Here is a 57,671-nt window from a genome sequence, read left to right as displayed (position 1 = left end):
GGGGTGACATGGTGTCCTCCATCGTTCTCGGCATATGGCCGCCGATGCCAATGCGTGCACTGCGGTGTGCGGCGCCTCCAAAGCCGGTCGGGTCGAAAAGGTGTCGCTACTAGCCCTACCCGCTCCCACGCGGTGTTTGCAAGTGTGCTTAGTTATGAAATGTCCGTTTGTTGGCGGTTGTTCGGGTGTCGGGGTGTGTAGAGAAGGCGTAGTGTTCGAGTGCCTACATCAGCAGTCACGACGCTCAGGAGAGAGACGGCATGGACCGCGGGACAGTCGGCAGCGCCCAGTCGGGCCGACTTCTTGTCGAAGTGCGGGAAGAGGGCCCCAGTGCCGTCGTGACTCCCGCGGGTGAGCTCGATCACCACACGGCCGATTTGTTGCGTGGGCCACTCGATGACTGCCTCGAAAAGGGGTACGCGCGGTTGGTCGTCGACTGCTCACGTCTTGAGTTCTGTGATTCCACCGGGCTCAACGTGCTGCTCAGCGCCCGGCTGAAGGCCGAGGCCGCGGGTGGCGGGATCCATCTCGCGGCGATGCTGCCGGTGGTTTCCCGGGTCTTCGAGATCACCGGGGCGGAGGCCGTTTTCACGGTCCACGACACCCTTGCCGCGGCGTTGGCCGACTAGGGCGGAGCGGGTGGATCGTCTCGGAGTGATGCCCCGGATGTCCCAGTGTGATCGGCGGGTTACGCGCGTCACAGGTTTCGGGTCGAATAATTGGGTGTTCGGACGGTTCGGCCGGGCAGGAGACATCCTGGATATGTCGTCCGCCACAGTGGCGGGCACGTCGCGGACGGGTCAGGGACCAGTCAGTGGCGGATACGCCCTCGATCAACGTACTGAGTGCTGAGTCTTGATTTGTGAACTGGTGAATCGGTGAGGTGAAGCGCTGATGAGCACCACCCGGCCTTACCCGCCGGGAGACCGCGGCCCGGAGTCGGGCGACGGCGGTGCTTCCGCGGTGTCCGGCACGGGCGCGTCCCCGGATGACGCGGCCGTCTCCTCCGCCGACACCGTCGGCAGCACCGGTAGTGGCACCGGCACTGGCGCCAGTAGTGGCACCGGCTCCGGTACCGGTAGTGGCACCAGATCCGGTAGTGGCACCAGATCCGGCACCGGCACGGGCTCCGGCTCCGGCACCGGCACCGGCACCGGCACCGGCACCAGTATCGGTCCAGGCCGCCAGGCCCGCAGGCTGAGCTTCGAGGGCCAGAGCGGTGTCGTACCGCTCGCCCGCGACTTCGCCCGCCAGGCGCTGCACGCCTGGGGCTGGCTGCCCGCCGAGAGCGCCGACCGCCGCGCCGCCGCCGAGGACGTCCTCCTGGTCGTCTCCGAACTCGTCACCAACGCCTGTCTGCATGCCGAGGGTCCGGAAGAACTGTGGATCGCCTGCGACAAGAAGGTGCTCCGCGTCGAGGTCTCCGACCGCGGCACCGGCGAGCCCGCCCCGCGCACCCCGCACCGAGCCGGGCGCCCCGGCGGCCACGGGATGTTCATCGTGCAGCGACTGTGCCTGGACTGGGGAGTCGTCCGGACTCCGGGGGTCGCGGGCAAGACCGTCTGGGCCGAACTCGGCGCGCCCGCATAGCTCTGCCCGACGCCCGGTAGCTCGCCTGGTAACTCCCACCTTGGGTTACCCGTGGGTCGACCCCCATTCGCGCCCCCGTTCGAGCCCCTATTCCCGCCGTCATTCGCGCTGCGCCTCGTACGTCATCGCACGCGCGCCGGATCTCCTCACATCCGGCGCGCGCTTTGTCTTCCCTCCACAAGTCCCCGGGCGTACCTTGACGGCCGATCTGATGTTCCGTCAGATGTCCTGTCAGGAATGAGGCCCCGAGGTGTCGTACCGGACGTACCAGAAACGAACCGCCGCGCTCGCGTTCGCCGCGGCCCTGGCCGGCTCCGCGGTGCTGATGGCCGCCCCCGCCGCCCACGCCGACGTGGTGGACGTCAACTACCAGTGCAAGACGCCGATCGGCGACAAGAGCGCCGTCTCGCCCATCGACATCAAGAGCGTCAGGAGCGGCAGCGACTACAAGCTCACCATGTCCTGGCAGAAGGGCGTCTCGTCCAGCCCGGTGGAGCTGGGCAAGGGGGCGATGAGCCCGAGCGCCGTGATCAAGGTGGGTGGCGCGGACAGCGGCACGGTGGCCGTGAGCGGCCCGGCCAACGCGGCGGCGATCCCCGCCAACACCCCCATCAAGATCAGTGACTTGAGCGGCACGTACACCCCGAAGGGGTCCGGCGAGGTCACCTTCACCGCGGGCGTGCTGACCATCAAGGCGCTGGGTACGACGACCACCTGCACCCCATCGAACAGCCCGAAGCCGTCACTCACCCTCGATGTCACGGCCGCGAGCGGAAGCAGCGGCGGTTCGACCTCGGGCGAGACCCAGAGCGGCACCGACTCCGGCGGCGAACTCCCGCAGACCGGCCCCGAGGACTCGGCGATCGCCCTCGGCACGCTCGGCGGCACGGTGCTGCTCGCGGGCGCGGCGGGTGTGCTGTGGCTGACACGCAGGCATCAGGCGGTACGCCGCTGAGGCCACTGAGCCTCGTACGACAACCAGGAGCCGCTGATGCCGTACGCCGTTACCCGTCTACTGGGCTTGTCCGTGGTGGTGCTGCTGGGCGCGGCACCGGTGGCCGCGGCCGACGCGGGCTGGTCCGTCGTGCCGTCCGCGAACGCGCCGGAGGGGCGGCCGTACGTCTACGCGGAGGGCGCGCCCGGCACGGTCCTCCAGGACTCGGTGTCCGTGCTCAATCCGGGTGCCGAGCCGGTCACCGTACGGCTGCGCGGCGCGGACGCGGACAACACGGCGGACGGCGGGTTCACGATCCGGCAGAAGTCGGCGGACGCGGGCGCGTGGATCAACTTCGCGGGCGAGACGGACGGAAGGCGGACCCCCGTGGCTTCGGTGTCCGTCCGCGTCCCCGCGCACACTCGCGCCGACGTCCCCTTCACCCTGAGCGTCCCGGCGGGAGCGGCGCCCGGCGACCACCCCGGCGCGATCGTCGCGAGCGGCGACGGCGGACGGTCCTCGGCGGTCCGGGTCCAACTGCGGGTGGATGGACCGGCGTTGTCGGCGCTCACCGTCGAGCACGTCACCGTGCACGCGGGGCGGATCTCGTACGAGCTGGTCAACCGCGGCACCACCGTCCTCACCCCGAAACTCACCGTCCACGCCGACGGCGCACTCGGCAAGGTCCTCGACCGCGCCCCGCGCACCCTGCCACTCGAACTCCTGCCGGGCCGCCGCGTCACGCTCAGCGAGCCGTGGCGCGACACCCCGGCGCTGGACTCGGTCGACGTGCGGCTGACGGTGACGGCGGCGGGCGGGGCGCGCGACACGGCGTCCGCGTCGGTGAGGTTCGTGCCGTGGGGCGCGGTGGCGGGGGTCGGGGCCGCGCTCGTGGCGGCCGCCGCGCTTCTCCTCGTACGGCGTCACAGGCGTCGTCCGACCGGTGGTGAACGGCGTCTCGGGCGTCGAGTACCGGGGGCTGTACGGCGTTTCGGACGTCCCGCGCAGGGTGCTGTACGGCTTTTCGGGTATCGCACGCCGAGTGGTGTACGGCGTTTCGGGCGTCCCGCGCCGGGCGGTGACGCGTGTGAACAGCCGGGTACGGAAGTCGAGTTGACGGGAGCGGTGTCGTGAGCGGAGTCGTGGGCGGCAAGGTGCGGATGGCAGTGCTGGCGGCGGTGCTCGGGCTCCTCGTGCTGCCCTTCGCGGGGACGACTCCCGCGGTCGGCGCGGACAAACCCTCCGTCAAGCTGTCCAAGTCCCAGGCAGGCACCGGTGGTTCGATCATCGTCACCGGCACCGGATGGCGGCCGAAGACGCTGCTTATGATGCTGATCTGCGGCCAGTCGGTGCCGTCCCGTGGGGTGATCGGCGGCACCAACTCCTGTGCCAACGCGGACGGCCGGGCCGTCACCACCGATGCGAAGGGCGACTTCAGCAAGGAGCTGCCGGTCGCCGAGCCGCCCGAGCCGTGCCCGTGCGTGGTGCATGTCGCCACGGTCACGGGGGAGAAGGCGACTGCGGACGCCATCTTCATGGTCGCCGGGCACTCGGTCGAGCCGCTGCCCGAGGAGGAGAGCGGCGCACGGCTGTCGGTGCTCACGGACACCGAGCTCGACGGATCGAGCGGGCTGCTCACCTCGTTCGGCGCCCCGCCCTCCCGCACGCTCGTTTTCACGGTCGGCAACGTCGGTACCGCCGCCGTCAAGGACCCCGTCTTCCAAGTCGGCACCTCACACGGCGTGTTCGCCCCGCAGTGGGAGGAACAGCAGTGGCGCGGCACCATCGCGCCCGGCAAGAGGGCGCAGATCAAACTCCCCGTCGAGCTCGCGGCCGGGGCGCACGGCGACTACACGGTCTCGCTGAAATACGGCGGGAAGATGCTCGCCGAGCAGCCGTGGGGCGTGGGCCGCCCGTGGGGCGTGACGCTGTTCTGGATCCTGCTCGGCGTGGTCGTACCGGCCGCGGTCTTCCGCGTCGGGATGGCCGCGGTGGACCGGCTGCGACCGCACAGGTCCGCCGGGCGTCGCACCCGTCACCGGGGCCTGCGGGTTCCCGAACTCACCTTCCGCATACCGAGGTTGAGCGCGCCCCCGGCACCCGAACCCCGAACGACCCCGACCCCGACCTCGATCCCGACCCCGACCCCGACCCCGACCTCGATCCCGTCGCCGACTTCGACTCGGCCCCTCCCGTGGTTCACCCCGGACAGCGATCCGGCGATCCCGGCGGCAGGTCAGCTCTCCGCACCGCACGAGAACCGTCCGACGACCCCCACGAGGAAGGGCAACACGTGAGTACGCAACGGAGAGTGGTACCGCCGGCGGGACGAAGAGCGAGCGCGGCCGGGGTCGCGCTGATGCTCGGCGGCGCAGGCATTCTGCTGGGGGTGGCCGCGGTCCCGGCCCAGGCCGCCGAGGTGTCGTACCTGACGGAGTGCATCCCGCCCGCGATCTCCGGTCTGCCGCCGGTCGAGGGCACGACGAAGGCGGACATCAGCGCGCCCGCCGAGGCGAAGGTGGGCGACGAGGTCACCATCACCTGGAAGTTCGTCCAGGCCGCGTCCAAGAACCCGGACATCCTCGATCTGGAGAAGGACACGGTGATGCCGACCGGCACGCTGAAGGCGGGCGGCGCGCAGACGGCCGACATCGCGATGGAGGGCCCGCGCCAGAACCCGGCGATCCCCAAGAACAGCGACATGTCGCTGTCCGACATGACGGGCAAGCTGAAACTGACGACGGCGGGTGAGGTGACGCTGACGCCGGACGCGTACGACATCAATGTCAGCAAGCCGATCTCGACGGACACCAAGTGCGCCCCGAAGGAGACGGTGAAGCCGGCGGCGACGATCAAGGTGACGGAGGGCGGCGGGACTTCGGGTGGCACGACGGGCGGCGAGCCGACCGTGACACCGACGCCGCCCACGGGTACCCCGACGCCGACCGAGAGCGAAGGTGACTCGACCGGCGGTTCCACCGGAGGCGGAGGCGGCGACGGCCAGACCGACTTCACCGGCAAGGAGGTCTCCATCCCCTACGCCTGCAAGACGCCCATCGGAGACAAGAACGCCACGTCCCCCGTGCAGATCAACGCCAGCAAGAACGGCGGGAGTTACGACCTCACGGTGCAGTTCAAGGGGTCCGTGATGGACAGCCCGGCCGACATCCCCGCGGACTCGGTGAAGCCCTCCATGGAGGTCACCCTGGGCGGCTCCGACACGGGCACCGTCCATGTCGAAGGCCCCACCAACTCCGAGCCGATCAAGACAGGCGACCCGATGGAGATCGCCGACCTCACGGGCACCTACAAGCCCGGAGCGACCGGTGAGTCGACCCTGTCGCCGGGCGTGCTGACGGTGGAGGCGCTCGGCACGACGACCACCTGCACCCCTTCGAAGACGGAGGTCTCGCTGACCCTGGACACCACGGAACAAGCCAGCGGCGCCGCCGGAGGCTCAGGATCCTCGGGCGGCGACTCCGCCGGCGGTACCTCGTCCAGCGGCGGCCTCGCGGAAACGGGCGCCGAGGGCCACAGTTCCCTCAAAGCCCTCGGGCTGGTCGCGGGGACGGCCGTCCTGCTCGGCGGAGCGGTGTTCACGTTCATGCCGGGGCGGCGGCGCGTGCGCTGAGGTCCCCGCCCGCGCACGGGAAAAGCCGAAGCGGAACGCCGAAGGGCCACCGCACCCAGTGGTGCGGTGGCCCTCCGTACGACGGACTCAGACGGCGGCGTACGTCAACGGACGTCGCCCATGAGTTCCTTGACCTTGTTGCGGTACATCCACACCGCGACACCGGCGAGCACGGCGAGCGTGGCCTCCAGGGCGACGATGCCCATCTTGTTCAGGTCGACCCCGGCGATGGAGAGCAGACCGGTCGTGGCGTCACCGGCGGTGACGGCCAGGAACCAGACGCCCATCATCTGGGAGGCGTACTTCGCGGGCGCCATCTTCGTGGTGACGGAGAGGCCGACCGGGGAGAGCAGCAGCTCACCGACGGTCTGTACGAAGTAGATGGCGACCAGCCACATCGCGGCGGCCTTGGCTCCGCCGTCGGCGATGGACAGCGGGGCGAGGAAGAGGAAGAACGACGCACCGACCAGCACGAGACCGGACGCGAACTTCACGATGGTGCTCGGTTCCTTGCCGCGCTTGTTCAGCGCCAGCCAGAACCAGGCGAAGACCGGGGCCAGCGCCATGATCAGTACCGGGTTCACCGACTGGTACCAGGAGACCGGGAACTCCCAGCCGAAGACGGTGTTCTCGGCCGAGCCGTCGGCGAAGATCGACAGGGTCGAGCCGCCCTGGTCGTAGATCATCCAGAACACGGCGGCGGCGACGAAGAACCAGATGTATCCGGACATCTTCGACTGCTCGGCGCGGTCCAGGTCCTTGTCGCGCTTGATCCGCACCAGGACCATGATCGGGATGATCACGCCGAGGAGGGTCAGCGGAACCAGGATCCAGTTCAGCGTGTAGTGGCCGGTGGTGCCGACGATGGCGTAGAAGACGACGGCGATGCCCGCCCAGATCGCGGCCTTGCGCAGCGTCGAGGACTTCTCCGCGTCGGACAGCGGCGTCGGGACCACGGTGGAGCGCTCGGCGAGGTTGCGGCTGCCGATCAGGAACTGGCCGAGACCGATCGCCATGCCGAGCGCGGCGAGCGCGAAGCCCAGGTGCCAGTTGACGTTCTCACCGATGGTGCCGATGATCAGCGGCGCGGCGAACGCGCCGAGGTTGATGCCCATGTAGAAGACCGTGAAGCCACCGTCGCGGCGCGGGTCGTCCGGGCCGTCGTAGAGATGGCCGACCATCGTCGAGATGTTGGCCTTCAGCAGACCCGAGCCGATCGCCACGAGGCCGAGGCCCGCGTAGAAGGTGCCCGACGACGGCAGCGCCAGCGTCAGGTGGCCGAGCATGATGACTCCGCCGGCGACGGCGACGGTCTTGCGGGGACCCCAGACCCGGTCGCCGAACCAGCCGCCGGGCAGGGCGAGCAGGTACACCATCGACACGTAGACGGAGTAGATCGCGGTCGCGGTGGTCGCGCTGAGGTGCAGGCCACCCGGTGCGACCAGGTACAGCGGGAGCAGAGCCCTCATGCCGTAGTAGGAGAAACGTTCCCACATCTCGGTCATGAAGAGAGTGGCCAGTCCGCGGGGGTGGCCGAAGAAGGTGCGCTCGAAGCCGGGGGTGCCCGGGTCTGTCGAGCCCTTCGTCAGGCTGGACGCCATGGTCGTTCCTTGCTGGTCGGGACGCGCGGGAAGTGGGGTCGCGCGCCCGGTGGGGGCGGCCGGCACCGGCGGGTTCCGACCGTCCGTCCCCACGCCCACGGGGAGTCCGCTCCGGATTGCGAAGCGATGGAGGCCGACCACCGGGATCCACGCCCTTCACGCTTCGGTGCGCTCGGGCCCGGCCACAGGTCATTCCTTTCAAGGCTGGCGAATACCAGCCCGCACACAAAAGAGACCTTCAGCGTCAAATGCTGGCCAAAGGTCCCCTTGGTGCTACAGGCGTCCGGTCACCATACGACATACCAATGCCGCATATGGAAGGACTTGAGATATGAATCACAGGCGACAATGGAACCACAGGCACCCATTCGAAGGTCGCCGTGAAGATCTCCTCCCACAGCCGCAGGCCGTCCTGTTCACAGACGCAGGTAAGAATCACGGAGGCGGATCACCCCGCGAGTGTCGGCCGTGGCGGACTACCATCACCCCATGACCCGTGTACTGCTCGCCGAGGACGACGCGTCCATCTCGGAGCCACTGGCCCGTGCCCTGCGCCGGGAAGGCTACGAGGTCGAGGTGCGCGAGGACGGACCCACCGCGCTCGACGCCGGCATCCAGGGTGGCATCGACCTGTGTGTCCTGGACCTGGGCCTGCCCGGCATGGACGGCCTGGAAGTGGCCCGCCGACTGCGCGCCGAGGGCCACACCGTCCCGATCCTCATCCTGACCGCACGCGCCGACGAGGTGGACACCGTCGTCGGCCTCGACGCGGGCGCCGACGACTACGTGACCAAGCCGTTCCGGCTCGCCGAACTGCTCGCCCGAGTCCGGGCCCTGCTGCGACGCGGCGCCGCCGAACCCCAGCAGCCACCCGCCACGCACGGGGTGCGCATCGACGTCGAGTCGCACCGCGCCTGGATGGGCGACGAGGAACTCCAGCTCACCGCCAAGGAGTTCGACCTCCTGCGGGTCCTGGTCCGGGATGCCGGCCGGGTCGTCACCCGCGACCAGCTCATGCGCGAGGTCTGGGACACCACCTGGTGGTCCTCCACCAAGACCCTCGACATGCACATCTCCTGGCTCCGCAAGAAGCTCGGCGACGACGCGGCGAACCCTCGCTACATCGCGACGGTCCGGGGTGTCGGGTTCCGCTTCGAGAAGAGCTGAGGGACTGGCTCGCAGGGCGTCGCCGGAGACCTTTCGGCAACACTGGTCACCGTAGGAGCCTGTGCCTGATCCTCAGCCGGATCGGCACAGGCTCTCAGCAACCCGCCCGGAGGGCACCGTGCGTCGCCGTCTCATCCAGTCCACGCTCGCCGTGGTGCTCGTAGTGATCGCCGTCTTCGGCGTCTCCCTTGTGATCGTCGAGACGCGGACGATCAGCAGCAGCGCCCAGGAGAGGGTGGATTCCGAGGCGCTGCGCCTGGCGAGCATCGTGGACAGCCGGATCATCGGGCACGAGGACATCACCGCGGAGATCCTGAAGGACCAGGTCACGGACGAGCGGTACGCCGTGATCAGGATCCCGGGCAGGGACCCGATCGAGATCGGCACCAAGCCCGCCGGTGACGTCATCCACTACACGGCCCCCGGCGAGGAGGGCGAGACGGTCACCGTCCAGGAGCCGCGCTCGTCCGTGACGAAGGAAGTCGGCCGCACGCTGCTGATCATCGCGGCGGTCGCCCTACTCGCCATCATCGCCGCCGTCCTCCTCGCCGTACGGCAGGCCAACCGCCTCGCCTCCCCCCTCACCGACCTCGCGGAGACCGCGGAACGGCTCGGTTCCGGCGACCCCCGCCCCCGCCACAAGCGGTACGGCGTCCCGGAGCTTGACCGCGTCGCGGACGTCCTGGACGCCAGCGCGGAGCGCATCGCACGGATGCTCACGGCAGAGCGCAGGCTGGCCGCCGACGCCTCCCACCAGCTCCGTACGCCCCTCACAGCCCTCTCCATGCGCCTGGAGGAGATCACCCTCACCGATGACCCGGACACGGTGAAGGAGGAGGCGACGATCGCTCTGACGCAGGTCGAGCGGCTCACGGACGTCGTGGAGCGGCTGCTCACCAACGCCCGCGACCCGCGCACCGGCTCCGCCGTCTCCTTCGACCTCGACGAGGTCATCAAGCAGCAGCTGGAGGAGTGGCGCCCGGCCTACCGCAGCGCGGGCCGCGCCATCGTCAGCTCGGGCAAACGCCATCTGCGGGCCGTCGGAACCCCGGGCGCGGTCGCCCAGGTCCTCGCCGCGCTCATCGAGAACTCCCTCATGCACGGCGGTGGCACCGTCGCCCTGCGCACCCGAGTGACCGGCAACCAGTCCGTCGTGGAGGTCACCGACGAGGGCCCCGGAGTCCCCGCCGACCTCGGCGCCCGCATCTTCGAGCGCGCGATCAGCGGCCGCAACTCCACGGGCATCGGTCTCGCCGTCGCCCGCGACCTCGCGGAGGCCGACGGAGGCCGTCTGGAGATGCTTCAGGCGCAGCCGCCGGTGTTCGGCCTGTTCCTGTCCCGTACGCCCTTGAAGAAGCCCCTGGTGGACGAGGAGCCGGAGCCCACGGTCAGGTAGCGGCTTTCAGGTGGCGGTGCGGCTCAGCTCACCTGCTGTGCCGGCGCGGGCGCGGGCCGCTGTCCGGGCTCGGCTTCGAGGAACGATTCCGCACTGGCCACCGCCTCCCGCGCGGGCAGCGCGCGGAACACCCAGGTGCGGTACGACCAGAAGCGGAACAGGGTCGCGACACCGATGCCGAGGAACTTGAAGACGTTGCTCTGCAGCGGGCTGTCCCAGCCGAAGCCGTACGTCGCCGCGTACAGCACGCCGTTCTCGATCACCAGGCCCACCGCGCTGAACAGCAGGAAGAGCGTCAGTTCCTTGGTGCGGCCGCCCTTGTCGCGGTCGCGGTACGTGAAGTAGCGGAACCCGATGTAGTTGAAGACGATGGCCACGACGGTGGCGATCACACTGGCCCGGACGACCTGCAGACCGGTCCCGTGACGCACCAGGTTGAAGGTGATGAGGTTGACGAGCAGCCCCACGCCACCGACCGCGCCGAACTTGACGACCTCCCGGAAAAGCCGGTCGAAACGGCGCCGCACCGCGCTACGAGGCTGCTTGGTATAGGGCCCTGAAGAACCACTGCCCATGGTGTCGCCAGCCCCCGTCGGTTGCCGTCAGTCGGATATATCAACCCAACCATGCTAACCAGCGGCCCCCTCCATCGCCTGTGTAAGAACTCACAGGTAAGAAAAGTGACCGTCGCCCGGACAGTCATCGGCCGGAAATACCGGCTCACAGGAGCGGAAACCGGCCGCCGTGGCGCGGCCGATACTCTTGGAGCGTGACGTTCCCGGTAGTCGGCATGGTCGGCGGGGGGCAGCTCGCTCGTATGACACACGAGGCGGGCATCCCGCTCGGCATCAAATTCAAGCTCCTCAGTGACTCCCCTCAGGATTCCGCGGCGCAGGTCGTCAGCGATGTCGTCATCGGCGACTATCGCGACCTCGACACGCTGCGTGAGTTCGCGCGGGGCTGCGACGTGATCACCTTCGATCACGAACAGGTACCCACCGAGCATCTGCGTGCCCTGGAGGCGGACGGCATCCCCGTCCGCCCCGGGCCCGACGCACTCGTGCACGCCCAGGACAAGGGCGTGATGCGCGCGAAGCTCGACGAGCTCGGTGTGCCGTGCCCGCGGCACCGGATCGTGAGCGACGTCGACGACGTGGCCGCGTTCGCGGCCGAGGGCGACGGTTTCCCGGTGATCCTGAAGACCGTCCGCGGCGGCTACGACGGCAAGGGGGTCTGGTTCGTCCGCTCCCTCGCGGACGCCGCCGATCCCTTCCGCGCCGGAGTCCCCGTCCTCGCCGAGGAGAAGGTCGACTTCGTACGCGAGCTCGCGGCGAACGTCGTCCGCTCGCCGCACGGCCAGGCGGTCGCGTACCCCGTCGTCGAGTCCCAGCAGGTCGACGGCGTCTGCGACACGGTGATCGCCCCGGCCCCCGGCATCGCGGAGGAGCTGGCCCTCCAGGCAAGCGAGCTGGCCCTGCGCATCGCCAAGGAACTCGGCGTCGTCGGCCACCTCGCCGTCGAGCTCTTCGAGACGGCCGACGGACGCATCCTCGTCAACGAACTGGCCATGCGCCCGCACAACTCGGGCCACTGGACCCAGGACGGCGCGATCACCTCCCAGTTCGCCAACCACGTACGCGCGGTCCTGGACCTCCCGCTGGGCGACCCGCGGCCCCGCGCCAAGTGGACGGTCATGGCGAACGTCCTCGGCGGCGACTACCCCGACATGTACTCCGCGTACCTGCACTGCATGGCCCGCGACCCCCAGCTGAAGATCCACATGTACGGCAAGGACGTGAAGCCCGGCCGCAAGGTCGGCCACGTCAACACCTACGGCGACGACCTGGACGACGTACTGGAGCGCGCCCGGCACGCAGCCGGATACCTGAGAGGCACGATCACCGAATGAGCCCTGTCGTAGGAATCGTCATGGGGTCGGACTCCGACTGGTCCGTCATGGAGGCCGCCGCGCTGGCCCTCGACGAGTTCGAGATCGCGTACGAGGTCGACGTCGTCTCCGCGCACCGCATGCCCCGCGAGATGATCACGTACGGCGAGCAGGCCGACGGCCGCGGCCTCAAGGTGATCATCGCGGGCGCCGGCGGCGCGGCCGCTCTCCCGGGCATGCTCGCCTCGGTCACACCGCTGCCGGTGATCGGCGTCCCGGTCCCGCTGAAGTACCTCGACGGCATGGACAGCCTGCTCTCGATCGTGCAGATGCCGGCCGGCGTCCCGGTCGCGACCGTCTCCGTCGCCGGCGCGCGCAACGCGGGCCTGCTCGCGGCCCGCATCCTGGCCACCCACGACGAGGAACTCCTCGGCCGCATGCGGGAGTTCCAGCAGCAGCTGAACGACCAGGCCACCGAGAAGGGCAAGCGGCTGCGCACCAAGGTCGAGGGCGCGGGCAACGGCTTCGGCTTCGGGAAGTGACGGCGATGACCTCCCTCTCCCTTGACGAAGCCCGCGAACTCCTCGCCGAGTTCCCCGTGGTCGACGGCCACAACGACCTCCCCTGGGCGTTGCGCGAACAGGTCCGCTACGACCTTGACGCCCGCGACATCGCCACCGACCAGAGCGCCCACCTGCACACGGACCTGGCGCGCCTGCGCGCGGGCGGGGTCGGCGCCCAGTTCTGGTCGGTGTACGTCCGCTCGGACCTGCCGGGAGCGGTCACGGCGACGCTCGAACAGATCGACTGCGTACGGCAGCTGATCGACCGTCACCCGACCGCGCTGCGCGGCGCGCTGACCGCCGCCGACATGGAGGCGGCGCGGAGTGAGGGACGTATCGCATCGTTGATGGGCGCCGAGGGCGGCCACTCGATCGACAACTCCCTAGGCGCGTTGCGGGGGTTGTACGCCCTCGGCGTGCGCTACATGACCCTCACCCACAACGACAACATCGCCTGGGCGGACTCGGCGACCGACCACCCCGCCGTCGGCGGCCTGTCGGCCTTCGGTCGTGAGGTTGTGCGGGAGATGAACCGCGAGGGCATGCTCGTGGACCTCTCCCACGTGGCCGCGACGACCATGCGCGACGCGCTCGACACGACCTCGGCGCCGGTGATCTTCTCGCACTCCTCCTCCCGCGCGGTGTGCGACCACCCGCGCAACATCCCGGACGACGTCCTGGAGCGACTGCCCGCCAACGGGGGAGTGGCGATGGTGACGTTCGTACCGAAGTTCGTCCTCCAGGCGGCGGTCGACTGGACGGCCGCGGCCGACGAGAACCTGCGCGCCAACGGCTTCCACCACCTCGACACGACCCCCGAGGGCATGAAGGTGCACCGCGCCTTCGAGGAGTCCAACCCGCGCCCGGTCGCCACGGTGTCGACGGTGGCCGACCACCTGGACCACATGCGCGAGATCGCCGGCATCGACCACGTCGGCATCGGCGGCGACTACGACGGCACCGCGTTCACCCCGGACGGCCTGAACGACGTGTCCGGCTACCCGAACCTCATCGCCGAGCTGTCCGACCGCGGCTGGACCCGCGCGGACCTCGCCAAGCTGACCTGGCAGAACGCGGTACGGGTGCTGGGCGCGGCCGAGGACGTGGCCCGCGACCTCCAGGCGCGGCGGGGTCCGTCGAACGCGACGCTGGAGCAGCTGGACTGCTGACTGCCTCAGGAGCATGCCCGGTGGATGGGGGGTACGTGGGGCGTACCCCCAAACGCCCCATCCACCAGGAAGCCCCCCGGCCTCCGTGCAACGGTGACGGTACTGCGATCACCGTCCACCCAACGGAGCCCCGTCATGGCAGACCTGCGCGACGAACTGCACACGACCGCTGAGGTGGGCGAGCTGGACCGGCCGACTGTCTGGCCGGAGTCCGAGCCGCTGCCACTGGACACCACGGAGACCGCCCCGGAGGCCGACGCGGTCCCGGAGGACGGCGCCGACCCGCTGGAGCGGGCCCACGCCTTCCTCGCCGGCCACCCCGTCGCCGACGGCTACAGCGGTCTGCCCTGGGCGCTGCGCCACCTGCCCTGGTTCGACCTGGAGCTGGGCGAGAGCGCCGTGGACACGGATGTGCCGCGGATGCGGGAAGGGCACGTGGGCGCCCTGTTCTGGTCGCTGCACCTGCCCGAGGGGCTCGCCGGGGACCGTGCCGTCGGCGCGACCCTGGAACAGCTCGACCTGGTGCAGACGGTGGTCCAGGCCCACCCCGAGGGCTTGCGCATGGCCCACACCGCGGCGGAGATCACCGACGCCCACCACTGCGGCCGGGTCGCCGTCGTGCTCGGGCCCGCCGGAGCGGGCGCGCTCGGCGACTCGCTCGGCATCCTGCGCAACCTGCACGCGCTCGGCCTGCGCGTCCTCACGCTCTCCGGCACGACCTGGGCGAGCGGGACGGGCCTGACCCGGTTCGGCGAGGAGGTGCTCCGCGAGATGAACCGTCTCGGCGTGCTCGTCGACCTCTCCGGCACCTCGGAGGCCACGATCAGCCGCGCCCTGGCGGCCTCCAAGGCCCCGGTCCTGTTCACCCGCTCCGCGGCCCGCGCCCTGCGCCCCCACCCGGCCAACCTGACCGACGACGTCCTCACCGAGCTGGGCACCGCCAAGGGCCTGTGCCTCGTCCCGCTCACCGCCGAGCAGACCGGCCCGTCCGTACGCGACGTCGCCGACCACCTCGAACACGTCCGCGCGCTCGCGGGCGCGGAGTGCGTCGGCCTCTCGGGGACCTACGACTCCGGAGCCGCCCACCCGCAGGACCTCGCCGACGCCTCCTGCTATCCGCATCTGATCGCCGAGCTCCTCACCCGCGGCTGGTCCGAGACCGACCTCGCCCTTCTCACCTGGGGCAACGTCCAACGCGTCCTGCGCAGCGCGGACTTCACCGCCCGCGCGGCCCAGCAGCGCCGCGAGCCGTCCTCGGCGAAGATCGCGGAACTCGACGGCTGAGTCCTACTGCGGGCGCTCGATCCGGCAGAGGCAGAACGGATGCCCCGCCGGATCGGCGTACACCCGGAAGTCCTCCTTGTCCTCCTGGTGCAACGCCCGTGCGCCGAGGGCGAGCACCCTCTCCTCGGCGGCTTCGATCGCCTCCCAGGTGCTTCCGGCGTCGAGGTCGAGATGGAACTGCTGGGAGTTGTGGTCGGCCCGCGGCCACTCGGGCGGGACGAACCCGGGAGCCCGCTGGAACGCCAGCCGAGGCCCGTCCGGGACCTGTAGGACAACCCACTCGTCGTCCTCGGCCAGGGGCGTGCCGCCCACCACGCCCGCGTAGAACTCGGCGAGCGCGCGGGGATCAGGACAGTCGAGTACGACGGAACGCATTCGTGCGACAGGCTCCACAGCTATCTCCTATCTCCTTCGGTCTCAGCAGGCGCAGAGGCAGAACGGGTGCCCCGCGGGATCGGCGTACACACGAAACCCGCGCGACCGGTCCTCCGCGTCGAGTACCCGCGCCCCGAGCGCCAGCACGCCCTTCTCGGCCGCGTCCATGTCGTCGACGGTCAGGTCCAGATGGAACTGCTGCGAGTCGTCGCCCGCGGGCCACTTCGGCGGTACGTGTCCGGGGGCGGCCTGGAACGCCAGCACCCGCCCGCCTGGCAGCTCCAGGTCGACCCAGTCCCCCTCGACCCGGACCGTGCCGCCGAGCACCTCGGCGTAGAACCCGGCGAGGGCGCGGGGGTCGGGACAGTCCAGGACGACGGCACCGAGTTTGGCGAGAGCCATGATTTCCTCCGGAGTTACCTGTAAATGCGGTCAACCAGTAACGGTTACTGCATGCTCCCGCATTGGAGGTAACGTCGCAAGCATGAGTGAGAAAGCGTCGGCACCGGGCGGCCTCGCCCTGGTGGAGGCCCTGGTGAACACGGTGGACCTGGATTCGGGCACCGACAGGCTGGACACGGCGGAGGGGCGCGCCCGCTTCGGAATCGCGGAAGCGGAACAGGAACTGGCGGCGGCGCGCGACCTGCGGGAGTCCCTGCGCGCCGTATGTCTGGCCCACGCGGGTCACCCCCCGCACCGCGCGGTGACACCGCTCGACGAACTGCTCGCGGCGGCCCCGCTCCTCGTCACCGTCTCCGCCGCGGACGGCTCCGCGGCCCTGAGCCCCGCCCACCCGGCCCCGCTCGCCTCCCGCGTCGCGGCCGCGATCGCGGAGGCACTCGTCGAGGGCACCTGGCCGCGCCTGAAGGCCTGCGAGGCACCGACCTGTCACTGGGCCTACTACGACCGCTCCCCGGCGGGCCGCCGCCGCTGGTGCTCGATGTCGGTCTGCGGGGCACGCGCGAAGATGCGCCGGTACCGGGCGAAGTAGCCGCCCGACCGTGCCCACCGCGCGCGGCGGACCGTCAGGCCCCGCCCGCGCCACATGAAGTGACCCGTCCGGCCACGTCCGGCGGCAGGACGGTGGAGAATATACGACGACGCCGATCCGGCCGACTGAGCCTCGGCCGGATCGGCGTCTTTGAATGACTACGCGGTGGGGCGCCCCATCGCCCGGTAGGTCCACCCGGCCCGCCGCCACACCTCCGGGTCGAGGGCGTTGCGCCCGTCCAGGACCAGCCGCGTCGTGACGGCCTCGCCGAGCACCGCCGGGTCCAGCTCGCGGAACTCGCGCCACTCGGTCAGGTGCAGTACGACATCCGCGCCGCGTACGGCCGCTATGGCGGAGTCGGCGTATCCGAGCGTCGGGAAGAGCCGGCGCGCGTTGTCCATGCCCTTGGGGTCGTAGACGGTGACCTGGCCGCCCTGGAGGTGGATCTGCCCGGCGACGTTCAGCGCGGGCGAGTCCCGTACGTCGTCCGAGTCGGGCTTGAAGGAGGCACCGAGCACGGCGACCCGCTTCCCCAGGAACGAACCGCCGCCGAGCGCCTGCCGCGTCAGCTCCACCATCTGCCCGCGCTGGCGCATGTTGATGGAGTCGATCTCGCGCAGGAAGGTCAGCGCCTGGTCGGCACCCAACTCGCCGGCGCGCGCCATGAAGGCACGGATGTCCTTCGGCAGACAGCCGCCGCCGAACCCGATCCCGGCCCGCAGGAACTTCTTCCCGATCCGGTCGTCGTGCCCGATGGCCTCGGCCAGTTTGGCCACATCGCCGTCGGCCGCCTCGCACACCTCGGCCATGGCGTTGATGAAGGAGATCTTGGTCGCGAGGAAGGAGTTCGCGGAGGTCTTCACCAACTCGGCGGTCGGGAAGTCGGTCACGACGAACGGCGACCCCGTGGCGATCGGCGTCGTGTACACCTCGCGCAGCAGCTTCTCGGCCCGCTCACTGCGCACGCCCACGACGATGCGGTCGGGGTGCAGCGTGTCGCCGACGGCGAAGCCCTCGCGCAGGAACTCGGGGTTCCAGGCGAGTTCGGCGTCCTCACCGGCGGGCGCGAGCTCCGCGAGCCGGGCGGCCAGGCGAGCGGCGGAGCCGACGGGCACGGTGGACTTGCCGACGACGAGGGCGGGGCCGTGCAGGTGCGGGGCGAGCGACTCGAAGGCGGCATCGACGTAACTCATGTCACACGCGTACTCGCCGTGCTTCTGCGGCGTGTTCACGCAGACGAAGTGGACGTCGCCGAACTCTCCGACCTCGGCCCAGTCCATGGTGAAACGCAGCCGCCCGCTGGACCCCTCGATCCCGGCGACATGCTTGCGGAGCAGCTCCTCAAGACCCGGCTCGTACATCGGGACCTGGCCCCGCTTAAGCATCTCGATCTTCTCTTCGACCACATCGAGCCCGAGCACCTCGAAGCCGAGTTCGGCCATGGCGGCGGCGTGCGTGGCGCCGAGATACCCGGTGCCGATCACGGTGATCTTGAGGGCCATGGCTGCTCCTGAGGTGTCTGGGGGGATGCGCGCCCGAGCATAACCGGGGCATGCGACGGCCTCTCAACGGGCAACTTTCCCTCTGTCGCCAAGCTCACGTATCCCTGGGGTGGGCAGGCCCCTAAAATTTGGGTTACTTAACGGTAGTTAGCGTCACCGTCACAGCGTTCAGCATCCTTATTCGCATCCTTGGAGCGTGAGAGACCTTGGCCGGATCGGCTGATTTCGACCTGTACCGCCCGTCCGAGGAGCACGACATGCTCCGTGACGCGATCCGTTCGCTGGCCGAGGCGAAGATCGCGCCGTTCGCGGCCGCGGTGGACGAGGAAGCCCGTTTCCCGCAGGAGGCCCTGGACGCCCTGGTCGCCTCCGATCTGCACGCGGTGCACGTACCCGAGTCGTACGGCGGCGCGGGTGCGGACGCGCTGGCCACGGTGATCGTGATCGAGGAGGTGGCGCGTGTGTGCGCGTCCTCCTCCCTGATCCCGGCGGTCAACAAGCTCGGCTCGCTCCCCGTGATCCTCTCCGGCTCCGAGGACCTCAAGAAGAAGTACCTGGGCCCGCTCGCCAAGGGCGACGCGATGTTCTCGTACGCCCTCTCCGAGCCTGACGCCGGCTCGGACGCGGCCGGCATGAAGACGAAGGCGGTCCGCGACGGCGACTTCTATGTCCTCAACGGCGTGAAGCGCTGGATCACCAACGCGGGAGAGTCCGAGTACTACACGGTGATGGCGGTGACGGACCCGACGAAGCGCTCGAAGGGCATCAGCGCCTTCGTGGTGGAGAAGTCGGACGAGGGCGTCTCCTTCGGCGCTCCGGAGAAGAAGCTCGGCATCAAGGGCTCCCCGACCCGCGAGGTCTACCTCGACAACGTCCGCATCCCCGCCGACCGCATGATCGGCGAGGAGGGCACCGGCTTCGCCACCGCCATGAAGACCCTGGACCACACCCGCATCACGATCGCGGCCCAGGCCCTCGGCATCGCCCAGGGCGCGCTGGACTACGCCAAGGGCTACGTCCAGGAGCGCAAGCAGTTCGGCAAGGCCATCGCCGAGTTCCAGGGCATCCAGTTCATGCTCGCCGACATGGCCATGAAGATCGAGGCCGCCCGCCAGCTCACCTACGCGGCAGCGGCGAAGTCGCAGCGCGGCGACAAGGACCTCACCTTCCAGGGCGCAGCGGCCAAGTGCTTCGCCTCGGACGTGGCAATGGAAGTCACCACGGACGCGGTGCAGTTGCTGGGCGGCTACGGCTACACCCGCGACTACCCGGTCGAGCGGATGATGCGCGACGCGAAGATCACGCAGATTTATGAGGGCACGAACCAAGTTCAGCGCATCGTGATGGCGAGGAACCTGCCGTAGGACGCCTGAAACCGGTGAAGGGCACCCAATGGGTGCCCTTCACCGGTTTCGCCGCGAGTCCGACCTCAGTCGCCCGTGACCGTCACCTTCTCGTCGTTCTTCAGCTCGTCCACGAGCGTCTTCACCTTCGCCTTGTCCCAGACGAGGTTGCCGCCGGTGGAGCCGGAGATCGGCATGTTCATCGACGTGCCGTCGCCGCCGCTGACGCTCTTCATCGCCCAGAACATGTCGGCGAGGTCGAACAGGCCCATGTCCTTGTCGACGATGAGGCTGTCGAGGCCGGCGCCCATGGTCGGGTAGAGCTTGAAGGGGTTCAGGACGGTGCCCGGCGTCGCGACCTGGTTGGCCAGGGCCGAGAGGAACTTCTGCTGGTTCTTCGTACGGTCGAGGTCGCTGCCCGCGAGCGCGTACCGGGTACGGACGAACGCCAGGGCCTGCTCGCCGTTGAGGGTCTGCTTGCCCGCCTCGAAGTCGGCGCCGGACTTGGTGTCCTTCATGCCGCCCTTGGGGATCTCGATCTCCACGCCGCCGACCGAGTCCACGATGTCCGCGAAGCCCGCGAAGCCGATCTCCACGTAGTGGTCGATGTGCAGACCGGTGTTGAACTCGACGGTGCGCACCAGCAGTTCGGGCCCGTCCTCCGCGTACGCCGCGTTGAGCTTCACCTCGCGGCCCGTGCCCTGGTATGTCTTGCCCGACTCGGAGCCCACGAAGGTCGGGATCTCCACGTTCGAGTCACGCGGCAGCGAGACCAGCGTGGAGCCGTTGTCCCCGGTGTGCAGGATCATCATCGAGTCCGTGCGCTTGCCCTCGGCGGAGCCGGTGTGCAGCTCCTTCTTCTCTTCCTCGGTCATACCGGCCCGGCTGTCGGAACCGACGATCAGGTAGTTCGTACCCTCGCCCGCCTCGGGGCGGTCGATGACCTTGGAGAGATCCACGTCACGGTTGAGCTTGGAGTCGGCCCAGAAGTACGTGCTGACGGAGACCACGACGAGCAGCGTGACCAGCGTGATGGCGGTCCACTTGATCCGGCGGCCCCAGTTCGGCGCGCGGCGCGGACCTCGTCCGCCGCCAGGACCGCCGGGGCCCTGCGGGCCGCCGCCGTTCGGCGTCCCGTAGACATGGCCCGAGTTGTAGCCGCTGTTGTCGTACTGGTCGCCGTACCCCTGCCCGTCGACGTACGTCGGCTGCTGGGGGACCCCGCCGTACGGCGGCGCGGACGGGCCGGGACCCGGCTGGCCACGGCGGACCTGCCGCATGACGCGCGCGCTCTCGGGCTGCGAGCCGGCGCTGCCGCGTCCGTAACGGTCGTTGCGGTTCTCGTCGGGCCAATCGTTCATGCGGCCAGTGTGCAGTGCCGCACCGGGCGCCATACAAGAGAGTGAGCAGATTCATGCCAGGCCTGTTGCAGATCTGATGCAAAGCGGACTTTGTGCGCCCCCGGCATAAGGTGGACGCCATGACAGACCAGGCCTCCACCCCGGAATCCGATATTCCGGGAAAGCCGACCTCCGCGTCCCGAACCACCCTCAGCCACATCATGGGCCACAACGACACCAACCTTCTGGGCACGGTGCACGGTGGAGTGATCATGAAGCTGGTGGACGACGCGGCGGGTGCGGTGGCCGGACGGCACTCCGGCGGACCGGCCGTCACCGCCTCCATGGACGAGATGGCCTTCCTGGAGCCCGTCCGCGTAGGCGACCTGGTTCATGTGAAGGCCCAGGTGAACTGGACCGGCCGTACGTCCATGGAGGTCGGCGTCCGCGTCCTGGCCGAGCGCTGGAACGAGTCCACCCCGGCCCAGCAGGTCGGCACGGCCTACCTCGTCTTCGCCGCGGTCGACGCCGACGGGAAGCCGCGCCGGGTACCGCCGGTGCTCCCGGAGACCGAGCGCGACGAACGCCGCTACCAGGAGGCCCAGATCCGCCGCACCCACCGGCTCGCCCGGCGCCGCGCGATCATGGAGCTGCGCGAGAAGCGCGCGGCGGAGGGCCTGGACTAGTAGTGATCCCCGTGGCTAGGGGCAGATCACCTGATCGCCCGTGGTCACCCCGAAATCCCCCTGATACGGATCGTCGGCCCGCACCTTCCGCACCTCCTTGAAGTCCGCGCCGGCGGTCACCTTCAGCAGCGGTCCCCGCCCCTTGACCGCGCGCAGCTCGCTGCCGGGCAGGGCGGCCGCGAGGGACTTCGCCGAGCGGTCCCAGCGGGGGTCGTACCAGACGACGGTGCGCTTCAGAGTGCGGTCCTTCGCGCTGACGGGCTGCCGGGTCGTACGGAACCCGGTCGCGGCGAGCGCGCTGTCGACGCGCTTGCCGAGGCCCGCTGTGGCCGTCCCGTTCTCGACCTGGACACGGATCTGCTGCGGGGCCACGTCGACGCGCAGGGCGTTGTTGGTGGGGGGCTTGTGGGCCGCGAGCGGCTTGTCGTCGCGAAGCGCCTGGAAGAGCTTCGTCGACTTGGCGGGGTCCCACTTCAGGGTCGAGCCGACGCCCTTGACGGCGTATCCCATCTGCCCGATCGGCACGGTCGTGAACTCGGAGGAGGAGGGCGAGAAGTCCCGCATCGCCCGCCCGAGGTCGAGGAGTTCGTCGGTGCCGAACCCCTTGTCAGCGCGGACCGAGCCGAGCACGGCCCGGGTGACGTCGCGGAACTTCATCGGGTTCAGCAGCACCCCGGAGGAGGTGGCCCGCGAGATCAGTGCTGCCAGGAAACGCTGCTGGCGCTGCATCCGGCCGAGGTCGGAGGCTCCGTCGATGTGCCGGGAGCGGACGTACTGGAGCGCCTGCCCGCCGTTCAACCGGTGCGAGCCCGCGGGGAGGTCGAGTCCGGTGTAGGAGTCCTTCAGCGGCTTCACGGTGCAGATCTCCACGCCGCCGAGCTCGTCCACCGTCTTCATGAAGCTGGTGAAGTCGACCTCCAGATAGTGGTCGATCTTCACGTGGGTCATGCTCTCGACCGTGCGCACGGTCAGCTGCGGACCGCCCTCGGCGTACGCCGCGTTGATCTTGATGGGGTGCGCGCCGTGCTGCTTGCCGGTGGTCTGGTCGGTGTGCGCGGGCGCCTCGGCGTACGAGTCGCGCGGCAGGCTCACGACGCTGGCCCGCTCCCGGTCCTCCGAGATGTGCACGATCATGATGGTGTCGGTGCAGTGGCAAGGCGCGCCGCCCAGGCGGTACTTGCGCCGCTCCGCCTCCGTGATCCTGTCCCGGCCGTCGGTGCCGACCAGCAGCACGTTCATGCCGTGGCCCGCCTCGGGACGGTTCTTCATGTCCTTGAAGGGGTCGACCCGGGAGATGTCCGCGTCCAGGCTGGTGACCACCGCGTGCCCGATGCCCGCCGCGGCGAGCACCACCACCGAGAGCGTGGTCACCGCCCGCATGGCCCAGCGCGGCTTCTTACGCCGTACGGGGGGCCGCTGTGGGCGACGGCCTGGAGGGCGTGCGGGGGAGCGGGGCGGCGTGGGCAAGGGGGGACACCTCCGCGAGGGCCGGACGTGGGATCCGTGAGCACCGTAGGCCCATACGATCTGCGGCCCGGGCCGGAGGGAGGGCGGCGCGCGACCGTGTCCCCCATTCGCGGTAACGTGACGTCCGATGAGCGAGAAGTCTGACGTGCGGTCTCCCGCCGTTTCTGTGATCATGCCCGTCCTCGACGAGGAGCGGCATCTGCGTGGGTCCGTCCAAGCGATCCTGGCGCAGGAGTACGACGGCGAGATGGAGGTGGTGCTCGCCATCGGTCCGTCCGCTGACCGTACGGAGGAGATCGCCGCCGAGCTCGTACGTGAGGATCCACGCGTGCACACCGTGCCGAACCCGGCCGGTCGCACCCCCGCCGCGCTGAACGCCGCGATCAAGGCGTCCAGCCACCCCATCGTCGTACGCGTCGACGGGCACGGCATGCTCTCGCCCAACTACATCGCGACCGCCGTACGCCTGCTGGCGGAGACCGGCGCGCAGAACGTCGGCGGGATCATGCACGCCGAGGGCGAGAACGACTGGGAGCACGCGGTCGCCGCCGCGATGACCTCGAAGATCGGGGTGGGGAACGCGGCCTTCCACACGGGCGGCGAGGCCGGGCCCGCCGAGACCGTGTACCTCGGCGTCTTCCGGCGCGAGGCGCTGGAGCAACAGGGCGGCTACAACGAGGAGTTCATCCGCGCCCAGGACTGGGAGCTGAACTTCCGGATCAGGGAGGCGGGCGGCCTCATCTGGTTCTCGCCCGAACTGCGGGTGTCGTACCGCCCGAGGCCCTCCATGCGAGCCCTCGCCAAGCAGTACAAGGACTACGGGCGTTGGCGTCATGTCGTCGCCCGTTTCCACGAGGGCTCCATCAACCTGCGCTACCTCGCCCCGCCGACCGCGGTGTGCGCGATCGTGGCGGGTGTCGTGGTGGGCGCGGCGCTGACCCCCTGGGGGTTCGTGATCCCCGGCGGCTACCTCGCGGCCATCGCGCTCGGCTCACTGCTCACGGGCAGGGGGCTGCCGCTGAAGGCGCGGCTCCAGATCCCGCTCGCCCTCGCGACGATGCACATGTCCTGGGGCTGGGGCTTCCTCACCAGCCCGAAGGCGCTCGCGAAGAAGGTCATAGCGTCGCGGCGTCCAGCGGTGCTCAGCTCCAACTGAGGTCATGGGTGTATGAGTTGGGCCCCTCTCGGCAAGTCTCGTCGAGAGGGGCCCAACTCGTGCTCTACCAGGTGTAGTTCGGGTTCACGTGCATGCAGGCCTTGTCGTCGGCGCCGTTGAGGGCCTCCGCCGTGTCCGGAGTCGTGTTGTCCTCCGCCTCGGCCTTGTACGTCGTGCCCTCGCGCCAGTCGGCGCCGACCACGAGCGTGACGCCCGAGACGCTCGTCGACTTCTCCACCGAACTCAGCGGAATTCCCAGGGACTTGGCGACCCGCTGGGCGTCACCCTCCAGGTCGGCGCTCGGGTAGCGGATCAGCGTCTTGTCCTCGGTGGTCGCTTCCGACTGCTCCGCCGAGGCCTGTGTGAAGCCCTTGCCGACCAGCAGCTCGCTCACCTCGCTCGCGCGCCCGCTGACCGGGGACTGCGTGGACGTCCGCGTGCCGTTCAGCACGGCCACGCCGATCTTGTCGTCCGCGGCGGCCGGATCCGAGGAAGTCTCCTCCGTGACCGTCTTCTTCGCGTCCTTGCCGTCGAGGGCGATGTCCTCGCGTACGAGACGGAACAGCTTGGCCGCGTCGTCCGTGGGCTCCACGCGCGCGCCGACGTATCGATTCGGCATGGTCGTCATCGTGATCCGCTTCGGTTCGACCTTCCGCAGCTCGTTGCTGAGGTCGTAGAGCTTCTTCACGGTGCCGAGGCCCGTGTCGACGGTCAGTGCCTTGGTGGCCGTCTCGGCGAGACTGCGCAGCTTGGTGGGGTTGGAGACGGTGGCGTTGTCCCGCAGCTCGCGCACCATCGAGTTCATGTACTGGTGCTGGGCCTTGGCGCGCGCCAGGTCGCTGCCGTCCTCGAAGCCGTACCGGGTACGCAGCCACTCCAGGGCCTGCTCGCCCTTGACGTAGGTGGTGCCCTCCTCCAGCTTCAGCCCGGAGCCGTGACCCTGGCTGTCCTTGGAGTAGATGTTGGCGTCGACGCAGACCGGGACGCCGCCGATCGCGTCCGCCATCGAGACCACACCCGAGAAGTCGATCTGCATGAAATGGTCGATGTGGATGTCGGTCAGCTTCTCCCAGGTGGCCACCGTGCAGCCTGGGCCGCCGCGGCCGAGCGTCTGGTTGGTCATCGTGGGAACGCTGCTCGCCGCGTACACCTGGCCGTCGTCCGGGTCGGTGCACTTGGGGATGTCCAGCAGCGTGTCCCGCGGCATGCTGACCACCGACATGTTGGTGCGGTCGGCGGAGAGGTGCAGCAGCATCTGGACGTCCGCGAGCGGGACTCCGCCGAACGTCTCCTTCGCGCCGCCGAGTTCCTGATTCTCCTCGGTGTCCCGGGCGTCCGAGCCGATCAGCAGGATGTTCAGCGGGGTCTGACCGGCCGCGTTCGCCTCGGACTCGGCGGCGCGGTCCTTCGCGTCGCCGATGTTCAGGTCGTCCTTCTTGATGTTGTCGTTCAGGTGCTGGTAGTAGAGATAACCGGCACCGGCGGTGCCAAGTATCAGGACCGCCAGGACCATCGCCGACCAGCGCAGTACGCGGCGTCTGCGGCGCGAGCGCGCGGCACCCTCGGGCCGGCGGCCGTCGCCGCCCCGGCCGTCCCCCAGCGGCTTGAGAGACATGGTGTCCTCGGCCGTCCGACCTTCGGTCCCCGGAACCGGATTGCCGTCGGTCCCCGGAACCGGATCGATGTCGGCCGACCGCCCGGCGCCGCTGCCGGCCCCAGGACCGGAATCGCCGTCCGCCCCCTGAACGGGCTCGTCGCTCCCGTCGTACAGGCTGTCGTCCCAGCCATGCTCACCGGCCCCCCGGCCGCTTGAGCGTGTTCCCTCTCCGCGCACACCACTTCGCGCCATCTCCCTGCCCCTCCCCACGCTGCGCCTGACAAACGGGCCCGTCCCGCGTCCAGTTGAACGTTTCTCGCGCCCAAGTCGGACGCGCTCTCGTCCTGTTGGACGCTTGACGGACCCGTTAGGTCATCAGCTGGCGCACACTGTTTTGTCCGCGGTGGACTTCTCGACCGTGTCCGGCGCCGTTGTCGGAGCGGTCAGGGACACCCCCGCGCCCTTGAAGTCCTTGCCCAGGGTCAGCACGATCGCGGGCAGACCCTGATCGTTCGTCTCGCTCTTGCCAGGCTTCATCGCCGAGCCGGACAACCCCATGAGATCCGCCAGCTTGCGTGCCTGATCGGCCTGGTCGGGCGAGTACTCCAGGGTCGTCTTGCTGAGCGTCTCCTCGGCGTTGCCGAGCTGGCTGGACTTGAGCACGCCCTCATCATTCTGTAGCCAGTTAAGTGTTTCCTGTGCGGAGCCGGCGACGGCGCCGCCGTTGTAGATGTTGACCCGGACGTCGGCGGCCTCGGACTGGGTGCCTTCGAGCCGGGCGGCGACCGAGGCCGCCTCCGCCTTCTTCTGCGCCTCCACCTCGGTGAACGACACGTCGTCCTTGATCATGTCGAAGACCGGCTGAGCGTCCGACGGGTGGACGACGACCGTCACCGGGGTCTCCTCGGCGGGGTTGTCGATGACCGGCGTCGTGAGGAAGGTGATGTTCTTCGTCGGCACCTTCTTCAGCTCCAGGGCCACGTCCTTGAGCGTGCTGACCTTGCCGATACCGGTGTCCACGGTCAGCGCCTTGGTGGCGGCCTCGGCCAGGGTCAGCAGCTTGGCGGGGTTGGTGAGGGTGTCGCTGGAGGACATCTTGCGCATCAGCGAGGCCAGGAACTGCTGCTGGACCTTGATGCGGTCGAGGTCGCCCGAGTTGCCGAAGGCGTGCCGGGTGCGCAGGAAGGCGAGCGCCGTCTCGCCCTCGATCGTGTGCTTGCCGGCGGAGAGCTTGAGATGCGAGTCGGGGTCGTCGACGTCCTTGGCGAGGCAGACCTCGACGCCGTCCACCGCGGTGGTCAGCGTCTTGACCGCGTTGAAGTCGGCCATCATGAAGTGGTTGGGCGTGATGCCGGTGACCGCCTTGACCGTGAGCATCGTGCAGCCCGCGTCCCGGCCGCCCTGACCGAGGCTGGTGTTGAAGCGGACGCCGGTTGTTCCCGGGATGATCTTGGTGCTGCCGTCGGCCTGCTTGGTCGGGCAGTCCGGAATGTCGACGATCAGGTCGCGCGGAATGCTCAACGCGGTCGCGTTCGTACGGTCCTTGGAGACGTGCAGCAGGATGGTGGTGTCGGCGTGCCCGACGCTGCCCGAGTCGCCGTAGTCCTCGTTGCCCTCACCGGTGCGCTTGTCCGTACCGATGATGAGGATGTTGAAGGCCTCGTCCTTGCTGAAGCTGCTGGAGGCCGCGCTGCCGACGTCCTGCGTGGTGACGTTGCCCTCAAGGTGCTTGAGGTAGAAGTACCCGGCGGTGGAGACGGCGACCAGCACGAGGGCCATCGTGCCGCCGGTCCACAGCAGTATCTTCTTCGCCTTCGACTTCTTCGGCTTCGTACGCCCCCGCCGCCGCCCGGGAGGTGGCTCGGCGGGCGCACCGCGGCGCCTGCGTGGCCCTGGCACATCGGTGTCGGGAACGCCGCCGGGCGCATCACCGGGCTCCCGGACCGGTGCGCTGCGGTTGTCCGTCGGGACGGCACCCGCGCCACGGGCGGATCTGCGAGGACCGGGGACTGGTGATTGCGGTGCGGAAGGCCGCAGTCGCAGTTCGTAGTCGCCGGTGTTCGGGTTGAGTACCCACTGGTCTGCGGGGTCGATATCGTCCGCCCGCCCACGGCCTTGCGCGTCCACGGTTCTTGAGTCCTCCGTCGGGGCCACGCGGCGCCTTATTTCCCCCTACATAAAGGCGCTCGGTCACTCGGTCCAGCAGTGCACGACCGCAGGACAGACCTGGAGGCCGGGTGCACCGGATCGCTCACACTATCCGCCCAGTTCAGCGCCGAGCGACGACAGTGAGAAATTCCACCTGCCTACAACTGGGCAATCCGCCCTATTTCTCAGAGAGTTCTCAGCTCGGCTGTTCCCCGCCTTGACGTGGGTTTTACTCGCAGGTGTCCTCGGCCGCCGTGTTCCCCCGGAAAGTCGGCGCCGGCTCGGGAGTCCCCGAGGCTCCGCCGGGTCCCTTTCCGCCCGGTTTCCCGTCCTCGTGCGAGTAATCGAAGGCGTCGGTGTCATCGCTCTCGCCGCCGCCCTCACCGCCGTAGCGATTGCCCTCGTACGAGCTGTCTGCGGCGGAATCCGCTGAATTCTCCGGAAGATCCTTCGCGACCGTCACCGGTGCGTCCGCCCGCAGCCGCGTGAAGAGTTTCTCAGCCTCGGGCTTCACGAGCTGGTCGCGATTGGCGTTGTAGACGTACGACGTCCGGGGCACCGTCAGGAACTGCACCCGTTCCGTGGGGATGTCGCGCATGCCGCGCACGAGGTCGTACAGCCCGCGCAGGCTTGCCAGCGCCGGGTCCGTGGTGAGCGACGAGGTGGCCGCGTCGAGTACGGGATAGAGCTTCGTGGGATTGAGGAGGACGTCGTTGCTGCGCACCTTGTTGACGAGCGCGCCGAGGAAGCGCTGCTGACGGTCCATCCGGTCGGTGTCGCTGCCGTCGCCGATGCTCTTGCGGGCGCGGACGTAACCGAGAGCCTGTTCGCCGTTGAGCGTCACCTTGCCCGCGGGCAGCTTCAGCATGGCTTCCTTGTCGTCGATCGGCTCCTTCAGGCACACCCGGACGCCGTCGACCGCGTCGACCATCTCCTTGAAGCCGTTGAAGTCGATGACCATGTGGTGGTCGACGCGGATGTTCGTGAGCTTCTCGACGGTACGGATCGTGCAGGCCGAACCACCCGTCTGGAAGGCGTAGTTGAACATCCCGAACATCGGCTCGGTACGGGTGCCGTCCGGGCGGCGGCAACCTGGCACGTCCACCATCAGGTCGCGGGGGAGGGAGACGGCGGTCGCGCTGCGCCGGTCCGCGGCGAGGTGCAGCAGGATCGTGGTGTCGGACCGCTCGGTGCCGGAGTCCCGCCCGTACTGCGCGTTGCCGTTCCCGGCCCGCGAGTCCGACCCGATCAGCAGGATGTTCTGCGCGCCGCGCACCAGTGCGGTGGGCCGTTCCTTCTCGTACCGGGCGAGCTCGGTCGCGGCGTCGTTGTCCGCCGTGATGTTCCCGTTCAGCTTCTCGTACGCCGCCCAGCCCGCCCCGGCGGCACCGAGCACCACGACCGCGACACCGATCGCGGTGTAGCGCAGCCAGCGCCTGCGGCGACGTATGAGACCGGCGCCGGTGGGGGTGGCGCCGATCTCGGGGCCCAGGGTGCGGGGAGTGGCCGTCCGCTCAGGCGCTCCGGACGGCGTGCCTGCGGTGTCGGTCACGTCGGAGTCCACCCCTCATGGCGTACGAGCGTGTGGTGCTCCTACGACCCTCTCCCGGAGGGGCTGGTGAGGGGGGCCGGTGATGGGCCGAACGGGCGATGCGCAGGCGGCCGACCGCTATCGCTGTGGGCAATCGTTCCGCAGGGCGATAGGGGTCCCCCCGATCGAGCGAAGCCGAGAGTGGGGGAGGGTGGGCACAGCCACCAGTACCGGGTGCCGAGTCGCCGACGTTCCCGGGTGCCGGGGTGGTCCGGTGCCGACGTTCCCGGGTGCCGGGGTGGCCCGGTGCCCGCCCGGGGGCTACCGAGCCGTCGCGGTCACCCGCTCGCTCTCGATCCGCTTGGCCAGCGGGTCCTCGCCCAGCTGCTCCAGATGACGGCACAGCACCACGGACCCCCCGGTCGCGAGCGCCGAGTACAGCCCCGCGCTGAGCCCCTCCCAGGTGTCGTACGGCAGCGCCGACAGGATCCGGGACCAGGGCCCCGTGAGCCCGAGCACAGGCGCGTCCGCACGCGCCCGCTCGACGACCTCGGCGCTCGTGTACTCCGCCCCGGCGACAATCAGCGCCGGCACTTCCGGGTCCACGGGCGCGTACGCCTGGAAACGGTCCCCCTGTGTCGGCACCTCGACGGCGTAGTCGGCGTATCCGGCGGGCGGTGTTGGGAAGCGCCGTCCCAGCGGTGCGAGCGACAGTGCGATCCGGTCGCCGGAGCAGGCGAGGCCGGCCTCGAACTCGCCGGGCCCCGCGACGACGTGGTCGGCCGCGGCCGGGTCGCCCCCGAGATCCGCGACGACACCGGCCGAGGAGCACGCCAGCAGCCACACCGCCGTCTGCCAGTGCGCGGGCAGCAGCAGTGCGACCCGGTCGCCCGGTTCGGCGGACAGTTCGTTCTGGAGCAGGTTGGCGGTCTTGGCCACCCAATTGGCGAAGGTGGCCACGGACAATTCGATCCGTTCGCCCGTGGCGTCGTCGTAGAAGGTCACCAGGGGGCGCGCGGGGTCCGTGGCGAGCGCGGATCGCAGCAGGTCGGCGGGGGTGCGGTCGGTGGCGGTCACGCGGGCAAGCGTACGCGGGGGAGGGTGCGGGGCGGGTGTGGGTCCGGCCTGCGGAGCCACCGGTTCGGACGAGCGGCGCCCGACGGTCCGTCAATTCCCGGATAGACAGATATGTATGACTATGTCCAGTATCAGGGGCATGCGTGGATTCCTTGCTTCTTCGGTCGGCGTCACTTGCGCGGCCGCGCTCGTCCTTCCGCTGGCCCTGTCCGCTCCGGCGCAGGCCGGCCCGTCGGCGGTGAGGTCCGAACCCGCTGCCCCCGGCAGTACCCAGTCACTGCCACTCGTCCCGCTCACCGGCGAACGCGCCCTCGGCTCCGCCGCCCCCGAACAAGGACTCGTCCGACGCGACGTACGGCCCTTCTCGCTCGTCGGCATCGTCTGGGACAACCCGGACAGCGAACTGCACGGCCGAGTCCAGGTCCGTACCCGCGCCGCCGCCACCGGCCACTGGTCCGGCTGGCAGGACGTCGAGACGCACAACCACGAACACGCGGCCGACCCGGACACCGCCGAAGGCGATTCGGGCCGGGTACGCGGATCCACGGCGCCGCTGTGGGTGGGCGACTCCGACGGCGTCGAGGTGCGCGTCCAGGCGGAGGTGGACGAACGTGCGACGACAGCGGGCGACTCGCCGCTCCCCAGGGGGATGCGCCTCGAACTGGTCGCGCCCGGCGCGGACGCCGCATCCGCGGGCGCGCAGCCGGGAACATCGAGCGCCGGTGCACAACCGGGGCTTCGGCGTGCCGACGCGCAGGTGCGCGCCCCACGGGCCGGCGCACTCTCCGCCGCGTACGCCGCCGTGTCCGCTGCCAACACCGGCCTTGAGCCCACGAGCGCCACCGAGGTCCCCGAGCTCTCCGCGAACGTGATTCCCGCCCTCTCCCAGCAGGAGACGGAGCGCGAATTCCTCGCCGAGCGCCCGGCCGAGCAGCGCGTGAAGCCGTACATCGGCCCGCGCCCGCGCATCATCACGCGCAAGGGCTGGGGCGCGAACGAGAAGCTGCGCGAGCGCGGTTTCGTCTACTCGAAGAAGGTCAAGGCCGCCTTCGTGCACCACACCGCCTCGGGCAACAACTACAGCTGCTCGCAAGTCCCTTCGGTCATCCGCAGTATCTACCGCTACCACGTAGTGAGCAGCGGCTGGCGGGACATCGGCTACAACTTCCTCGTCGACAAGTGCGGAAACATCTACGAAGGCCGCGCCGGGGGCGTGGCGAAGGCCGTCACGGGCGCACACACTCTCGGTTTCAACACCGACAGCATGGGGATCGCCGTCCTCGGCAGCTTCGGCAAGACGAAGCCGTCCGCATCAGCCGTCACCGCCATCGCGAAGCTCACCGCATGGAAGCTCGGCCTCTTCGGGGTCAATCCGCGCGGAAAGACATATCTGAAGTCCGGCGGTGGCAATCTCTACAAAAAGGGAAAGAACGTACGACTGAATGTGATCTCCGGCCATCGGGACGGGTTCAGCACCGAGTGTCCGGGCTGGCAGCTGTACAGCAAGCTCGGCTCGGCCCGTAAGGCGGCGGCCAAGTATCAGGGCAGGTAGAACGGTCGGCAGCACGGGAGGACCGCACTGCCGACCGTCGAAAGCGCCATCGAACGGTCTGCATACACTGGCCGGCCGAAACACAGTTCGGCCGGTCCCATCAGGAAGCAGAGACGACAGGTGACAGAAGCGATCCTCCTGGTCGGCGGCAGAGGCACCAGACTGCGCCCGCTCACGGTGCACACCCCCAAGCCGATGGTTCCGGCGGCCGGGGTCCCGTTCCTCACCCACCAGCTGGCGCGGGCGAGGGCGGCGGGCGTCGAGCACGTCGTCCTGGCGACCTCCTACCTGGCCGAGGTCTTCGAGCCGTACTTCGGTGACGGTTCCTCGCTCGGCCTCCACCTCGAGTACGTCACCGAGGAGGAGCCCCTCGGCACCGGCGGCGCCATCCGCAACGTGGCCGCCCGCCTGCACTCGGGCCCCGACGACCCGGTCCTGATCTTCAACGGCGACATCCTGACCGGGCTGGACATCCCGGCCCTGGTCCGCACCCACGAGACGACGGGCGCGGACGTCTCCCTCCACCTCACCCGTGTCGAGGACCCGCGCGCGTTCGGCCTGGTCCCCACGGACGCCACCGGCCGCGTAACGGCCTTCCTGGAGAAACCTCAGACCCCCGAGGAGATCGTCACCGACCAGATCAACGCGGGGGCGTACGTCTTCCGCCGCTCGGTCATCGACACGATCCCCGCGGGCCGCCCTGTCTCGGTGGAGCGCGAAACCTTCCCGGAACTCCTCGCCACCGGAGCGCACCTCCAGGGCATGGTCGACTCCACGTACTGGCTGGACCTCGGCACCCCGCAGGCCTTCGTACGGGGCTCGGCGGACCTGGTCCTCGGCCGCGCCCCGTCCCCGGCAGTCCCGGGCCGCTGCGGCGACCGCCTTGTCCTCCCCACCGCCACCGTCGCCCCGGACGCCAAGCTGACCGGCGGCACGGTCATCGGCGAGGGCGCACACATCGGCGAGGGCGCCCGCATCACAGGCAGCGCCATCCTCGACGGCGCCGTCGTGGAATCCGGCGCCGTCATCACCGACTCCCTCATCGGCGCCCGCGCCCGCATCGGCGAACGCTCGATCCTCACCGCCACCGTCATCGGCGACGGCGCGGAGATCGGCCCGGACAACGAACTCCGGGAGGGCGTACGGGTCTGGTGCGACGCCAGGATCCCGGCGGGTTCGATCCGCTTTTCGTCGGACCAGTAGCTTTCAGCCCGTCCGGCGTTCGAGGACGAGGCCGTCCAGGCCGACAGCGGGGGTCTGGGGGCGGCAGCCCCCAGGACCAAGGGACGGGTAGGGGCGGAGGGGGCGAAACCCGCTCGGCCCCTACCCGTCCCCAGCCCCGGTCAAAGCCGCCCGATATCCCCCCGAGGCATCTTCGGCACACGCCGAGCCGGCGCCCGCCCGGACAACAGAATCAGCCGAGCCGCCCGATGCCGCTGCCCCGCATAGGGCGCCAGCAGCGACAGCATCACGGAATCGTCCGCGTCACGATCACCGGCCAGCGCGTACCCCACGATCCCGGGCAGATGAAGATCCCCGACGGTCACGGAATCCGCCGCCCCGTGACTACGCTGCACCACCTCCGCCGAGGTCCACGGCCCCACCCCGGACACCAACTCCAGCCGAGCCTGAGCCCGCGCGGGTTCGAACGACACCGCCTCCTCAAGCCGCGCAGCGACCCGCACGGCCCGCAGAATCGTCGAAGCCCGCTTGTTGTCCACCCCGGCCCGATGCCACTCCCAGGAGGGGATCAACGCCCAGGTCCGCGCCGCCGGCATGACGCACATCCGCTCCGGCGCGGGCCCCGGCGCCGGCTCCCCGTACTTCCGTACGAGCAACCGCCAGGCCCGGTACGCCTCATCCGTGGTGACCTTCTGCTCAAGCACGGACGGAATCAGCGACTCCAGCACGAGCCCGGTACGCGTCAGGCGCAACCCCGGCCGCCGATGCCGGGTGACCGCGACCAGCCGGTGCCGCGGCTCGAAGGCCTCCGGGTCGTCCAGGGCCCCGAGCAACTCCGGGAGCCGATCGAGCAACCACTCGCCCCCCGCTCCCCACGCCTCGCCGTGAACCGCCCCGCCGCGCATCGCGACCCGCAGTGTCCCGGGCCCGGCAGGCGTCCGGCAGGCCCGCCACACGGACCCGTCCGGCGTCGTACGGAAGGTGGGATCGCCCGGGCCGCGCCGCAGCGGCCCGAGCACGAGCCCGAGATCGAGAGGCCAGGGCGGCGTCCACGTACGCGTCCGCCCGGGTGCGGCCGCAGGCCGCGGCACACCACCGGGCACCACGACATGCCCGCCGCGCACAGTCGTACGCGTCGGCCGCGGAGCGAATCGTCCAGCCACGAAGGAGGTCCTATGAAGTCCTGGAGGTGATCAAGCTGCCCAACGATCAAGCTGCCCAACGACCGGGATGCCCAACGAGAGTAGGCGGTCAGCCCGCCCGACACGTACGAGTCACCGCACCTCGATGAACGCCCCGGAGTCCCGCTCGGGCCGGGCCCTGGGCTCCTCCGCCGCGTGCCCCACGGCCACGGCACCCATTGGGTCCCACCCCTCCGGCAGCCCCAGCACCTCCCGTACGACATCCCGGCAGAACATCGTCGACGACACCCAGGCGGAGCCGAGTCGCTCCCCGGCCAGCGCGACCAGGAAGTTCTGGACGCCCGCCCCGGCGGCGACCACGAACATCTCGCGCTCGGCACCGTCCCGCCGTACGTCGCCGTACGTATGAGCCCCGTCCATCACCAGACACGGCACGACGAGGTACGGCGCGTTGCGCAGCACATCCCCGCGTCGCACCCGCTTGGCGATGGACTCCTCGGCCTTTTGGTCACCCCGCAGATCCGCGATCCACGCGTCCCGCATGGCGTCGAGCAGCCGCGTCCGGGACTCCTCGGACTCCAGGAGGACGAATCGCCAGGGAGTGGTGTGGTGCGGCGCGGGCGCCGTGACAGCAGCGGCCACGGCCCGTCGTACGGCACCGGGGTCGACGGGCTCGTCGGTGAAGGCCCGTACGGTACGCCGCTGGGTCACCGCCTCCCGTACGGCCTCCGAGGTGCCGAGCCGGAACATGTCGTCGCGCCCGCCCCGCACCATCGCCCGCGCTCCCTCACCGTCGTCCTCGGTCACCACATGCGGCAGCCCGCGCACGACGGCGACGGGCAGCCCGGCGGACTTGCCCTTGACCAGGTCACCGGCGGCGGCCAGTTCGTCGGCGGTGGCGACGACGGTCGCGCTCAGCGGATTGCCGTGCGCGTCGGTGCCACCGCGCAGGTCGTCGAGGACCAGGACGCCCGCGGCCCCGATGGCGACATCGGTGAGCCCGGTGCGCCAGGGCCGCCCGAAGGTGTCGGTGATCACGACACCGACGTCCACGCCGAGGGCGTCCCGCAGCCCGTCCCGAATCGTCCGCGCGGAGGCGTCGGGGTCCTCGGGGAGCAACAGCACAGTCCCGGCAGGGGTGTTGGAGGCGTCGACGCCGGCGGCGGCCATCACGAGCCCCTGCCGGTTCTCGACGATCCGCAGCGCTCCGCGGCGCGCCACGACCCGTACGGTCTCCGCGTCGATGGCGGCCTCACGGTCGGTGGCCTCGACGATCCGCCCCTCCGCCTTGGACACGATCTTGGAGGTGACGAGGAGCACATCACCGTCGACGAGCCCCGGCTCGGCCGAGGCGACGAACTTGGCGAGGTCATCGCCCTCGCGGACCTCGGGAAGACCGGTCAGCGCCCAGACCCGATAGCCGGGCGAGGCGGTGGAGACCCCGGCGCCGGGACGCCCGGACCCCGCTGAACTTTCCCTGTCCCTGTCCCCGTCCCTGTCCCCGTCCGTGAAGTCCTCCTCCGGAGGGAGCCCTGTGCTCAAGACGCCCGCACCTCCTCCGCCAGCGTCAGTGCCTCACGCGCCATCTGCTCCGTCGCGTCGAGGTCGGACATCATCAGTGGCACGGCCCGGCAACGGATCCCGGCGCTCTCCACCCGCTCCACGGCGGACGCGTCCACCGTGTCGACGAGCCAGCCGTCCAGGAGCCCCGAGCCGTAGTGCTCGGCGACCGCGGCGGCTGTGGACTCGACGCCCACCGCCGCCAGCACCTTGTCGGCCATGCCGCGTACGGGCGCGTCACCGACGATGGGGGAGAGGCCGACCACGGGAACGCCCGCGTCGGCGATCGCCTCCCGGATGCCGGGCACGGCGAGGATCGTGCCGACGGAGACGACGGGGTTGGACGGCGGGAAGAGGATGACGTCCGCCTCGGCGATGGCTTCGAGCACCCCGGGCGCCGGCTTGGCCTGCTCGGCGCCGACCGGCACGATGGCCTCGGCCGGTACGGAGGCTCGCAGCCGCACCCAGTACTCCTGGAAGTGAATGGCCTTGCGCTCACCGTCCATCTCGACGGCGACATGCGTCTCGATGCGGTCGTCGGACATGGGGATGAGGCGGACGCCCGGCTTCCACCGGTCGCACAGCGCCTCGGTGACGGCACTGAGCGCAAAGCCCGCCCCGAGCATCTGCGTCCGCACGATGTGCGTCGCGAAGTCCCGGTCGCCGAGACCGAACCATTCGGGCTCGACTCCGTAGGCCGCGAGTTCCTCCTTGAGGTGGAAGGTCTCGTCGTCCCGCCCCCAGCCCTGCTCCTCGTTGATACCGCCGCCGAGCGTGTACATCACCGTGTCGAGGTCCGGACAGACCTTCAGCCCGAAGAGGTGGATGTCGTCCCCGGTGTTGCCGATGACCGTGATGTCCGCGTCCGGCGCGGCCCGCTTTAGACCACGCAGGAACCGGGCACCACCGATGCCGCCTGCCAGAACCACAATGCGCATGGGAATCAGTCTTGCAGGCGGGTACGACAACACGGCAGGCGGTTACGAGACCTCAGCCGCATGAGACGACTCAGCCGCATGAGACGACTCAGCCGCATGAGACGACTCAGCCGCATGAGACGACTCGGCCGTACGAGACGACTCGGCGGTACGAGGCTCAGCTGCTTGAGACCCCGGCGGCCCCGCGACCTCGGCGACCGCGCAGCGGGCGGCGTGCATCGGCATCTCGGTCAGGCCCGGGTAGTACACGTGCAGGCTCACGGCCGGTTCGAGGGAGTCGTTGACGACCTCGTGGACATAGCCAGGCGCGAACACCCGCTGTGAACCCGTGCTCAACGCGCGCGTGCCGCGTTCAGTGCGCTCGGTCAGCGCGCCGTCCAGGACGGTGAGTACGCCGGAGGAGCCCCCGTGGTCGTGCAGCCCGCTGCCCTGTCCGGGCACCCAGGAGAGCAGCCACACCTCGTAGCCGGGGCCGGTGCTCAGCCGGTGGTACCAGCGCGAAGTGGCGTCGTACTGGACGAGGTGCTCCCACTGGGAGCGGTCGGTGGCGATGGAGCGGGCCAGACCGACGAACTCGGCCACGGTGGACGGGTGTTCGCGCGGCGGCTGGAGCAGGTGCGGTACTTCGAGGATGTCGCCGGCGATCTGGAGGTCGCTGTCGCTGTTCATGGGTGCGGTGGTTCCTCGGCGGGAGAGTGCTGGGGTGATGGGGGTCCCCCCGGTCGAGCGAAGCCGAGACTGGGGGAGGACCATTACCGCCCGGGTCACGGACGGGGGATGTCGCCCGGGTGCGGGCGGGGGGTCGCTCCGCTGGGGAGCGCCGGCCGGAGCGCGGTACGGCTCAACAGCTGGAACAGCAACAACAGCTACAGCGAGCGCGGACAGCACCGTGGGACCCGGCAGTGCGGGTCGAGGTGAGCGCCAAGTTCGCGAGCATGCCCACAAGCACATCGGTTCACACCTCGACTGTCAACTTCGCGCCCCCCATGTGGGAGATGTTTCACCACATCCGGTTCATCTGTGAGGCGAAAGGTTTGTTCAGGAGCCGCCCCGGACACATGGCGCACAACCGGGCGCACAAACCTCGCCGCGGGCCCGTGATCCGAATGTGATCCGGTTCGCTTCGTTGTTCGCGTCGGAACGAGATCGAACTCCTGGGCGTCCTCCCCTCTGAAGGGGGCGGGGGTCCGGCCTGGGCACCCTTGGGCTGTCAGGGTTTATGCCGATTTGAACACTTTCCGCATAACCTTGGTTCCGCAGAGTGAATAAGGGGCCCAATAGCAGATCTCGGCTTGACTGGCCCGGATCGGCACACTTGTAATTTCACTCGTGTCGTTCAGCCGAAATCGGTAACGGCAGCATCACGGGGACGCGAAAGACAGACGAGGGGCGCACATGACCGAGCTGGTGCAGCAACTGCTGGTCGACGACGCGGACGAGGAACTCGGCTGGCAGGAGCGCGCGCTGTGCGCCCAGACCGACCCCGAGTCCTTCTTTCCCGAGAAGGGCGGCTCCACCCGCGAGGCCAAGAAGGTCTGCCTCGCCTGCGAGGTCCGCTCCGAGTGCCTCGAATACGCGCTCGCCAACGACGAACGGTTCGGCATCTGGGGCGGTCTGTCCGAGCGCGAACGACGTCGCCTGAAGAAAGCCGCCGTCTGAGACCCGACCGACGTCGGCCGACGGCTGCCCGACGAAGGCCACAGTCCGAGCGAACGGCGCACACCCCTACGTACCGATACGTAACGAACGGCCCGTCGCAGGTGGGTTATCCACAGGCGGCGGGCCGCCGCGTTGCCCAGCCGTTAGTGTGGGCCTCCGTCCGAGACGTCCCGCTGCTCCCTGCGGGCACAGGCGTCCACCGCAGTCCATCGAACCGGGGCCCGTACCTCGATGTCCGTGCACAGCCATACGGCAGGCCAACACGACGCTGCCACTCCTGAGTTCCCGCGCCACGTGGTGACCGCGGTGCTCGTCTCCCATGACGGCGCCCGCTGGCTGCCCGAGGCACTCGCCGGGCTGCTCGGCCAGGAGCGCCCCGTGCAGAACGCGGTGGCGGCCGACACCGGCAGCGCGGACGACTCCGCCCAGCTGCTCACCGACGCGCTCGGCGCCGACCGCGTCGTGCACCTCGCCCGGCGCACCGGCTTCGGCCAGGCCGTCGAGGAGGCCACCCGCACCGCCGGTGTGCTCACCCCGGACGACCTGCCCTACCTGAAGCGCCCCAGCGGCTGGGACCCGGTCACCCGCACTTGGCGCGACGACGCGTACGACATGCCGGACCTCCCGTACGGCGAGCCCGAGCAGTGGCTCTGGCTGCTGCACGACGACTGCGCGCCCGAGCCGGACGCCCTGGCGCAGCTGCTGCGGGTCGTGGAGAACGAGTCGGAGCTCGGCAAGGAAGTCGCCGTGATCGGCCCCAAGCTCCGCGGCTGGTACGACCGCCGGGCGCTCCTGGAAGTCGGCGTCACCATCGCCAACTCCGGCCGCCGCTGGACCGGCCTGGACCGCCGCGAGCAGGACCAGGGCCAGCACGACCACGTACACCCGGTGCTGTCCGTGTCCACCGCCGGAATGCTGATCCGGCGCGACGTCTTCGAGGAACTCGGCGGCTTCGACCGCCGGCTGCCCCTGATGCGCGACGACGTCGACCTGTGCTGGCGGGCCCAGTCCGCCGGGCACAACGTCCTCGTCGCCCCCGAGGCGGTCGTACGACACGCCGAGGCCTCCTCCCGCGAGCGCCGCACCGTCGACTGCGTGGGCCGCACCGCCGCCTCCCCGCACAAGGTCGACAAGGCGGGCGCCACCTACACCCTCCTCGTCAACGCCCGTACGGCGCAGCTGCCCTGGATCCTGTTCCGACTGGTCCTCGGCACCCTGCTGCGCACGGTCGCGTATCTCGTGGGCAAGGTCCCCGGACAGGCCGTCGATGAGATCCGCGGGCTCCTCGGGACGCTGCTGCGCCCCGAGCGGATCCTCGCGGGCCGCCGCACGCGCGGCCGCCCGCAGGTCGACAAGGACGAGCTGCGCCCGCTGTTCCCGCCGCCGGGCGCGACCGTACGGGCCACCATCGAGCAGGCCGCGAGCAGCCTCGTGGGCCGCTCCGACGTCGAGGCCACCGGCGGCGCCGGACGGCACGGCGGCGCGGTCGAGTCCGGGCCCGGCGGAGACGACGCCGACTTCCTGGAGGTCGAGCAGTTCGGCCGGGTCAAGCGCGTCGCGCGCAAGCCCGGACCCGTGCTCTTCGTCGCGCTGCTCTTCGTCTCACTCATCGCGTGCCGCGCGCTGTTCGGCGCCGGGGCGCTCGCGGGCGGCGCGCTGCTGCCCGCGCCCGGCGACTCCTCCGAGCTCTGGTCGCGCTATCTCGACGGCTGGCACGCGGTGGGCGCGGGCGGGACACAGACGGCCCCGCCGTATCTGGCGCTCGTCGCGATGCTGTCCTCGCTGCTCTTCGGCTCCACCGGGCTCGCCGTCACCGTGCTCCTGGTCGCCTCCGTACCGCTGGCCGGCTTCACCGCGTACTTCGCCTCACGGCCGCTCGTCGAGTCACGCCTGCTGCGCGCCTGGGCATCCATCGTGTACGCCTTCCTGCCCGCCGCCACGGGCGCGCTCGCGGGCGGCCGGATCGGCACCTCCGTCCTCGCGATCCTGCTGCCGCTCCTCGCGCGCGCGGGCATCGCCGCGAGCGGGCTGACGAACTCCTCCGGTGCACGCGGCAGCTGGCGCGCCACCTGGGCGTACGCCCTGCTGCTGACGTTCACCACGGCCTTCACACCGATCGTGTGGCCCATCGCGCTGGTTCTCGGAATCGCACTCCTCGTGGTGCGCAGAAACGAGATCCCCGCCTACGGACTGCGTTTCCTGGCCCAGCTCGGCACCCCACTGCTGGTCCTCGCCCCCTGGTCGCTGACGCTGCTCCCGTTCGGCTTCTTCAAGGAGGCCGGTCTGGAGTACGGGTCCGGTGCGGCCTCCGCGCTCGACCTGCTCGGCGCCAGCCCCGGCGGCCCCGGGACCGTGAGCGGGCTGATGCTCATCGGCGTCGTCCTGGCCGCGCTGGCCGCCCTGCTGCGCACCGAGCGCCAGGCGGGGATCTGGGCGGCCTGGGCCGTCGCCCTGGTGGCGCTGGTCTTCGCCGTGCTGTCCAACAGCTCCGCCTGGGCCGGCCCCGCGACCCTCGTCTACGGCCTCGCACTGCTCGCCGCCGCCGCCCTCGGTGCCGACGGGGCACGCTCGCGCGTGGCCGAGCAGAGCTTCGGCTGGCGCCAGCCGGTGGCGGTGCTGATCGCGTTCACCGCCGCCGCGGGCCCGCTGCTCGTCGCGGCCGGCTGGATGATCGGCGGCGCCGACGGGCCTCTGGAGCGCCGCGACCCGGTGCAGGTGCCCGCGTTCGTCGCCGAGGAGAGCGGCACCCGCGACCAGGCCCGCACCCTCGTCCTCGACAGCAAGTCGACCGCCAAGGTCGGCTACACCCTCGTCCGCGGCTCCGGCGCCCGTCTCGGCGACGCCGAACTCGCGGCGGAGGACGGTGAGAACGAGCAGCTGGCCAAGGTCGTCGCCAACCTCGTGGCGGGTTCCGGCGCTGACCAGGCCGACGAGCTCGGCGGCTTCGCCGTGCGCTATGTCCTCGTCCACAAGGGCGCGCCCCGTGAAATGACCAGCGTCCTGGACGCCACGCCCGGTCTGAGCCGGCTCAGCCAGGCGGACGGCAGCGCCCTGTGGCGTGTGGACCGGCAGGTCTCGCGCGCCGCCATCGTCCCCAAGACCGGCGACCCGCTGTCCATCGCCGCCGGACCTGTCGAGCTGCACACCACCATCCCCGCCGGCGCCGACGGCCGCGTCCTGCGCCTTGCCGACACGGCCGACGAGGGCTGGACGGCGACCCTGGACGGCAAGCCGCTCACCCGCACCACGGTCGACGGCTGGGCACAGGGCTTCGAACTGCCCACCAGCGGCGGCAAGCTGGACGTCACCTTCGATGCCCCGCTGAGCCACACCGCATGGCTGTGGGCGCAGGGCGCCCTCGCCGTCGTCCTCGTGGTGATGGCCCTGCCCGGACGCCGCCGGGACGTCGACGACGACCTCCCCGAAGAGGAGGAAGTCCTCGCTCAGGACGTCACGGGTGACGGCCGCCGCGCCCGCCGCCTGCGCGCCCAGGCGGAAGCCGAGCAGACCGCACAGGACGGCGACATCGGCGACACCCTTCCTCCTCCGGAGGAGGAGGAGGTCCCACTGGAGCCGGCCGCGGTCCCGCAGCAGCAGGCTTACGGAGAGTGGGACTCCCCGACCTACGCGGCCGCCGAGTACGGCACCTACGGCGGCGAGCAGTACCAGGGCCAGCAGCAGTACCAGGCCGGCACATACGAGCAGCCCTACCAGGCGGACCCCTACCAGGGCGGCCAGTACGACCCGTACGCCTACGGGGGCACGACGCCGTACGACCAGACGTACAACCAGGGCTACGACGCGAACGGCCAGGCCTACGACCCCGCGTACGACCCGGCGGCGCAGCCCCAGCAGCCTCCGATGCCCCCGCAGCCGCCGTACGGCCCCGACAGTGAGCACCCCGACGGGAGCCAGCAGTGAACCGCACCATCGTGTCCCTGATCGTCGGCACGACCGCGCTGGCCGCCGTCACCGGCTTCGCCGCGCTCAGCGCGCCCGACGCGTCGGACGACACCGCGGTGAAGGCGGCCGCGCTGCTGCCCGTCGAGCGCACCAGCCTGCTCTGCCCGCAGCCCAGCACCTCCGACCTCGCGGAGACGGCGTACACGTCCTTCACGCCCGTCTCCGCGGGCACGAGCGACAGCGGCAAGGCCGAACTGCAGGTCGCGGCCGAGGAGTCGGCGGACGGCGGCTCCGACGACAAGGCCGACAAGCCCGTTCTGGAGGTCAAGGAGCCCGGCAAGCCGGCCACCGGTGACAGTTCGGGCGCCGAGGCACCCGCCCTGGTCGGCACCGCCGAGGGCAGGTTCGCGCCGGGCTGGACCGTCCAGGAGACCACGGAGGTCGCCGCGGGCACCGGCCGTGGCCTGCTCGGCACCAACTGCACCGCTCCGGACACCGAATTCTGGTTCCCGGGCGCCAGCACCGCCGACGACCGCACCGACTATGTGCACTTGACCAACCCGGACGACTCCGCCGCCGTCGTCGACATCGAGCTGTACGGCAAGGACGGCACCCTCAAGTCCACGCTGGGCGAGGGCATCACGGTCCAGCCGCACTCCAGCGACGCGGTCCTCCTGAACACGCTGACGGGCGATACGCAGGCGAACCTCACCGTGCACGTAACCGTCCGCAGCGGCCGCCTCGGAGCCGCCGTGCAGGCCTTGGACGACAAGATCGGCGGCGACTGGCTGGCCGCCTCCACCGACCCCGCGGGAAGCCTCGTCCTGCCCGGCATCCCGAAGGACGCCACGGCGGTGCGACTGGTCGCCTTCGTGCCCGGCGGCACCGACGCCGACCTGAAGGTGCGCCTCGCCTCGCCCACGGGACTGATCACGCCCGCGGGCAACGAGACCCTGCACGTGAAGTCCGGCATGACCGCCACCGCCGACCTCGGCGACCTGACGCGCGGCGAAGCGGGCTCCCTGGTGCTCACCCCCACCGGCACGTCGGTGCCGGTCGTCGCCGCCCTTCAGGTCGTACGCGGCAAGGGCACCAAGCAGGAGACCGCGTTCATCCCCGCCACCAGCCCGGTGGGCACGCGCGCGACGGTCGCCGACAACACCTCCAAGGCCTCCACCCTCGCCCTGACCGCCCCAGGCGGAGCCGCCGAGGTCAAGGTCACCGCCTCCGCGGGCAGCGAGGGCGGTGAGGCGGTGACGAAGACGTTCACCATCAAGGGCGGCACGACGCAGAACATCGAGGCGCCGGTTCCGAGCGGTCTCAAGGGGACGTACGCGCTGACCGTCGAGCCGGTCTCCGGAGGCTCTGTCTACGCCTCCCGGATGCTCACCGCCAGCGAGAACGGCATTCCGGGCTTCACGATCCAGACCCTCCCGGACGACCACGGGACGGTGGCGGTGCCGGAGGCCGAGCAGGATCTCTCGGTGCTGCAGAAGTAGTGATCCAGTAGGGGTCCGCCGGGGCCTGGACGGCCCCGGCGGACCTCACTCCTCGCCGTACCGCGGATCGACCGTCTCCGGAGTGAGCCCCAGCAGCTCCGCGACCTGCTCCACGACAATCTCGTGCACCAGGGCGGCACGCTCGTCGCGGCCCTTGGTGCGGATCTCGACGGGGCGGCGGTAGACGATCACGCGCGCGGGGTGGCCCTCGCGCTCGGGGATCGTGCCGCCCAGGGGCACCGCCTCGTCGCTCCAGCCGTCTCCCGAGCCCTCCAGGCGGGGCACCTCAAGGACGACGAAGTCGATGTCGGCGAGCTGCGGCCAGCGCCGCTCCAGCCGCTCCACGGAGTCCTGCACCAGGTCCGCGAACGCCTCGGCGCGGCTCGCCGCGAGCGGCACCTGGGGAGGCGCGACGGGGCCACGCATGCCCCTGCCATGGCGGTCACGACGGCGGGGCCCTGGGGCGGCGGCGCGGGGCGGTACGGGGTTGTCCATCACTGACGAAGAGTAGTCCTCGTCAGGGGCGTGCGCCCGACCCCCACGCGGCGGACCCGAAGCGGCGCGGGATCTCGCCCCGCGGCCGTTCCGGATCTCGATCCGTAACGTTCCGAACGCGATGCGTGGCTGTCCCGGACGCCAAGTGCGGACGTTCCGGACGCCGAGTGCAGACGTTCCGGATGTCGCGCGCGGCTGTTCCGGATGTCGCGCATGGGCGTTCCGGATGACGCGGGGTGACCACGCTGGATGTCGCGCGGTGACCACGCCGGATGTCGCTGGATGACCATTCCAGCCAAGCTTGGGCTCGATTCCGTATCCCTCCAAGACCGCCCCTCACATGGCAATTGACGTGTTTTGCACCAAGTGGTGACCGGTTTCAGGTCTGTTCGGCATCGCGGCACCTGATGTCGCCCCAGGTCAGGGCCGGGTGTACGGAGGTTCATGTGGGCGTTCTCACAGCACGACACGGTGGGGTGACCTGGGAGAGAGTCGTCGCGGCCCGCTCAGGAGTGCGGTACCGTCCAACGTCGTGAGCCCTGTACGTCGCTGTTCGCGCACCGCTTGCGGCCGCCCCGCCGTCGCGACGCTGACGTACGTCTACGCCGACTCGACCGCGGTCCTCGGCCCGCTCGCCACCTATGCCGAACCCCACTGCTACGACCTGTGTGCAGAGCACGCCGAGCGCCTCACCGCGCCGCGCGGCTGGGAGGTTGTCCGGCTCGCCGACTCCTCCGGTCCCTCCCGCCCCACCGGTGACGACCTGGAAGCGCTCGCCAACGCGGTACGCGAGGCGGCCCGTCCGCAGCAGCGCACCGCGGGGTCCGGTGGCGGCAGCGCACGCAGGGCGGACCCGATGGAGGTCGCGCGCCGCGGCCATCTGCGGGTGCTGCGCTCGCCGGACTCCTGAGCCCGTCGCTCCTGCTCGGCCCGGCCGAACTCCCCGCCCCTGAGGGCAACTTCACCTCGGTGCACGTTCCGTGCACGTTTCACTCAGCGGTGCAGAAGTCTTGACGCGCACTTGTCGCGGACACGACCATTCCTCCGCCCGTGAGAAACCGCTTTCCGCATCGCGGAAACCGAGGAGGTGCCCGTGTACGTCCAGGAACTGGAACCCGTGGCCGACTCGCTCGGCCTGTCCGCCCTCGTCGCCACCCTGCCCCTCGTCATCGTCCTGATCCTGCTCGGCGGCGTCCGCATGAAGGCCCACCACGCCGGGCTGATCGGCCTGGTGGCCGCCGCGCTGGTCGCCTGTCTCGCGTACGGCATGCCGGTCGGCCAGACGCTCTCCAGCGCCGCACAGGGCGCCGTCTTCGGCCTCTTCCCCATCCTGTGGATCGTCGTCAACGCCCTGTGGGTGTACCGGATGACGGTCCGCACCCAGCACTTCGACATCCTCCGCCGCTCCTTCGGGCGGCTGTCCGACGATCCCCGCATCCAGGCGCTCGTGATCGCGTTCTGCTTCGGCGCCCTCCTGGAAGCCCTCGCGGGCTTCGGCGCCCCCGTCGCGATCTGCTCGGTGATGCTCGTCGCGCTCGGCTTCGACCCGGTGCGCGCGGCGGTGGTCGCGCTGGTCGCCAACACCGCTCCGGTCGCCTTCGGCGCGATGGGCACCCCGGTCGTCACGCTCGCCCAAGTCACCGGCCTGCCACTGGATTCCGTCGCCTCCGTAGTGGGCCGCCAGACGCCACTGCTGGCCCTGGTCGTACCGCTCCTGCTCGTTTTCCTGGTCGACGGGCGGCGCGGACTGCGCGAGACCTGGGTGCCCGCCCTGGTGTGCGGGATCGCCTTCGCCGTCGCCCAGTTCGCCGCCTCGAACTACGTCTCCGCGCAACTCGCCGATATCGGGGCCGCCTTGGCGGGCGCGGGCGCCCTCGTCGCCGTACCGCAATCGCGCAGGCCTGCCGCCGAGCCCGTACGGGTGGCGGTTCTGACCGGCGTACGGAGCGAGGACCTGGACGAGGAGGACCCGCGGCCCGAAGTCGTGCGTGCCTACGCCCCGTACGCGCTGATCGTGGTCATCTTCTCCATCGCCCAGATCCCCGTGGTGAAGGACTGGCTGGCCGGCGCGACCCGCGTCTTCGACTGGCCGTTCCTGAACGTCGTCAACCCGGACGGCGAACCGGTCGGCGGGAATGTCTTCACGCTGCCTCTGGTATCGACCGGCGGCACGCTCGTCCTGCTCGCCGGGCTGTGCACGGCCGCCGTCCTCGGGGTGCACGCGCGCGTGGCGGTCAAGGAATGGGCCGCGACGGTGCACGAGTTGAGGTTCGCGATCCTCACCGTGACGTCCGTACTGGCGCTTGCCTACGTCATGAACCTCTCCGGGCAGGCCGCCACGATCGGCCACTTCGTAGCGGCGGCCGGCGCCGGACTCGCCTTCCTGTCACCGGTCCTGGGCTGGTTCGGCGTGGCCGTGTCCGGCTCCGACACCTCGGCGAACGCCCTTTTCGGTGCCCTCCAGGTGAGCGCGGCCAGGGAGTCGGGACTGTCTCCCGAACTGCTCGCCGCCGGCAACAGCTCGGGCGGCGTCCTCGGCAAGATGATCTCGCCGCAGAACCTGACCATCGCCTGCGCGGCGGTCGGACTCGCGGGCCGCGAGGGCGACCTGCTGCGCAAAGTGCTGCCGTGGAGTCTCGGACTGCTGCTGATCATGTGCCTGATCGTGGCGGGGCAGAGCACGCCGGTCCTGGGGTGGATGCTGCCCTGACGGAACGAGGGCTGCTGTGTCGGAACGACGTGCCGTCGTCACGCGGTGCGTTACTCCCGGATGACGAACTGAGGCCCCGGGACGACGGATGAGACCCCGCAGATGACGAATGAAGCCCCGCAGGTGACGGATGCGCATCCGCTGGGTCGCAGCACAGCGGACTGTCAGTCCGGACAGGTAGTTTGAGGCGACCTAAGTGGACTTATGGAAGGTTGGCCGTGACTGCTGATCTGTCGCAGCTCGTGAAGGCGTACGACGTACGCGGTGTGGTCCCCGATCAGTGGGACGAGCCGCTGGCCGAGCTGTTCGGTGCGGCCTTCGTCCAGGTGACCGGTGCGGACGCGATCGTGATCGGGCACGACATGCGGCCCTCGTCGCCCGGTCTTTCGCGCGCCTTCGCGCGCGGTGCGGCGGAGCGCGGTGTCGACGTCACCGAAATCGGACTGTGCTCGACGGACCAGCTCTACTACGCGTCGGGCGCGTTCGACCTGCCGGGCGCCATGTTCACGGCCTCGCACAATCCCGCCCAGTACAACGGCATCAAGATGTGCCGGGCGGGCGCGGCCCCGGTCGGGCAGGACACCGGCCTCTCCGAGATCCGCGAACTCGTGGAGTCCTGGCTCGACTCCGGCGCCCCGGCCCCCTCGGACGCGACGCCTGGAACCATCACACAGCGTGACACGTTGAAGGATTACGCGGCGCACCTCCGCGGCCTTGTCGACCTGACCTCCATCCGCCCCCTGAAGGTCGTCGTCGACGCGGGCAACGGCATGGGCGGCCACACGGTCCCGACAGTCTTCGACGGACTGCCCCTCGACCTGGTGCCCATGTACTTCGAGCTGGACGGCACCTTCCCGAACCACGAGGCGAACCCCCTCGACCCGGCGAACATCGTCGACCTCCAGAAGCGCGTGCGCGAGGAGAGCGCCGACCTCGGCATCGCCTTCGACGGCGACGCCGACCGCTGCTTCGTCGTCGACGAGCAGGGCGACCCGGTCCCGCCCTCCGCGATCACGGCCCTGGTGGCCGCCCGCGAGCTCGCCAAGCACCCCGGCGGCACGGTCATCCACAACCTCATCACCTCCTGGTCGGTGCCCGAGGTCGTACGAGAGCACGGCGGCACCCCCGTCCGCACCCGCGTCGGCCACTCCTTCATCAAGGCCGAGATGGCCACGTCCGGCGCGATCTTCGGCGGCGAGCACTCCGCCCACTACTACTTCCGCGACTTCTGGAACGCGGACACGGGCATGCTGGCCGCCCTCCACGTCCTTGCCGCGCTGGGAGGCCAGGACGCCCCGCTCTCCCAACTCGTCGCCGAGTACGACCGCTACGCCGGCTCCGGCGAGATCAACTCCACGGTCGACGACCAGAAGGCACGCCTCGCCGCGATCAGAGCCACCTACGAGGGCCGCGAGGACATCACCCTCGACGAACTCGACGGCCTCACCATCACCGCCGAGGACTGGTGGTTCAACGTCCGCCCCTCCAACACCGAGCCGCTGCTCCGTCTGAACACGGAGGCGCGGGACGAGGCGACGATGGCGAAGGTACGGGACGAGGTACTGGAGATCATCAGAGGCTGAGAGTCTTCAGCCTGTCCGGTGTTTGAGGACGAGGCGTCCAGGCCCACAGCGGGGGTCTGGGGGCGCAGCCCCCAGGTACGGGACGGGAAGGGGCGGCGGGGGCGAAAACCAGAAACCCCCACCCGCCCCCACCCTGTCGCCCCAAGCCCAGCGCACCCACCCCCAAGCCAGCGCAGCGCCCCCGCCCGCAGCGGTACCCTGACCAGGCCGCATCCACCTGTTCGGAAGGACACCCCATGCCGCTCGAAGCCGGCCTCCTGGAGATCCTCGCCTGCCCGGCCTGCCACGCCCCGCTCAAGGAGCAGGAGAGCGAGCTGGTCTGCACGAGCAACGACTGCGGCCTCGCGTACCCCGTCCGGGACGGCATCCCCGTACTGCTCGTCGACGAGGCCCGCCGCCCCGCGTAACGACGACCCGGCGATCGGAGGCTGCCGCACATGCTCGACGAATCGCTTTTCGACGCTCCCGAGGCACTGGCCCAGGCGGACCGTCGCGGCCTCCTCAGGGGCGCCGCAGAAGCAGGCGCCCACGTGCGCACCGCCGCCCGGCACGCCGTCGAGGCCGGCATCGCGGAACTCAAGCCGGACGGCCGCCCTCGCGCCGTCCTGATCGCGGGCCCAGGCACCGCGGCCACCTGCGTCGCCGACCTGCTCGGCACCCTCGCCGGGGCCGGCTGCCCGGTCACCCGGCTGAGCCCCACCGGCGTCGCCGCCGACGCGGGCGCCCTGCGCTGGGAACTCCCCGGCTGGGCGGGCCCCGTGGACCTGCTCCTGATCGCCACCCCCGACGGCTATGAGCCGGGCCTCTCGCTCCTGATCGAGCAGGCCTACCGGCACGGCTGCACCGTCGCCGCCGTGGCCCCCGCCCACTCCCCGCTGCCCGAGTCGGTGGGCGGCGCGCACGGCCTGTTCGTACCGCTGGCGACCACCCCGTACGAGCGGGAGGAGCTCGCGGCCGCGTCCGCCCCCGGCGTCCTGTGGGCGCTCCTCACCCCGCTGCTCGCGCTCCTCGACCGCACCGGCCTGCTCGTCGCGCCCCCGGAGGCCATCCAGAAGGTCGCCGACCGCCTCGACCGCATCGCCGAGCGCTGCGGCCCCGCCATCGCGACCTACAGCAACCCCGCCAAGACCCTCGCCTCCGAACTCGCCGAGGCGCTCCCGGTCATCTGGACCGAAGGCACGTCCGCGGGCCCGGCGGGCCGCCGCTTCGCCGCCGCGCTCGCCGAGCTGGCCGGACGCCCCGCGCTCACCGCCGAGTTGCCGGAGGCGCTCGCCGAGCACGCCGCGCTGCTGGCCGGTGCGCTGGCAGCAGGCGCCGACCCCGACGACTTCTTCCGCGACCGTGTCGAGGAGCAACAGGCCATCCACGCGCGCGTGGTGCTCCTCCGCGACCGCCCCACAGGCGGCCTCACCGCCGCCCCGGCCGCTCGCGAACTCGCCCTCAGCCACGACACCGCGATCAGCGAGCTCGAACCCGAGGAGGGCGGCGAACTGGAGACCCTCGCCGAACTGATCGCCGTCACGGATTTCGCCGCCGTTTACCTGGCGCTCGCTTCAGGCGCCTGATCCTGACGCACACGGGGTAGCCCACACCGAACCTCCGCGTGGTGAGAAGCGCCCGCCGAGCAGCGTACGTACGGAGAAAAACACACACTATGGACCGCCTCGAAAACACCATCCGCCCCTACGCCTGGGGTTCGACCACCGCCATCCCGCGGCTGCTCGGCGTGGAGCCGACCGGTGAACCGCAGGCGGAGATGTGGATGGGCGCCCACCCGGGCGCACCCTCGCGCACCGAACGCGGTCCCCTCACCGAGATCATCGACGAGGACCCCGAGAAGGAACTCGGCCGCGCGGCCGTCGCCAAGTTCGGCCCCCGCCTGCCGTTCCTGCTGAAGATCCTCGCCGCGGGCGCCCCCCTCTCCCTCCAGGTGCACCCCAACCTCGAACAGGCGCAGGAGGGTTACGAGGACGAGGAGCGCCGGGGCATCCCCATCGATGCCCCGCACCGCAACTACAAGGACGCCAACCACAAGCCCGAACTGATCTGCGCCCTCACCGAGTTCGACGGCCTGTGCGGCTTCCGCGCCCCCGCCGAGGCCGCCGAACTGCTCGCGGGCCTGGACGTCGACTCCCTCAAGCCGTACGTCGACCTGCTGCACGCCCACCCCGAAGAGGCCGCCCTGCGTGAGGTTCTCACGGCGCTGCTCTCCGCCGACCGCGACGACCTGGCCCACACGGTGACCGAGGCCGCGGCGGCCTGCGCCCGCCTCGGCGGCTCCTACGCCCCGTACGCCGACATCGCCCACCACTACCCGGGCGACCCCGGCGTCATCGCCGCGATGCTCCTCAACCACGTCCAACTCCAGCCCGGCGAGGCCCTGTTCCTCGGCGCCGGCGTCCCGCACGCGTACCTGAACGGCCTGGGCGTCGAGATCATGGCCAACAGCGACAACGTCCTGCGCTGCGGCCTGACCCCCAAGCACGTCGACGTCCCCGAACTCCTGCGCATCGTCCGCTTCGAGGCCGGCGACCCCGGCATCCTGCGCCCGGAGGCGTCCCCCGACGGCGAGGAAGTCTACGAGACCCCCATCGACGAGTTCCGCCTCTCCCGCTACGTCCTGCCCCAGGACGCGGCCCCGCACGAACTCACCGCCGCGACCCCGCAGATCCTGCTGTGCACGGCGGGTTCCGTGCGAGTGGACGGCAGTACGCTCGCCCCCGGTCAGTCCGTCTTCGTACCGGCGGGCGAAAAGGTTGAAGTGTCTGGACCTGGCACGATTTTCCGAGCGACAGTAGTGGCCTGATGTGACCACTGTGGCGGCCTGACGCGCCGTTGTCCGAGCGGGCTGCAACAATGACCCACTGGCAAAAGGCAGGCAAAGCCCTGGACGGCGTACGAAGGGACAGCAGGAGCACATGAGCGCTTCAGGCGGCACCAAGGCGATCGTGGCGGCACTCGCCGCCAATCTCGCGATCGCGGTAGCGAAGTTCGTGGCGTTCCTCTTCAGCGGTTCGTCGTCGATGCTCGCCGAGTCCGTGCACTCGCTCGCCGACTCCGGAAACCAGGGCCTGCTCCTGCTCGGCGGCAAGAAAGCCAAGCGCGAAGCGACCCCGCAACACCCCTTCGGCTACGGCCGCGAGCGCTACATCTACGCCTTCCTCGTCTCGATCGTCCTCTTCTCGGTCGGCGGCATGTTCGCGATCTACGAGGGCTACGAGAAGATCAAGCACCCGCACGAGATCGAGGCCTGGTACTGGCCGGTGGGCGTCCTCGTCTTCGCGATCATCGCGGAGTCCTACTCCTTCCGGACGGCCATCAAGGAGTCCAACCCGCTGCGCGGCAAGAAGTCGTGGAAGGAGTTCATCCGCCACGCCAAGGCCCCCGAGCTGCCGGTCGTGCTCCTGGAGGACCTCGGCGCGCTGGTGGGCCTGATCCTGGCCCTGGTCGGCGTGAGTCTCGCCCTGGCCACCGGCGACGGCGTCTGGGACGGCATCGGCACGCTCTGCATCGGCATCCTGCTCATCGTGATCGCGCTGGTCCTCGCCGTGGAGACCAAGTCCCTCCTCCTGGGCGAGTCCGCGGGCCTCGAAGAGGTCAAGAAGATCGAGGCAGCCATCGTCGACGGCAACACGGTCACCGGCATCATCCACATGCGCACCCTCCACCTCGGCCCGGAGGAACTCCTGGTCGCCGCCAAGATCGCCGTCCAGCACGACGACACGGCCACCGAGGTCGCCACCGCGATCAACGCCGCCGAGTCCCGCATCCGGGAGGCGGTCCCGATCGCGCGCGTCATCTACCTGGAGCCCGACATCTACAACGAGGCAGACGCGGCGAAGGGCCCGGACCGAGAAGCGGCACCGGGCGGCCCGGCGCAGCCTGCCGAGCACTGATCCCCACTTGTACGTCACTGGGGCCCGCCTGGAGTTCAGACGGGCCCTTTTCGTCAGATCTTTGAGACCTGCCGGACCTGACGGACGCGTCTGACCTGCACGGGCCACGATTGGCACAGGCGGACCCTGCCCTTCTCGGTCGTAGACGGACTGGGGAGGGCCGGGCTCACCGGTGTAGCTTGGTGGTTGAGCCAGACGTCGCTGCTGATGGCGGTCGGGCGGTCCCTTCGCGGACCGGCCGAGGGAGAGAGGGCCTCCGACGGACTGCGTTGCGCGCACCGGGCACTCCTGTGCCCAGCGGGGCATGCGTATGCCCGCCGCCGCGCAGACCAGCCGTACCACCTCGCCCCAATCCCGATCCCGAGGAGCAGCTCGACATGACGACTGTCGACCACCGACAGGACTTCAAGGTCGCCGACCTCTCCCTGGCCGTCTTCGGCCGCAAGGAGATCACCCTCGCCGAGCACGAGATGCCCGGCCTGATGTCGATCCGCAAGGAGTACGCCGAGACGCAGCCCCTGGCGGGCGCCCGCGTCACCGGCTCCCTGCACATGACGGTGCAGACCGCCGTCCTCATCGAGACCCTGGTCGCCCTGGGCGCCGAGGTCCGCTGGGCCTCCTGCAACATCTTCTCCACCCAGGACCACGCGGCCGCCGCCATCGCGGTCGGCCCGAACGGCACGCCCGAGAACCCGCAGGGCGTCCCGGTCTTCGCCTGGAAGGGCGAGACCCTGGAGGAGTACTGGTGGTGCACGGAGCAGGCGCTGACCTGGCCGAACACCCCCACCGGCGGTCCGAACATGATCCTGGACGACGGCGGTGACGCCACCATGCTCGTCCACAACGGCGTCCAGTTCGAGAAGGACGGCAAGGTCCCCTCCGTCGACACCGCCGAGTCCGACGAGCACCGCGTCGTCCTCGAGCTCCTCACCCGCACGATCACCGACGGCTCGCAGAAGTGGACTCAGCTCGCTTCGGAGATCCGTGGTGTGACCGAGGAGACCACGACCGGTGTTCACCGTCTGTATGAGATGCACCGTGAGGGCGCGCTGCTGTTCCCGGCGATCAATGTGAACGACGCTGTGACGAAGTCGAAGTTCGACAACAAGTACGGCTGCCGCCACTCGTTGATCGACGGCATCAACCGCGCCACCGACGTCCTGATCGGCGGCAAGACCGCGGTGGTCTTCGGCTATGGCGACGTGGGCAAGGGCTGTGCGGAGTCGCTGCGCGGACAGGGCGCCCGGGTGATCATCACCGAGATCGACCCGATCTGTGCGCTGCAGGCGGCGATGGACGGTTTCCAGGTGACGACGCTCGACGAGGTTGTCGACAAGGCCGACATCTTCGTCACCACGACCGGCAACAAGGACATCATCATGGCCGCCGACATGGCCAGGATGAAGCACCAGGCGATCGTGGGGAACATCGGTCACTTCGACAACGAGATCGACATGGCGGGCCTGGCGCAGATCCCCGGGATCGTCAAGGACGAGGTCAAGCCGCAGGTGCACACCTGGACGTTCCCCGACGGCAAGGTTCTCATCGTGCTGTCCGAGGGCCGTCTGCTGAACCTGGGCAACGCCACCGGTCACCCCTCCTTCGTGATGTCGAACTCGTTCGCGGACCAGACGCTGGCCCAGATCGAGCTGTTCACCAAGCCCGAGGAGTACCCGACCGACGTGTACGTGCTGCCCAAGCACCTGGACGAGAAGGTCGCCCGCCTCCACCTCGACGCGCTCGGCGTGAAGCTGACGACGCTCCGCCCCGAGCAGGCCGCCTACCTCGGTATCCAGGTCGAGGGCCCCTACAAGCCGGACCAATACCGCTACTGAGTTCCCCGCCGAGCAGCGGTACCACCGCTCGGCGTACGGATGTCAGCAGGCCCTCGCCGTCACGGCGGGGGCCTGTCCCCGATGAGGACCTGAACCCCCATGCCCCGCGGCCGCTATTCGCTCCATGATCCGCACGATCACACCCCCCTCGCCGAAGAACACTTCCACTGCGCGCCGGGCCCCTCCGGCTGGCGCTATGTCTCCCAACTCACCACCCCCTCCGGCGACCATGCCGGCTCGGTCGACCTCGTCCTCGACGACCTCGGCCGCCCCATCCGTTGCGAACTGAACGCCGGGAGCTGGCAGGTCCGTGGCGCCGCGCTCGACGGCGTCACCTGGGTCCGCACCGACCCCGCGGGCACGCAGGCCACCGAAGGCAATGTCCGCGCCCATGCCTTCACCGGCCCGTCTCCCGCGTTCCTCGTCGCCACCGCCCGCCTCCTTCGCCTCGCCCCCGCCGCCTCCGCGACCCGTGTACGTCTCGTCGCCTTCACCGACCCCGTCCTCGCCCCACGCACCCTCGACCAGTCCTGGGCCTTGATCTCGAGAGAAACACACGCCACTGACAACGGCCCCCTGACCGTGGACGAATACCAGGTCACAGCCCTGGACACCGGCGAGCAGCACGCCGTACACCTCGCGGGAGACGTAGTGCTCGCGGCACCAGGCATCGAACTGGAACACCTTGAGTCACCCCCGTCGGTGTTCACCTGACGAGGCGCCGACAGCAGTGGGTCAGGCGGGTGGCGCGAAGCCGGTCGAGGGACGGTCGCCCTGGTCGTGCTGCGGTGCCGCGGGCGGTGGCGGGACGGGCTGTGGTGCCATGCCCTGCGGCGGCCGCGTAGTGGGAGGCGGCGGGGTTCCCGGGGCGACTGGCGGATACGGATAGGGGTAGGCGCCCGGTTGCACGGGAGTCGGTCCGACCGCACCCGGCATCGCGCTCATCGGTCCAGCCGGGCCACCGTACGTGGCCACGGCAGGCCCGCCGCTGAAGGACCGCCGGACCTCCCGCGCCTGCCGCTCCTGCACCACTGCCGCCAGATACGCGGCCGGTGGAACCCCGGGCGGTGCCGGAGTACCTGTACGGGCGGCCAGATCCGTGGCGAGCCGCTCTGCCATCGCCCCACCGACCTGCGGATCCAACTGCTGCATCCGCGTCAGGTACTGCCGGATGGCCAACCACAAGCCGTCCGGAACCGCGGACAGATCAAGCGCGGAGAATCGCCCCGCCAGCCAGGGCGGCGGTGGAGGCACGAAAGGCGTACGGCCGGCCGGGATCCTTTCCCGTACGACAAGGGTCCCCGCGAACACATCCCCCAGCCGCCGCCCGCGGGCCGAAACGAGCGAGGCGATGCACGCGACGATCCCGAACGTCATCAGAAGCTCGACCACACCGACGGCACCGCGAACCAGTGCATGCCGGAACCGGATGGGCCCACCGTCGTCCCGCACCACTCGCAACCCGCACGCCAGCTTCCCGAGCGAGCGGCCGTGGCTGAGGGTCTCCACCGCGATCGGCCCGCCCACCAGTACGAGAAGGAAGCACGCGATCGAGAGGGCGATCTGTGCTGCTTCGTCCAGCCCACCCGTCGCAGCCACCAAGCCGATGGTCACGACGACGTAGATGGTCATCGCCACGATCAGATCCAGCAAGACGGCCAGCGTCCGGCTCGGCAGTTTCGCGGGGCGCAACTCAAGCGCCACCGCCTCGCCCGTCACTAGCTCACTCACGCTCGCCGTCCTTCCCCTGGCCTGCCTTGCGAATGTCCAGTCTGCCAAGCTGAGGGCACATCGCGTCGCAGTACGACAAGCTGACACTCACGACGAGCAGCCGAGGAGCAGCAAACCAGATGGACCTCGACGTCTTCGTGTCCGCCCACCGCGCCGAGTGGGACCGGCTCGACGCACTGATCCGCCGCCAACGCCGCCTGACAGGAGCGGAGGCGGATGAACTCGTCGCCCTGTACCAGCGCACGGCCACCCATCTCTCCCTGATCCAGTCAAGCGCTCCCGACCCACAGCTGACGGGTCGCCTCAGCCAACTCGTGGCACGCGCGCGTAGTGCCGTGACGGGCACGCGCCGTGCCTCCTGGCGTGATGTCACCCGCTTCCTGACGCACGGTTTCCCGGCCGCGGTCTACCGCTCGCGTCACTGGTGGGTTCCCACCGCTCTCCTGTCCACGGTGATCGCTGCCCTCCTGGGGTGGTGGATCGGTACGCACCCCGAGGTCCAGTCCTCGATCGCCGCGCCGAGTGACCTGCGTGAACTCACTCGCCCCGGCGGCCAGTACGAGACCTACTACTCCAGTCACCCCGCCGCGTCCTTCGCGGCCCAGGTGTGGACGAACAACGCCCAGGCCGCCGCGATGTGCCTGGTCCTGGGCATCTTCCTGGGCCTCCCGGTCATCTGGATCCTCTTCGAGAACATGCTCAACCTGGGTGTCGGCATAGGCCTGATGTCCTCGGCCGGCCGCCTCGACACGTTCCTGGGCCTGGTCCTCCCGCACGGGCTCCTGGAGCTGACGGCCGTCTTCGTTGCCGCGGGCACCGGCCTGCGACTGGGCTGGACTCTGATCGACCCTGGCCCTCGCCCCCGCAGCACAGCACTCGCCGAAGAGGGCCGAGCCGCCCTCGGCATGGCGATCGGTCTTGCCCTGATTCTCTTTGTCTCAGGCGCCATCGAAGGCTTTGTCACGCCGTCCGGACTTCCCACCTGGGCCCGCATCAGCATTGGAATCGCCGCTGAACTGGCCTTCCTCGCGTACGTCTTTGTACTGGGCGGTCGTGCGGCACGGGCCGGCGAAACGGGCGACGTCGACGAGGCCGAGCGCAGCGCCACCGTCCCGACGGCTGCCTGATGTGCGGCCGCCCTCGCTGACCTGCTAGTCTCCTCTTCGCCCCAAAAAGCCGTTGACGCGGCACGAACGGGGAGGTAGATTAGAACAGTTGCCTAGAACTGGACAGGTCCAGTGGCAGCGGTTAGGGTCTGCCTGCTTCTGGAAACGTCGATTTCCGAGAGGCCCCTCCCGATGATTCAGAAATGGATGCCGGTCAGTTCGGCCCAAAACTTCTGATAAAGTCGGAACCGCCGGAAAGGGAAACGCGAAAGCGGAAACCTGGAAAGCACCGAGGAAATCGGATCGGAAAACGGTCTGATAGAGTCGGTAACGCAAGACCGAAGGGAAACGCCCGGAGGAAAGCCTGAGAGAGTCTCTCGGGTGAGTACGAAGGAAGTGTCCGTTCCTTGAGAACTCAACAGCGTGCCAAAAATCAACGCCAAG

Annotated in this window: 49 protein-coding genes and 1 pseudogene (1 of these 50 running past the window's edge); 31 read left to right on the top strand and 19 right to left on the bottom strand. The window is 70.0% G+C overall.

Translation table 11 applies throughout. From position 1 onward, the window contains the following. Positions 1-22, bottom strand: the start of a protein-coding gene (locus AB0N66_RS34045) for an RNA polymerase sigma factor SigF (protein ID WP_365442293.1). The gene continues 875 nt to the left of window position 1, outside the view; the window shows 22 of its 897 coding nt (coding positions 1-22); its start codon is at positions 20-22; the stop codon falls past the left edge of the window. A 238-nt stretch (positions 23-260) separates the two neighbouring features. Here AB0N66_RS34045 and AB0N66_RS34040 point away from each other — a divergent pair, with 238 nt between their 5' ends. From AB0N66_RS34040 to AB0N66_RS34015, 6 genes are all read left to right on the top strand, one after another. Beyond that, the gene (locus AB0N66_RS34040) at positions 261-629 is read left to right on the top strand and encodes an STAS domain-containing protein (protein WP_365442291.1); all 369 of its coding nucleotides are present in this window, start codon (positions 261-263) and stop codon (positions 627-629) included. A gap of 265 nt (positions 630-894) precedes the next feature. After that, positions 895-1,590, top strand: coding sequence for an ATP-binding protein (locus AB0N66_RS34035; protein ID WP_365442289.1), 696 nt, complete (start codon positions 895-897; stop codon positions 1,588-1,590). Between the two features lie 250 nt (positions 1,591-1,840). Beyond that, positions 1,841-2,545 (top strand): LPXTG cell wall anchor domain-containing protein, encoded by a 705-nt coding sequence (locus AB0N66_RS34030; RefSeq protein ID WP_365442287.1) that lies wholly within the window; start codon positions 1,841-1,843, stop codon positions 2,543-2,545. Positions 2,546-2,581: 36 nt separating this feature from the next. Beyond that, complete coding sequence (locus tag AB0N66_RS34025; RefSeq protein WP_365442285.1) at positions 2,582-3,658, top strand: hypothetical protein; 1,077 nt, start codon at positions 2,582-2,584, stop codon at positions 3,656-3,658. A gap of 26 nt (positions 3,659-3,684) precedes the next feature. Then, the gene (locus tag AB0N66_RS34020) at positions 3,685-4,821 is read left to right on the top strand and encodes a hypothetical protein (RefSeq protein WP_365442387.1); all 1,137 of its coding nucleotides are present in this window, start codon (positions 3,685-3,687) and stop codon (positions 4,819-4,821) included. A gap of 62 nt (positions 4,822-4,883) precedes the next feature. Then, positions 4,884-6,155, top strand: coding sequence for a hypothetical protein (locus AB0N66_RS34015; RefSeq protein ID WP_365442385.1), 1,272 nt, complete (start codon positions 4,884-4,886; stop codon positions 6,153-6,155). A 104-nt stretch (positions 6,156-6,259) separates the two neighbouring features. Here the strand turns inward: AB0N66_RS34015 and AB0N66_RS34010 are convergent, their stop codons facing one another. Then, positions 6,260-7,756, bottom strand: a complete 1,497-nt coding sequence (locus AB0N66_RS34010) for an oligopeptide:H+ symporter (protein WP_365442283.1) — start codon at positions 7,754-7,756, stop codon at positions 6,260-6,262. A 489-nt stretch (positions 7,757-8,245) separates the two neighbouring features. On the opposite strand from AB0N66_RS34010, the gene AB0N66_RS34005 reads away from it, so the two are divergent. Both AB0N66_RS34005 and AB0N66_RS34000 read left to right on the top strand, forming a co-directional pair. After that, entirely contained in the window at positions 8,246-8,923 is a 678-nt protein-coding gene (locus AB0N66_RS34005) for a response regulator transcription factor (RefSeq protein ID WP_037748267.1), read from the top strand. Between the two features lie 118 nt (positions 8,924-9,041). After that, positions 9,042-10,319, top strand: a complete 1,278-nt coding sequence (locus AB0N66_RS34000) for an ATP-binding protein (RefSeq protein ID WP_365442281.1) — start codon at positions 9,042-9,044, stop codon at positions 10,317-10,319. A gap of 23 nt (positions 10,320-10,342) precedes the next feature. On the opposite strand, the gene AB0N66_RS33995 is transcribed toward AB0N66_RS34000, so the two are convergent. Further along, positions 10,343-10,894, bottom strand: a complete 552-nt coding sequence (locus AB0N66_RS33995; RefSeq protein ID WP_365442279.1) for a GtrA family protein — start codon at positions 10,892-10,894, stop codon at positions 10,343-10,345. 194 nt (positions 10,895-11,088) lie between these two features. Here AB0N66_RS33995 and AB0N66_RS33990 point away from each other — a divergent pair, with 194 nt between their 5' ends. The 4 genes from AB0N66_RS33990 (at position 11,089) to AB0N66_RS33975 (ending at position 15,223) form a co-directional block, all read left to right on the top strand. Continuing rightward, positions 11,089-12,228, top strand: a complete 1,140-nt coding sequence (locus AB0N66_RS33990) for a 5-(carboxyamino)imidazole ribonucleotide synthase (RefSeq protein WP_365442277.1) — start codon at positions 11,089-11,091, stop codon at positions 12,226-12,228. Then, the gene (gene purE / locus AB0N66_RS33985) at positions 12,225-12,749 is read left to right on the top strand and encodes a 5-(carboxyamino)imidazole ribonucleotide mutase (RefSeq protein ID WP_365442275.1); all 525 of its coding nucleotides are present in this window, start codon (positions 12,225-12,227) and stop codon (positions 12,747-12,749) included. Before AB0N66_RS33990 ends, purE begins: the two co-directional genes overlap by 4 nt. A 5-nt stretch (positions 12,750-12,754) precedes the next feature. Continuing rightward, on the top strand, positions 12,755-13,939 hold the full coding sequence (locus tag AB0N66_RS33980; RefSeq protein WP_365442273.1) for a dipeptidase: 1,185 nt from the start codon (positions 12,755-12,757) through the stop codon (positions 13,937-13,939). A 135-nt stretch (positions 13,940-14,074) separates the two neighbouring features. After that, complete coding sequence (locus AB0N66_RS33975) at positions 14,075-15,223, top strand: dipeptidase (protein WP_365442271.1); 1,149 nt, start codon at positions 14,075-14,077, stop codon at positions 15,221-15,223. Positions 15,224-15,226: 3 nt separating this feature from the next. On the opposite strand, the gene AB0N66_RS33970 is transcribed toward AB0N66_RS33975, so the two are convergent. Together AB0N66_RS33970 and AB0N66_RS33965 are read right to left on the bottom strand one after the other, a co-directional pair. Then, the gene (locus tag AB0N66_RS33970; protein WP_365442269.1) at positions 15,227-15,598 is read right to left on the bottom strand and encodes a VOC family protein; all 372 of its coding nucleotides are present in this window, start codon (positions 15,596-15,598) and stop codon (positions 15,227-15,229) included. A 42-nt stretch (positions 15,599-15,640) separates the two neighbouring features. Next, entirely contained in the window at positions 15,641-16,000 is a 360-nt protein-coding gene (locus tag AB0N66_RS33965) for a VOC family protein (protein ID WP_365442267.1), read from the bottom strand. A gap of 82 nt (positions 16,001-16,082) precedes the next feature. On the opposite strand from AB0N66_RS33965, the gene AB0N66_RS33960 reads away from it, so the two are divergent. Then, positions 16,083-16,589, top strand: coding sequence for a CGNR zinc finger domain-containing protein (locus AB0N66_RS33960; protein WP_365442265.1), 507 nt, complete (start codon positions 16,083-16,085; stop codon positions 16,587-16,589). A 158-nt stretch (positions 16,590-16,747) separates the two neighbouring features. On the opposite strand, the gene AB0N66_RS33955 is transcribed toward AB0N66_RS33960, so the two are convergent. After that, on the bottom strand, positions 16,748-18,091 hold the full coding sequence (locus AB0N66_RS33955; RefSeq protein WP_365442263.1) for a UDP-glucose/GDP-mannose dehydrogenase family protein: 1,344 nt from the start codon (positions 18,089-18,091) through the stop codon (positions 16,748-16,750). A gap of 206 nt (positions 18,092-18,297) precedes the next feature. Here AB0N66_RS33955 and AB0N66_RS33950 point away from each other — a divergent pair, with 206 nt between their 5' ends. Next, positions 18,298-19,455 carry an acyl-CoA dehydrogenase family protein gene (locus AB0N66_RS33950; RefSeq protein ID WP_266460620.1) on the top strand — a complete coding sequence of 386 codons (1,158 nt, stop codon included), beginning with the start codon at positions 18,298-18,300 and terminating at the stop codon, positions 19,453-19,455. Between the two features lie 65 nt (positions 19,456-19,520). Here the strand turns inward: AB0N66_RS33950 and AB0N66_RS33945 are convergent, their stop codons facing one another. Next, positions 19,521-20,795, bottom strand: coding sequence for an LCP family protein (locus AB0N66_RS33945; RefSeq protein WP_365442261.1), 1,275 nt, complete (start codon positions 20,793-20,795; stop codon positions 19,521-19,523). 119 nt (positions 20,796-20,914) lie between these two features. On the opposite strand from AB0N66_RS33945, the gene AB0N66_RS33940 reads away from it, so the two are divergent. Continuing rightward, positions 20,915-21,460, top strand: coding sequence for an acyl-CoA thioesterase (locus tag AB0N66_RS33940; protein ID WP_365442259.1), 546 nt, complete (start codon positions 20,915-20,917; stop codon positions 21,458-21,460). A gap of 15 nt (positions 21,461-21,475) precedes the next feature. Here the strand turns inward: AB0N66_RS33940 and AB0N66_RS33935 are convergent, their stop codons facing one another. Beyond that, the gene (locus AB0N66_RS33935; protein ID WP_365442257.1) at positions 21,476-22,927 is read right to left on the bottom strand and encodes an LCP family protein; all 1,452 of its coding nucleotides are present in this window, start codon (positions 22,925-22,927) and stop codon (positions 21,476-21,478) included. A 127-nt stretch (positions 22,928-23,054) separates the two neighbouring features. On the opposite strand from AB0N66_RS33935, the gene AB0N66_RS33930 reads away from it, so the two are divergent. Then, positions 23,055-24,083 carry a glycosyltransferase family 2 protein gene (locus tag AB0N66_RS33930; RefSeq protein WP_365442255.1) on the top strand — a complete coding sequence of 343 codons (1,029 nt, stop codon included), beginning with the start codon at positions 23,055-23,057 and terminating at the stop codon, positions 24,081-24,083. Positions 24,084-24,147: 64 nt separating this feature from the next. On the opposite strand, the gene AB0N66_RS33925 is transcribed toward AB0N66_RS33930, so the two are convergent. The 4 genes from AB0N66_RS33925 to AB0N66_RS33910 form a co-directional block, all read right to left on the bottom strand. Then, on the bottom strand, positions 24,148-25,932 hold the full coding sequence (locus AB0N66_RS33925) for an LCP family protein (protein WP_365442253.1): 1,785 nt from the start codon (positions 25,930-25,932) through the stop codon (positions 24,148-24,150). A 123-nt stretch (positions 25,933-26,055) separates the two neighbouring features. Beyond that, the gene (locus tag AB0N66_RS33920; RefSeq protein WP_365442251.1) at positions 26,056-27,807 is read right to left on the bottom strand and encodes an LCP family protein; all 1,752 of its coding nucleotides are present in this window, start codon (positions 27,805-27,807) and stop codon (positions 26,056-26,058) included. Positions 27,808-28,057: 250 nt separating this feature from the next. Continuing rightward, on the bottom strand, positions 28,058-29,320 hold the full coding sequence (locus tag AB0N66_RS33915; protein ID WP_365442383.1) for an LCP family protein: 1,263 nt from the start codon (positions 29,318-29,320) through the stop codon (positions 28,058-28,060). 360 nt (positions 29,321-29,680) lie between these two features. After that, positions 29,681-30,436, bottom strand: coding sequence for a TIGR03089 family protein (locus AB0N66_RS33910; protein ID WP_365442249.1), 756 nt, complete (start codon positions 30,434-30,436; stop codon positions 29,681-29,683). A gap of 139 nt (positions 30,437-30,575) precedes the next feature. Here AB0N66_RS33910 and AB0N66_RS33905 point away from each other — a divergent pair, with 139 nt between their 5' ends. Both AB0N66_RS33905 and AB0N66_RS33900 read left to right on the top strand, forming a co-directional pair. Beyond that, positions 30,576-31,988, top strand: coding sequence for an N-acetylmuramoyl-L-alanine amidase (locus tag AB0N66_RS33905; RefSeq protein ID WP_365442247.1), 1,413 nt, complete (start codon positions 30,576-30,578; stop codon positions 31,986-31,988). A gap of 120 nt (positions 31,989-32,108) precedes the next feature. Further along, positions 32,109-33,191 carry an NDP-sugar synthase gene (locus tag AB0N66_RS33900; RefSeq protein ID WP_365442245.1) on the top strand — a complete coding sequence of 361 codons (1,083 nt, stop codon included), beginning with the start codon at positions 32,109-32,111 and terminating at the stop codon, positions 33,189-33,191. Between the two features lie 140 nt (positions 33,192-33,331). On the opposite strand, the gene AB0N66_RS33895 is transcribed toward AB0N66_RS33900, so the two are convergent. The 4 genes and pseudogenes from AB0N66_RS33895 to AB0N66_RS33880 all read right to left on the bottom strand — a co-directional run. Further along, positions 33,332-34,333: a DNA-3-methyladenine glycosylase 2 family protein gene (locus AB0N66_RS33895; RefSeq protein WP_365442243.1), complete on the bottom strand. Its 1,002-nt coding sequence runs from the start codon at positions 34,331-34,333 to the stop codon at positions 33,332-33,334. A gap of 111 nt (positions 34,334-34,444) precedes the next feature. Next, entirely contained in the window at positions 34,445-35,854 is a 1,410-nt protein-coding gene (locus AB0N66_RS33890; RefSeq protein ID WP_365442241.1) for a coenzyme F420-0:L-glutamate ligase, read from the bottom strand. Continuing rightward, positions 35,851-36,810, bottom strand: a complete 960-nt coding sequence (gene cofD, locus AB0N66_RS33885) for a 2-phospho-L-lactate transferase (RefSeq protein ID WP_365442239.1) — start codon at positions 36,808-36,810, stop codon at positions 35,851-35,853. The genes AB0N66_RS33890 and cofD overlap by 4 nt, the downstream gene beginning before the upstream one ends. Before the next feature lie 198 nt (positions 36,811-37,008). Beyond that, a pseudogene (locus AB0N66_RS33880) lies at positions 37,009-37,479 on the bottom strand (cysteine dioxygenase family protein); the annotation flags it as partial. A 726-nt stretch (positions 37,480-38,205) separates the two neighbouring features. On the opposite strand from AB0N66_RS33880, the gene AB0N66_RS33875 reads away from it, so the two are divergent. From AB0N66_RS33875 to AB0N66_RS33865, 3 genes are all read left to right on the top strand, one after another. Beyond that, positions 38,206-38,469, top strand: a complete 264-nt coding sequence (locus tag AB0N66_RS33875) for a WhiB family transcriptional regulator (protein ID WP_003975777.1) — start codon at positions 38,206-38,208, stop codon at positions 38,467-38,469. 231 nt (positions 38,470-38,700) lie between these two features. After that, positions 38,701-42,390 carry a glycosyltransferase gene (locus tag AB0N66_RS33870; RefSeq protein ID WP_365442237.1) on the top strand — a complete coding sequence of 1,230 codons (3,690 nt, stop codon included), beginning with the start codon at positions 38,701-38,703 and terminating at the stop codon, positions 42,388-42,390. After that, positions 42,387-43,871: a DUF5719 family protein gene (locus AB0N66_RS33865; protein ID WP_365442235.1), complete on the top strand. Its 1,485-nt coding sequence runs from the start codon at positions 42,387-42,389 to the stop codon at positions 43,869-43,871. The genes AB0N66_RS33870 and AB0N66_RS33865 overlap by 4 nt, the downstream gene beginning before the upstream one ends. Positions 43,872-43,916: 45 nt before the next feature. On the opposite strand, the gene AB0N66_RS33860 is transcribed toward AB0N66_RS33865, so the two are convergent. After that, on the bottom strand, positions 43,917-44,366 hold the full coding sequence (locus AB0N66_RS33860; protein WP_365442381.1) for a metallopeptidase family protein: 450 nt from the start codon (positions 44,364-44,366) through the stop codon (positions 43,917-43,919). A gap of 481 nt (positions 44,367-44,847) precedes the next feature. Here AB0N66_RS33860 and AB0N66_RS33855 point away from each other — a divergent pair, with 481 nt between their 5' ends. The 9 genes from AB0N66_RS33855 to AB0N66_RS33815 all read left to right on the top strand — a co-directional run bounded on the left by AB0N66_RS33855 (position 44,848) and on the right by AB0N66_RS33815 (position 55,104). Beyond that, complete coding sequence (locus AB0N66_RS33855) at positions 44,848-45,276, top strand: DUF3499 domain-containing protein (RefSeq protein ID WP_365442379.1); 429 nt, start codon at positions 44,848-44,850, stop codon at positions 45,274-45,276. Between the two features lie 183 nt (positions 45,277-45,459). Beyond that, complete coding sequence (locus AB0N66_RS33850) at positions 45,460-47,076, top strand: L-lactate permease (RefSeq protein WP_365442233.1); 1,617 nt, start codon at positions 45,460-45,462, stop codon at positions 47,074-47,076. Between the two features lie 218 nt (positions 47,077-47,294). After that, positions 47,295-48,659 (top strand): phosphomannomutase/phosphoglucomutase, encoded by a 1,365-nt coding sequence (locus AB0N66_RS33845; RefSeq protein ID WP_365442231.1) that lies wholly within the window; start codon positions 47,295-47,297, stop codon positions 48,657-48,659. A gap of 236 nt (positions 48,660-48,895) precedes the next feature. Continuing rightward, the gene (locus AB0N66_RS33840; RefSeq protein WP_365442229.1) at positions 48,896-49,066 is read left to right on the top strand and encodes a Trm112 family protein; all 171 of its coding nucleotides are present in this window, start codon (positions 48,896-48,898) and stop codon (positions 49,064-49,066) included. Positions 49,067-49,096: 30 nt separating this feature from the next. Then, a complete protein-coding gene (locus AB0N66_RS33835; RefSeq protein ID WP_365442227.1) occupies positions 49,097-50,224 on the top strand; it encodes an SIS domain-containing protein in 1,128 nt (375 codons plus the stop codon). 89 nt (positions 50,225-50,313) lie between these two features. Beyond that, on the top strand, positions 50,314-51,465 hold the full coding sequence (gene manA / locus AB0N66_RS33830; protein WP_365442225.1) for a mannose-6-phosphate isomerase, class I: 1,152 nt from the start codon (positions 50,314-50,316) through the stop codon (positions 51,463-51,465). Positions 51,466-51,577: 112 nt separating this feature from the next. Then, on the top strand, positions 51,578-52,555 hold the full coding sequence (locus tag AB0N66_RS33825; protein WP_365442223.1) for a cation diffusion facilitator family transporter: 978 nt from the start codon (positions 51,578-51,580) through the stop codon (positions 52,553-52,555). 377 nt (positions 52,556-52,932) lie between these two features. Next, positions 52,933-54,390 (top strand): adenosylhomocysteinase, encoded by a 1,458-nt coding sequence (gene ahcY / locus AB0N66_RS33820; protein WP_365442221.1) that lies wholly within the window; start codon positions 52,933-52,935, stop codon positions 54,388-54,390. 99 nt (positions 54,391-54,489) lie between these two features. Continuing rightward, complete coding sequence (locus tag AB0N66_RS33815; RefSeq protein WP_365442219.1) at positions 54,490-55,104, top strand: hypothetical protein; 615 nt, start codon at positions 54,490-54,492, stop codon at positions 55,102-55,104. A gap of 21 nt (positions 55,105-55,125) precedes the next feature. Here AB0N66_RS33815 and AB0N66_RS33810 read toward each other — a convergent pair whose 3' ends face one another. Then, complete coding sequence (locus AB0N66_RS33810; RefSeq protein WP_365442217.1) at positions 55,126-56,121, bottom strand: RDD family protein; 996 nt, start codon at positions 56,119-56,121, stop codon at positions 55,126-55,128. 119 nt (positions 56,122-56,240) lie between these two features. On the opposite strand from AB0N66_RS33810, the gene AB0N66_RS33805 reads away from it, so the two are divergent. Continuing rightward, positions 56,241-57,248, top strand: a complete 1,008-nt coding sequence (locus AB0N66_RS33805; RefSeq protein WP_365442215.1) for a stage II sporulation protein M — start codon at positions 56,241-56,243, stop codon at positions 57,246-57,248. A 176-nt stretch (positions 57,249-57,424) separates the two neighbouring features. On the opposite strand, the gene AB0N66_RS33800 is transcribed toward AB0N66_RS33805, so the two are convergent. Next, positions 57,425-57,671, bottom strand: a 247-nt coding sequence (locus AB0N66_RS33800) for a hypothetical protein (RefSeq protein ID WP_365442213.1), incomplete at its 5' end; no start/stop codon positions are given.

The sequence above is a fragment of the Streptomyces sp. NPDC093544 genome, from assembly GCF_040683495.1.
Classification (GTDB): Bacteria; Actinomycetota; Actinomycetes; order Streptomycetales; family Streptomycetaceae; genus Streptomyces.
The sequence above is the reverse complement of the archived record's forward strand: the minus strand, read 5'-3'. Positions and strand labels throughout refer to the sequence as shown.

Coding starts and splice junctions, on each gene's coding strand:
- AB0N66_RS34040 (WP_365442291.1), top strand. CDS start 261: ATGGACCGCGGGACAGTCGGCAGCGCCCAGTCGGGCCGACTTCTTGTC.
- AB0N66_RS34035 (WP_365442289.1), top strand. CDS start 895: ATGAGCACCACCCGGCCTTACCCGCCGGGAGACCGCGGCCCGGAGTCG.
- AB0N66_RS34025 (WP_365442285.1), top strand. CDS start 2,582: ATGCCGTACGCCGTTACCCGTCTACTGGGCTTGTCCGTGGTGGTGCTG.
- AB0N66_RS34020 (WP_365442387.1), top strand. CDS start 3,685: ATGGCAGTGCTGGCGGCGGTGCTCGGGCTCCTCGTGCTGCCCTTCGCG.
- AB0N66_RS34015 (WP_365442385.1), top strand. CDS start 4,884: ATGCTCGGCGGCGCAGGCATTCTGCTGGGGGTGGCCGCGGTCCCGGCC.
- AB0N66_RS34010 (WP_365442283.1), bottom strand. CDS start 7,756: ATGGCGTCCAGCCTGACGAAGGGCTCGACAGACCCGGGCACCCCCGGC.
- AB0N66_RS34005 (WP_037748267.1), top strand. CDS start 8,246: ATGACCCGTGTACTGCTCGCCGAGGACGACGCGTCCATCTCGGAGCCA.
- AB0N66_RS33995 (WP_365442279.1), bottom strand. CDS start 10,894: ATGGGCAGTGGTTCTTCAGGGCCCTATACCAAGCAGCCTCGTAGCGCG.
- purE (WP_365442275.1), top strand. CDS start 12,225: ATGAGCCCTGTCGTAGGAATCGTCATGGGGTCGGACTCCGACTGGTCC.
- AB0N66_RS33980 (WP_365442273.1), top strand. CDS start 12,755: ATGACCTCCCTCTCCCTTGACGAAGCCCGCGAACTCCTCGCCGAGTTC.
- AB0N66_RS33975 (WP_365442271.1), top strand. CDS start 14,075: ATGGCAGACCTGCGCGACGAACTGCACACGACCGCTGAGGTGGGCGAG.
- AB0N66_RS33970 (WP_365442269.1), bottom strand. CDS start 15,598: ATGCGTTCCGTCGTACTCGACTGTCCTGATCCCCGCGCGCTCGCCGAG.
- AB0N66_RS33965 (WP_365442267.1), bottom strand. CDS start 16,000: ATGGCTCTCGCCAAACTCGGTGCCGTCGTCCTGGACTGTCCCGACCCC.
- AB0N66_RS33960 (WP_365442265.1), top strand. CDS start 16,083: ATGAGTGAGAAAGCGTCGGCACCGGGCGGCCTCGCCCTGGTGGAGGCC.
- AB0N66_RS33955 (WP_365442263.1), bottom strand. CDS start 18,091: ATGGCCCTCAAGATCACCGTGATCGGCACCGGGTATCTCGGCGCCACG.
- AB0N66_RS33945 (WP_365442261.1), bottom strand. CDS start 20,795: ATGAACGATTGGCCCGACGAGAACCGCAACGACCGTTACGGACGCGGC.
- AB0N66_RS33940 (WP_365442259.1), top strand. CDS start 20,915: ATGACAGACCAGGCCTCCACCCCGGAATCCGATATTCCGGGAAAGCCG.
- AB0N66_RS33930 (WP_365442255.1), top strand. CDS start 23,055: ATGAGCGAGAAGTCTGACGTGCGGTCTCCCGCCGTTTCTGTGATCATG.
- AB0N66_RS33925 (WP_365442253.1), bottom strand. CDS start 25,932: ATGGCGCGAAGTGGTGTGCGCGGAGAGGGAACACGCTCAAGCGGCCGG.
- AB0N66_RS33905 (WP_365442247.1), top strand. CDS start 30,576: ATGCGTGGATTCCTTGCTTCTTCGGTCGGCGTCACTTGCGCGGCCGCG.
- cofD (WP_365442239.1), bottom strand. CDS start 36,810: ATGCGCATTGTGGTTCTGGCAGGCGGCATCGGTGGTGCCCGGTTCCTG.
- AB0N66_RS33875 (WP_003975777.1), top strand. CDS start 38,206: ATGACCGAGCTGGTGCAGCAACTGCTGGTCGACGACGCGGACGAGGAA.
- AB0N66_RS33870 (WP_365442237.1), top strand. CDS start 38,701: ATGTCCGTGCACAGCCATACGGCAGGCCAACACGACGCTGCCACTCCT.
- AB0N66_RS33860 (WP_365442381.1), bottom strand. CDS start 44,366: ATGGACAACCCCGTACCGCCCCGCGCCGCCGCCCCAGGGCCCCGCCGT.
- AB0N66_RS33840 (WP_365442229.1), top strand. CDS start 48,896: ATGCCGCTCGAAGCCGGCCTCCTGGAGATCCTCGCCTGCCCGGCCTGC.
- AB0N66_RS33835 (WP_365442227.1), top strand. CDS start 49,097: ATGCTCGACGAATCGCTTTTCGACGCTCCCGAGGCACTGGCCCAGGCG.
- manA (WP_365442225.1), top strand. CDS start 50,314: ATGGACCGCCTCGAAAACACCATCCGCCCCTACGCCTGGGGTTCGACC.
- AB0N66_RS33825 (WP_365442223.1), top strand. CDS start 51,578: ATGAGCGCTTCAGGCGGCACCAAGGCGATCGTGGCGGCACTCGCCGCC.
- ahcY (WP_365442221.1), top strand. CDS start 52,933: ATGACGACTGTCGACCACCGACAGGACTTCAAGGTCGCCGACCTCTCC.
- AB0N66_RS33815 (WP_365442219.1), top strand. CDS start 54,490: ATGCCCCGCGGCCGCTATTCGCTCCATGATCCGCACGATCACACCCCC.
- AB0N66_RS33805 (WP_365442215.1), top strand. CDS start 56,241: ATGGACCTCGACGTCTTCGTGTCCGCCCACCGCGCCGAGTGGGACCGG.